The sequence below is a fragment of the Actinomadura violacea genome (assembly GCF_017573465.1).
In the GTDB taxonomy this organism is placed as follows: Bacteria; Actinomycetota; Actinomycetes; order Streptosporangiales; family Streptosporangiaceae; genus Spirillospora; species Spirillospora violacea.
Genome location: NZ_JAGEPF010000003.1, coordinates 230,686 through 288,356, shown reverse-complemented (window position 1 = coordinate 288,356; position 57,671 = coordinate 230,686). Strand labels below are relative to the sequence as shown.

The following is a 57,671-nucleotide window of genomic DNA, read 5'->3' as shown; positions in this document are numbered from 1 at the left end:
GCAGGCGGTATGGCTGCGCATCACCGTGTCCGCGCTGGCGCTGGTCCCGATCGCCCTCGCGGCGCGGGCCCGCCGCGGCGCCCGGCCGCTGCGCGCCCAGCTGCGCCCCCACCTCGGGCGGCTCACCGCCTACGGGCTGACCGGCGTCGCCGGATGCCAGGCCTGCTACTACCTCGCCGCGTCCCGGCTGCCCGTCGGCGTGGCGATCCTGCTGGAGTTCACCGGCCCCGTCATGGTGCTGGTATGGCTGCGGCTCGTTCGCCGCACCCCCGTGCACCGCACCGCGGCCGCCGGGGTCGTCGTCGCGATGGCGGGCCTCGCCCTGGTCGTCCAGGTGTGGACGGGCCTCGGCCTGGACCCGCTCGGCCTGGCCGCCGGGCTCGGCGCCGCCGCCTGCCAGGCGTCCTACTTCCTGCTGGTCGACCGCCTCGCCGGATGCGTCGACCCCCTCGTCATCACCACCGCCGGAAGTGTCGTCGCCGCGGCCGCGCTCGCCGCCCTCGCCACCCCGTGGGCGCTGCCCTGGCGGGTGCTCGGCTCCGCCGTCCCCGTCGGCGGCCACACCGCCCCCGGCTGGGCCCTGGTCGCCTGGATCGCGCTGGTCAGCACCGTGCTGGCCTACCTCACCGGCATCGCCGGGCTGCACCGGCTGTCCGCGCAGGTCGGCGGCGCCATCTGCTACACCGAGGCCGTCGCCGCCACCCTCATCGCCTGGGCCGCGCTCGGTGAACGCCTCGCCCCCGTGCAGATGGCCGGCGGCGCGATCGTCCTGGCCGGCGCCTACATCGCCCAGCGCGCCGCCGTCCCGCCCGCCCCGCTCGCCGCGGACCCCGCGGACGAGCGGACAGGCGCGGCGGGCGCCGGCGGCGCGGTGCCCGCCGACGCCCGGCACTGACGGCGGGGCGGGCCGCAGAAGCGATCAGGCGTTCTCGGCGCGGAACCGGCGGGCGCCCAGCCACACCGACACCACCAGCAGCACCGCCGCGACCAGCGCGCCCTCGGCGACCGCCGCCGTCGCGTAGTCGCCGAGGAACGCCGCCCGCGTCGCGTCCACCACGTACCGGAACGGCGTGCACCGCGACACCACATCCAGCCAGCCCGGCGCCAGGCTCATCGGCAGCAGGATCCCCGACAGCAGCATCAGCGGCAGCGTCACCGCCGACAGCAGCGGCGCGAACGCGTCCTCGCTGCGCGTCGCCATCGCCAGCACGTACGACAGCGAGGCGACCGCGACCGACAGCGACACCACGAACAGCAGCCCGACGGCGATGCCGCCCGCCGGCGCGCGCAGCCCGAGCGCCAGCCCGACCGCCACCAGCATCACGGCCTGGAACGCGACGACGGCCGTGTCGCGCAGCACCCGGCCCAGCAGCAGCGCGGTGCGGCTCACCGGCGTCACCCGCATCCGCTCCACCACCCCCGACCGCAGGTCGCCGATCAGCCCGAACCCGACGAACCCGGCGCCGAACAGCCCCAGCTGGATCAGCACGCCCGGCACGAACACCTGCCAGGCGTTGCCGGCGCCGAACCCGCGCACGTCCACCAGCCGCGACAGCAGCGGCCCGAACAGCACCAGGTACAGCAGCGGCTGCACCGCGCCGAACACCACCGCGACCTTGCTGCGCAGCGTCTGCCGTAGATACCGGCCGAACACCAGCCGGGTGTCGGCGGCGGTCCGTCCCAAGGACATCGCGGTCCTCCTTCTCTCGTCTTCCGTGAAATCGGACTTCTCGTGCCGGCCCGCAGGGCCGGGTCAGGCGGCGTCGCGCAGGGAGCGGCCGGTGACGGTGAGGAACACGTCGTCGAGGGTGGGCCGGGCCAGATTCAGCGACGCCAGCTCCACCCCCGCCGAGTCCAGGGCCCGCACCAGCCCCATCAGCTGCCGCTCGCCGTCCTCGACGGTCAGCCGGACGACGCCGGCGGCCACCACCGCCTCCCGCACCGACGGATGCCGCGACAGCGCCTCGCGGGCCGGCGCCGCGCCCGCCGGGTCGGCGAGCTCCAGGGTCACCACGTCCCCGGCGACGCGGCGCTTCAGCTCCGCGGGCGTGCCCGCCGCGACGATCCGGCCCTGGTCGATGATCAGCAGCCGGTCGCAGAGCGCGTCCGCCTCGTCCAGGTAGTGGGTGGTCAGGAAGACCGTCGTGCCGTCCTCGGCGCGCATCGAGCGGATGTGCTCCCACAGGTTCCCGCGGCTCTGCGGGTCCAGGCCGGTCGTCGGCTCGTCCAGGAACAGCAGCGGCGGACGGTGCACCAGCCCCAGCGCGATGTCCAGCCGCCGCCGCTGCCCGCCCGACAGCGCGGCGCACGGCCGCTCCTGCAGGCCCTCCAGCTCCAGCCGCGCGCACAGCTTCGCGATCCGCTCGGCGCGGCCGTCCACCCCGTACAGGCGGGCCTGCAGGTCCAGCTCCTCGCCGGCCGGGATCGACGGGTCGGTGCCGCCGCCCTGCGCGACGTACCCGATGCGGCGCCGCACCTCGCCCGGGTCGGCGCGCAGGTCGTGCCCCGCCACCGTCGCGGTGCCGGCGGTCGGCGCGAGCAGCGTCGTCAGCATCCGCAGCGTGGTGGTCTTCCCGGCGCCGTTGGGGCCGAGGAACCCGACGATCTCGCCGGGCGCGACCGACAGGTCCACGCCGCGCACGGCCTCGACCGTGCCGTGCTTGCCGGTGAAGGTGCGGGCGAGCCCGCGCGCCTCGATCACGTTGACCTCCGATGGGGGATGGGCGACGTCAATAGAGTAACCCCAAATTTGCAGTCACACCAAGTTTTCAGTGACGTCAGCGAAGGTAGGATTCGGGGCATGGGCAAGGAGATCGACCGGCGCCCCGAACCCGAGCCGGGGCTGCGCGAGCGCAAGAAGCGCGAGACCCGCCGCCGCATCGCCGACATCGCCACCGGGCTGTTCATCACCCGCGGCTTCGACAACGTCACCGTCGCCGACGTCGCCCGCACCGCCGATGTCTCGGTCAACACGGTCTTCAACTACTTCAGGACCAAAGAGGACCTGTTCTTCGACCGCCAGGACGAGATCCACGACACCGCCGCCGACGCCTTCCACGACCGGCGCCCCGGCGAGGGCGTCGTCGCGCTGTTCCGCCGGCGCTTCTTCGAGGGCCTGGACGAGCGCTCCTACCGCACCGCGTTCCACGAGGGCTCGGAGATCTGGATGCAGACCGTCCACGACAGCCCCGCCCTCACCGCCCGCATGCGCGAACTCGGCGAGGAACTGAAGGACGAGCTCGCCGCCCTGCTCGCGGAGGAGACCGGCGCCGGCCCCGACGACATCGCCCCCCGCGCCGCCGCCGCGATGATCTACGCCGCCCAGGGCGCCCTGATCCAGGAGATCGCCGCCCGCAAACGCGCCGGCGAGACGCTCGAAGAGATGCGTGAGGACGTGTACGCCTCCGCCGCCCGCGTCTTCGACATGCTGGAGCACGGCATCGGCGACTACGCCGTCGCACCCGCCTCCGGTACCCCGTCCGGCACCCGGTCTGGCACGGGCGCCGGCTCCGCCGAGGAGGCATAGCGCGGCGCTCACGGGAAAAATGAGTGTCGAGGCACTCCACGGCGTTCCTAAAATCCATGATTGCGGAGGCGAACAATCATGGACACCCCCACGCTCCTCACCCATCTGCAGACCCACGACACCGCCCTCACCCTGCCCCGGGGCGGCACCCTGCGCTGGGACGACGCGGACCTGCACCGCGCCGCCCACGCCGCCGGCCCCGAGCACTACGCGCTGCTGGCCCTCGCGCCCGGCGCGCTGCCCTGGCAGCGCGCCCGCGTCCTGCTGCAGACCCTCGCGGCCTCCCAGGCCGGCCTCGACGACCCCACCCGCGGCACCCTCGCGCGCCTCGCCCGCGTCCTGACCCTCGCGCTGCCGCCCGCGCACGTCATCACCGTCCTGCTCGCGCTGCGGCGGCTGCGCGCCAACCACAAGCACACCACCCGCACCGTGCTGCGGTTCGTGCTCGAGCACCCCGACGCCGACGCGCTCATCGCCGCCCGCCGCCCCGCCCTGCTCGACTGCTTCGAGCACGCGCTCGGCAAGACCGCCGCGCGCGGCTGCGCCCGCCGCATCGACGACGGCGACACCGGCTCGGACTACCTGCGGCGCCGGCTGCTGCGCTTCCTCGCCGCACCCGCCGCCGCGCCCGCCCGCGTCCAGGCCCTCTACGCCCCCGCGCCCGCCGCCGGCGCGGCGCCCGGCGCCGCCCCGGCGCTACCCGACCGGCCCGCCCTCGCCCTCGACACCGCCCGCGAACACCCCGCGACCGTCACCGCCACCAACCGCGGCGACATCGCCGCCACCCTCGTCCACCTGTACCGGGGCGGCCCCGCCGCGGACCTGCACGCCGCCCTCGGCCGCCAACTCGACGCCGCCGCCCGCGCCTTCCCCCGCTTCGCCGGCACCGTCGCGCTCGTCCTGGACGCCTCGGCGTCCATGCGCGGCTACGGCGAACGCGAATGGGCCGTGCTGTCGCAGGCCGCGGCGCTGCGGATGCTGCTGTCGCAGGTGTGCGACCGGCTCGAGGTCGTCGAGGTCGGCGGCGACGAACGCGCCCCGCGCGGCGCCACCGACCTGGCCGCCGGGGTCCTGGACGCCCTCGGCACCGGCCCCGACCTGGTCGCCGTCGTCTCCGACGGCTACGAGAACCGCTTCCCCGGCGACCTCGCCCGCGTCACCGCGACCCTGCCCCGCGCCGGCGTCACCACCCCCGTGGTGTTCTGCCACGCCCTGTTCAGCGCCGCCGACGACCTGGCGCTGCGCCGCCCCGACCCGTCCCTGCCGCAGCGCGGGTTCTGGCACCAGGACGACTTCACCGCCCTGCTGCCTTGGATGTTCGCGCACTGCGACGCGGGCAGCCCCTGGCTGGACACCGCCCTGCACGCCCGCCTGGACGTCCTGGACCGGCGGGCCGCCGACCTCACCACCGCCATCGCCGCCTGATCCGGCCCCACCACCACGAGGCCCACCACCACGCGGCACCGGCCGCGCGCGGCCGCATGCGTCCCGTGTCGCGCCCGAGGGCCGCCCGCCCGAACGAAAGGAGCACCGCATGACCGAGATGACGGCGCTCGACACACTCCTGCCCGGCCCGCTCAGCCTCGCCGGGCACCGCCTCGGGACCCCGCAGCAGGCCGGCGCGCTCACCATGGTGCCCGTCTCCGGCCCCGCCCGTCCCGGCTTCGTGCCGCCGCGCACCGGACTGAAGCTGTCGCGCGTCACCGGCTATGGACGCCTCGAACTGCGCAACGGCGCCCCCGCCGGCGTCGCGATCGTCCCCCTGCACATCGGTTACGTCCAGGACGCCGCCCAGAACCACGCGCTGTGCCGCTCGGCGCTCCTCGGCCCCGGCCAGAAACTGCTGTTCGAGGACGCCTGCTGCGTCCAGCAGACCCAGGGCGGTTACCTCACCGGCCGCGACCAGTGGTTCTTCGTGCTGCCCGGCGAACTGCGCGCCCGCGCCCTGCAACTGCGCGGCGTGCACGGCTACGCCAAGCTGTGGGACGACATCGCCGACCTCAACCACCGCTGCGGGCTGCCCCGCCGCGGCCACCTCGAGCAGATCCTGTCGCGCAAGCGGCCCGTCCTCACCCAGTTCCAGAGCCGCCTGGAACCGCAGCCCGGACAGGTCGGCGCGCTGTTCCTGGTCGCCGGCCGCTTCGCCGGCCTGGAACTGTGCCCCGACCCGCGCTACTTCGCCGAGATGTGGCCCGCGCTGGCGTGCTTCGCCTACGGCGTCGCCGCCTGGCGCACCGAACCCGGGCCCGTGCCCGCCGCCCCCTACGACGCCGGAACCCTCGCCGAACTGCGCGCCGCCCTGGACCGCGACCGCACCGACCGCCTCACCGGGATCGCCGCACGGATCGCCACCGCCGCACTCGACGAGCCCGCCGACGTGCAGGAGGAGGAACGCTACCTCGACCTGCGGCTGTCAACCGTCACGAGCCCGCACCTGGCCGGGCAGATCGTCACCGACGGCGGCCGCGCCGTCTACGCCTCCCTATTCGCCCGCTGACCCGGCACGGTGTGCGCCCGCTGACCCGGCACGGCGCCCGCCGGACGGCCCGGAGCCGCCCGGACCGCCCCGCAACGAGCGCCGCACCGCAAAAGGGGTTGCCCCGGGAGGCCCCCACCCAGTTGAATCGGACCCACGGGAACTGAGCCGGACCCGTCAGGCGAAAACCCGGATTCCACGTTCGGATCGCACGACGCTCATAACGTCGCGAAGCGATCACGAGCCTGACCCGGTGCCGGCCGCCTGTCCCGTCTCCTCCAGGTAGGGCGCGAGCGCCGCCCGCACGTCCCCCGGCATCTCCCGCTTGGCCTTGGAGCCGGGGTCGACGAACACGTGCCGCACCTCCCCGTCGGCCATCAGCCGCCCCTCCACCAGGAACCGCGGCCGCACGATCATGCTCGTCGTCCCCAGATGCGCGACCGGCATCTCGATGTCCACCAGGTCGTCGAACCGCGCGCCCTCCCGGTACCGGATCCGCGCCTCGGCCACCACCAGGTCGTAGCCCGCCTCCACCATCTCGTCCGGCCCGGACACCGCCGCCCGCCACAGCTCCGTCAACGCCACGTCGTAGAAGAACAGGTAGTGCCCGTTGAAGACCACGCCCTGCTGGTCGCACTCGCTGTAGCGCACCCGCAACCGATGATTGAAGATCTGCCCCATAGCGCCACATCCTGCCGCAACACCAACCGCGGCGGGCGACGGCACCCGGAGGCGAGGCTCGCCGGGAACCGCGCAAGTCCATAAGAAATGCTTCTGAGGCGGAGAAGAATCATCTGTTGGACTTCTGGCTCCCGAACGCCCAGCATGGGAGGTGAACCACCGGACCACCAGGGAGGACGTCATGTACGAGAAGGCCATGCGACCCGAGGACATCACCCGCCTGTTCGTCGAGCGGTCCAACGCCGGCGACGCCGCCGGGGTCGCCGAGCTCTACGAGCGGGACGCCGTGCTCGCCTACCCGCCCGGCTCGCAGACCGTCGGCCGCGACGCGATCCGTGCGCTGTGGGAGAAGGTGCTCGCCGGACGCCCGCACTTCGAGCCCGAGGAGCCGCTGCCCACCCTTGTCAGCGGCGACCTCGCCCTCACCTCCACCCCGCCCAAGGACGGCGCCGGAGCCCGCGCCCAGGTCGTCCGCCGCCAGCCCGACGGCAGCTGGCTCCGCGTCCTCGACCAGCCCGAGTTCACCGCCCCCGCGAGCTGACCGCGCCGAGTCGGCCATGCCGGGCCGCCCGCGCCGGACGCGCGCGGGCGCCGCGGCCGTCAGGCGGCAAGGAACTCCAGCAGGTCCCGGTTGAAGCGCTCCTTGTCGCCCGGCACCATCGCGATGCCGTGCGAGCCGCCCTCGTACACCTTCAGCGTCGCGTCCGGGATGATCCGCGCGGACTTGCGGGCGGTCGCGTCGATCGGGACGATCTGGTCGTCGTCGCCGTGCACGATCAGCGTCGGCACGTCGAACTTCTTCAGGTCGTCGGTGAAGTCGGTCTCGGCGAACGCCGTCGTGCAGTCGACGCCCGCCTTGATGCTCTCGTGCATCGCCATGAACCAGAACGCGTCCCGGTTGCCCTGCGTCACCTTGTTGCCCGGGCGGTTCGCGCCGAAGAACCCCTCGGAGCTGTCCTTCCAGAACTGCGAGCGCTCCCGCAGGATCCCGGCCTTGATGTCCTCGAACACCTGCGCGGGGACGCCCTCGGGATTGCCGTCGGTCTTCAGCATCAGCGGCGGGATCGCCGACAGCAGCACCGCCTTGGCGACCCGGCCGGTGCCGTGCCGGCCGATGTAGCGGGCCAGTTCCCCGCCGCCCATCGAATGCGCCACCAGCGTGACGTCCCGCAGGTCGAGCGTCCCGAGCAGGTCGGCGAGGTCGTCGGCGAAGGTGTCGAAGTCGTAGCCGTCCCACGGCTGCGACGAGCGGCCGTGCCCGCGCCGGTCGTGCGCGATGCCGCGGTAGCCGGCGTCGGCGACCGCCTTCATCTGGTCCTCCCACGCGTCGGCGTTCAGCGGCCAGCCGTGGATGAACACCACCGGGGCGCCCGACCCCCAGTCCTTGTAGAAGATCTCGTTGCCGTCGCGCGTCGTGACGAACCCCATCGCGTGAACCCCCAGACGTGTCGGTGCGTTCCGGCCGACGTTCCCGGGCACGCCCGCCGCTACCGGGATCGCCGGACAAGACGGGGTCGACCTTTCTTTGCCCGCCGGACCGGCCCCGGCGGTGCAGCCGGACGGCGCGGCGGCTGAAGTCTCGGCAAAGCCGGGCGCGTGCGGACGGGGACGCGACGCCGCCGCGGTTAGCGTGCCGCCATGCCGCAGACGCCCGGCGACAGGCCCGCGGACGCGCCCGCCGGCGTCCCGCCCGACGCGGCCCCCGCACCGTCCGGGCCTCCGGGCCCTCCCGGACCGCCCGCGCCCCCGCCGGACGCGCCGGGACCGTCCGGACCGCGGCGGATGCCGGCGTGGCTGCCTCGGGCGTTCGCGCTCGCCGGCGTGACCGTGCTGGCGTTCATGGCCCTGGTGTGGCTGCTGGCGCGGCTGCGCGGGCTGCTGCTGATCGTGCTTGTCTCGCTGTTCCTGGCGTTCGCGATCGAACCGGCGGTGAACCGGCTCGCTGCCCGCGGGTGGCGCCGCGGCGCCGCCACCGCGCTGATGTTCGTGGTGCTCGGCGTGCTGCTGGCGGGGTTCCTCGGCGGGATCGGGTCGCTGCTGGCCACCCAGACCGTCCACCTGATCAACGGGTTCCCCGGCTACGTCGCGCAGGTCATCGACTGGATCAACGCGACGTTCGGCACCCGCCTGTCGCGCGACACGCTGTTCCAGCGGCTGCCGACCGTGACCGGCGCGCTGTCGCGGCACCTGACGGACCTCGCGCAGAACGTGTGGGGGATCGGCGCCACCGCGTTCGGGGTGGTGTTCAAGGGGCTCGGGGTGCTGCTGTTCACCTTCTACCTGTCGGCGCAGGGCCCGCAGTTGCGCCGGACGGTGTGCTCGGTGCTGCCGCCGCCCCGGCAGCGGCAGGTGCTGCGGGCCTGGGAGATCGCGATCGACAAGACCGGCGGCTACATCTACTCCCGCGCGCTGCTGGCGCTGTTCTCCGCCGTCGCGCACTTCCTCGCGCTCGCCGGGCTGGGGGTGCCGTACGCGGCGACGCTGGCGGTGTGGGTGGGGGTGGTGTCGCAGTTCATCCCGGCGGTCGGCACCTACCTGGCGGGCGCCGTGCCGGTGCTGATCGCGCTGACCCGCTCGCCGGCGACCGCGCTGTGGGTGCTGCTGTTCATCGTCGGCTACCAGCAGATCGAGAACTACCTGCTGCAGCCGCGCATCACCGCCCGGACCCTCGACATGCACCCCGCGGTCGCGTTCGGGCTGGTGCTGGCCGGGGCGGCGGTGGCCGGGCCGGTCGGGGCGCTGGTGGCGCTGCCGTTCGGCGCGAGCGTGCAGGCGTTCGGCGGCGCCTACGTCCGCCGCTACGCCGTGGAGGAGCATGCGCTGACCCGGACGGCGCCGCGCAAGCGCGGCCGCCGGCGGTGGCCGTGGAGGCGGCGGCCCCGAACGTGACCCCCGGTTTTAGTGACACCTTGTCGCCAACATAAGGTTGGCGACATAGTGTCGCCAACTACTCCCGGAGCCCCTCCGTGTTCCTCGCCCTCCGCGACCTGCGGTTCGCCCGCGGCCGCTTCCTGCTGATGGGCACCGTGATCGCGCTGATCTCGGTGCTCGCCGCCGTCCTCACCGGCCTGTCGTCCGGGCTGGTCCGCGACGGCGTGTCCGCCCTGCGCGCCATGCCCGTCACCCACTTCGCCTTCCAGCGCGGCGTCGAGGGGGACCTGTACTCGCGCAGCACCGTCTCCGCCGACGACGCCGCCGCCTGGGCCGCGCGCCCCGAAGTCCGCCGCGCCGCCCCCTACGGCAACCAGCTCGCCCACGCCAAGAACGCCCGCACCGGCAAGGACCTCGACATCGCCGTGTTCGGCATGGACCCCGGCTCGTTCATCGCGCCCCGCCCCGCCACCGGCCGCCCCCTCGGCGCCGTCCCCGACGGCGTGCTGATCTCCAGCCGGCTCGCCGACGACGGCGTCCGGGTCGGCGACACCCTCCGCGTCGAGCGCAGCGGCGCCGCGCTGCCCGTCGTCGGCACCGTCGGCGACCAGTCCTTCACCCACGTCGCCGTCGTCTACGCGCCGCTGCGCACGTGGCAGCGCATCCACTACGGCCTGCCCGGCGCACCGCCCGAACAGGCCTACCACCAGGCCACCGCCATCGCCCTGGACGCCTCGTCCTCCGTCGCCGGCGCCAAGGACGCCCAGGTCATCACCAAGCAGAAGTCCTACTCCGCCTCGCCCGGGTTCGCCGCCGAGACCGCCACCATGACCCTCATCAAGGTGTTCCTGTACCTGATCTCCATGCTGGTCGTCGCCGCGTTCTTCGTCGTGTGGACGGTCCAGCGCAAGAGCGAGATCGCGCTGGTGCGGGCGCTCGGCGGATCCGCCTGGTACCTGGTGCGCGACGCCGTCGCGCAGGTGCTGGTGGTGCTGGTCGCGGCCACCGCCGCCGGGACCGCCGCTGGTCTCGGCCTCACCGCCGGGCTGCACGCCGCGTCCCGCACCGTCCCCATCGCCCTGGAGGCCGCGCCGCTGGCGACCGCCGCCGTGCTGCTGATCGTCCTCGGCGTGCTCGGCACCGTCGTCACCCTGCGCCGCGTCACCTCCGTCGACCCCCTCACCGCCCTCGGAGGCAGCCGATGACCGCCACCGCCACCCGCACCGGCCTCACCCTGTCCGGCGTCACCCTGCGCTACGGCGCCGGCGACACCCTCGTCACCGCCCTCGACGGCGTCGACCTCACCGTCGAACCCGGCGAGGTCGTCGCCGTCGCCGGTCCCTCCGGCTCCGGCAAGTCCAGCCTCCTCGCCGTCGCCGGCGCGCTGATCGCCCCGACCGAGGGCACCGTCGCCATCGGCGGCACCGACGTCACCGCCGCCGGCCCCGCGCGCCGCACCGAACTGCGCCGCACCGGCATCGGCTACGTCTTCCAGGCCTCCAACCTGCTGCCCTCCCTCACCGCCCGCGACCAGCTGCTGCTCGTCGCGCACCTGGCCGGGCGCGTCACCCGCGAGCACCGCGACCGCGCCGCCGAACTGCTGGACGCCGTCGGGATGACCGCCAAGGCCGCCCGGCGCCCGCACGAGCTGTCGGGCGGCGAGCGCCAGCGCGTCGGCATCGCCCGCGCCCTGATGAACCGGCCCGCGCTGCTGCTGGCCGACGAGCCCACCGCCGCCCTCGACCAGCACCGCGCCCGCGACGTCGTCGCGCTGCTGGCCGAGCAGGCCCACGCGCGCGGCACCGCGACCGTCCTGGTCACCCATGACGAGGGGCTGCTGGACCGCGCCGACCGCGTCGTGCGGATCCGGGACGGCAGAATGGGCTAGCCGCACCGCCCTCCCGCCGCGGAAGGAGACCGCATGCCGAGGATCACCGCCCCGACCGTCGCCGAGCACCGCGCCCGCAGGCACACCGCCCTGCAGGCCGCCGCCCGCGACATCCTGCTCGCCGACGGCGCGCAGGCGGTGACCCCGGCGGCGGTCGGCGCCCGCGCCGGCCTCGCCCGCTCCAGCGTCTACAAGTACTTCGGCTCCACCGGCGACATCCTCGCCCAGCTCGCCGCCGACGTCTTCGCCGCCTGGACCGGCCGGCTGCGCGCCGCCACCGACGCCGCGGACCCCGCCGACGGACAGGACGGGCCCGGCGCGCGCATCGCCGCCTACGTCCGCGGCCACCTGGAGTTCGCCCGCAGCGACGACCGCCGCGTCACCGACGCCATCGCCGCCGCCGGGCTGCCCGCCGAATGCCTGGACTGGGTCGCCGCGCAGCAGCGCGCCCTCGTCGCGCCGCTGCGCGAGGCCCTCGCCGACCGCGGCGACCCCGACCCCGAGGCGACCGCCGCCCTCATCCTCGGCACCCTGGACGGCGCCGCCCGCCTCATCGACGCCGGACGCGACCCCGCCGCCGTCACCGACGCCGCCCTGGCCTTCATCACCCGCCCCTGATCCCCGGGCCTCCTCAGGGCAGCGGGCGCGGACGGCTTTACCCGCAGCAGAACGGACCCGGACCGCATCGTCGACCATTGCCGTGGACGAGCCCGCCCCGCCGGGTTAGCGTGCCAGCAGAACCTTGATCAATTGGCAGCTCGGGGGCGGAGGGAGCCGTCATGCACCTGCCCCGCACGCACCGTCCTCCCGGGCCGTCGGCCCGCCTCCGGCCGCCCGGCACCGGACGCGCACGCCGCGCCGCCGCCGGCCTGGCCGCCGCGGCGCTCGCCGCCACCGCGCTGACCGCGCCCGCCGCCCGAGCGCAGACCACCGGGCACGACGCCGGCAAGGACCCGGCGCTGACGCGGCTGCTGCGCTCGATGAGCCTGCAGGACAAGGCCGCGCAGCTGTTCGTCCTGCAGGTCTACGGCAAGAGCGCCGACACCGCCGACCCCGCGGACGTCGCCGCCAACCGCAAGCTGTACGGGGTCGACAACGCCGCACAGGTCGTCGCCCGCTACCACCCCGGCGGATTCATCTACTACGCCAACAACGTCGACGACCCGGCGCAGCTCGCCGGATTCTCCAACGGCATCCAGCGTGCCGCGATGGCGCAGCCGCACCGCGTCCCCGAGACGATCGCCACCGACCAGGAGGGCGGCATCGTCGCGCGCGTCCAGCCGCCCGCGACCCAGTCGCCCGGCAGCATGGCCCTGGCCGCCGGACGCAGCACCGGCGACGCCCGCGCCCTCGCCCGCATCACCGGCCAGGAGCTGCGCGCCATCGGCGTCAACCAGGACTACGCGCCCGACGCCGACGTCAACGTCAACCCCGCCAACCCCGTCATCGGCGTCCGGTCCTTCGGCTCGGACCCGTCGCTGGTGTCGTCCATGGTCACCGCGCAGATCCGCGGGTACCGGGCCGGGGGAGTGACCGCCACCGCCAAGCACTTCCCCGGGCACGGCGACACCACCACCGACAGCCACACCGGCGTCCCGCGGATCGGCCACACCCGCGCCCAGTGGGAGAAGCTCGACCTGCCGCCCTTCCGCGCGGCGATCGCCGCCGGTGCCGAGGCGATCATGACTGCGCACATCATCGTCCCGGCTCTCGACCCCTCCGAGGACCCCGCCACCCTGTCCAAGCCGATCCTCACCGGCATCCTGCGCGACCAGCTGCACTACCGCGGCGTCATCGTCACCGACGCCCTCGACATGCAGGGCGTCCGCGACAAGTACGGCGACGAGCGCATCCCCGTCCTCGCCCTCAAGGCCGGCGCGGACGTCCTCCTCAAACCGCCCGCGGACGCCTCCGGCAACGGCGTGTTCTCCCGCCAGCTCGCCGCCGTCGTCAACGCGGTCAAGACCGGCGAGATCAGCGAGCAGCGCCTCGACGCGTCGGTGTACCGGGTGCTGGCCCTCAAGCAGAAGCGCGGCCTGTTCCGCAGCCCCTACACCGACACCTCCCGGGTCGGACGGACCGTCGGCACCCGCGCGCACCTGGCCGCCGCGCAGCGCGCCGCCGACCGCACCACCACCCTGGTCAAGAACGACGCCGGCCTGCTCCCGCTGAAGACCGGGCCCCGCAAGGTCCTGGTCGCCGGATGGGGTACCGCCTCCAGCACCGCCGGCCTCGCCACGGGGATCGCCGCGCACGGCGCGGCCACCACCGTCCGCAGCACCGGCCTCAGCCCCACCCAGGCGCAGATCGACGACGCCGTCGCCGCCGCCAAGGACCAGGACCTCGTCGTCGCCGTCACCAACCGCGCCTGGGACGTCAGCACCGAACCCGGCCACCAGGGCCCCGGGCAGATGAACCTGGTCAAGGCGCTCGTCGCCACCGGCAAGCCCGTCGTCGTCATCGCCGTCCGCGACCCCTACGACATCGCCTACTTCCCCGAGGCCGCCACCTACCTGGCCACCTACTCCTACACCGCCGAAGCGCAGCGCTCGGCCGTCAAGACGCTGTTCGGCGAGAACGCCCCGCACGGGAAGCTGCCCGTCGTCATCCCCACCCGCGACGACCCCGGCACCGCGCTCTACCCGTTCGGATACGGGCTGACCTACAAGCACTGAAACGCGGGACCGGACGCCGACGGCCCGGCCCCGGGGACGACAGCCGCTGTCGTCCTCGGGGCCGGGCCGGGTTCGGCTCTGCTCGGTGCGGCCGGTGCGGTCAGCGGTGCCGCGCGGTCACCGCGACCTGCTTGGCGCCGATCGCCTTCATGATCGACGGCCAGATCTTGGTGGACTCGCGGATCCACGCGGGCCAGTTGTGCCGGCCGTCGCCGTAGATGTCGGAGGTGTAGGGCACCTTCAGCTCGTCCAGGTGCTTCTTGAACTCCTTGTTGTCCGCGCCGACCGCGATCTCGCTCAGCAGGCCGATGTCCCACGGCGCCACGTCCGGGTCGCCGGGGCCCGGCCGGCCGGTCGTCCCGGCGGAGAAGAACAGCTGCGTGCCGCGCAGCTTGCCGGCCAGCGCGTACGGGTCGTGGGCGGCCCAGTTGGCGTCGTCGGCCCACGGGATGCCCCAGATCGCGAACGGGTCCTGCCCGTTGCCGGCGTTGGTGAACATCAGCATCGCCGGCATCCCCGCCGACCGCATCGACAGCACGCCGCTCAGCGACGCGACGTACTTGAACAGCCCCGGGTGCCGGGCGGCGTAGCTGAACGCGCCCTGCCCGCCCGAGGAGTTGCCGATCGCCGCGCGGACCGCTCCAGCGCCGTAGTTGCGCTCCATCAGCTGGCGCACCTCGGCGGTGTGGAAGGTCTCCCACTTGGGGGTCCCGCCCTTGCCGTAGTTGTACCAGTCGGTGTACGAGCCGTTCTCGCCCTCCGGCATCACGACCAGGACGTCGTACTTGGCGGCCCATGCCTCGATGTCGGTGTTCTTGGTCCAGGAGGTGTAATTGTCCTGCCCGCCGTGGTAGGCGTACAGCACCGGCCACGTCTGCGCCGACCCGCGCTTCCAGTCCTTGGGCAGCAGGATCCGGGTCTTCACCGACTTGCCGAGCGCGGGGGAGGAGATCGTCACGTCCACCTCGTGGTCGGCGACCTTCGTCTCCTGGGTGATCTGCGCGCCGTCGTCCGCCTTCGCCGGGGCCGTGTCCGCCTGCGCCGGCCCGGCGCCCGCGGCACTGGCCCCCGCCACCAGGACGGTCGCGACGGCGCTCGCCGTCACCGAGCGCCGCCAGCGGACGACGGCGAGTACCGGACGGCGGACAGAGGGTGTCATGTGCTCACCTTGCGGAAAAGGCCCGACCCCCGCGGCCGCGCGACTTCCGCCGAGTGTGCCGCCGCCTCGCAAAATGATCTACAAACCGGAGTAACAAAGAAAGATCCGGATCACTGTTGATATGTGAGTCATTCCGCCGCTCCTGTGAGCGTCCGGTGACACACGGGTCAGATGGGGCGGTGACTGAGGAATCTGGCGAGATCTCCGACCATGCCGACGTCGAACGTCCCCGCGACCGCACGCACCAGCCCGCCGAACGGTGCGTCCGGCGGCTCCACCCGCAGCAACCACGCCACCCGGTCCGCGCACAGCGGGTCGAACACCGCCGCGGCCGCCAGCATCGCGGTGAACTGCGCCGCCATCGTCGCCTCCAGCACCGGGCGGGCCGGCTCGCGGGTGCGCAGCCACTCGGTCCCCGACCACTCCACGCCCGCTATCCACGCCTGGACGGTCGAGCGCAGCGTCCCGCTCGGCTCCTCGACCCGCAGCGTCCGGTACGTCAGCGCGCAGATCTCGTCGCGGACCTTCTGCGCGGTCGACAGCGTCGCCTCCGGCGCCTGCCGGCTCCCGACCCCGAGCAGGCTGGCGTACCCGACCTCGTAGCGCTCCAGGAAGTCGACGTACAGCTCCAGCCGCCGCATCATCTGCACCGACGGCGGGCCGCCGGCGACCTCGTTCAGCCGGTCGGTCAGCTCCGCGCCGACCCGGTCCGCGGCCGCCTCGTACAGCTCCTGCTTGCCCTCGAAGTACCGGTACACCGACGAGCGGGACGTGCCCGCCTCCCGCGCCACGTCGTCGATCGACACCTCCGGCTCGGGCCGCCGCCCGAACGCCTCGATCGCGGCCTCGATGATCTCCTCGCGGCGGCGGTCCTGGGACAGCCGCCGGAACGGGGGCCGCCGGCGCGGCGCCGCCTCACCTGCCATGCGCGTCACCCTAGCGGGACCCCGTGCCCGCGCCGCCCGCGCGGAGCGGGCAGGTGAGCGGCGGCCGGGTGTGTGAGCCACGTCTCGGCATGACCGGCCCCGCGCATGGGGCAGGATCGAGGGATGCGGGCGCGACGGCAGGGGGGCGGCCGCGCCGGCCGCCGGCCGCCCCGGGCACTGGCGGCGGCCGCGGCCCTCGCCACGGCCGCGGCCGTCCTGGACGTGCTCGCCGGCGGCCCCCTGCGCCACCTGGACCACTGGGTGTTCTCCGGCGGCCTGCCGCCCCGCACCGGCGCCTGGCACTGGACGTGGCGCACGATCGTCAACGGCGGCCAGTACTGGATCGTCGGCAGCCTCGCCGGTATCACCGCCCTCACCGCCGCCTGGCGGCATCGCAGCGTCCCGCTGCTGCTCCGCGCCGGCGTGTGGCTGGCCTGCACCGAGCTGGTCGTGCGCGCCGCGCAGGTGCTGTTCGCGCGGACCGCGCCGCTGTACGGCCGCGACGAGCTGTTCGCCGCCGGGCACCTGTCGTTCCCGTCCGGGCACGCCGCCAACGCCGCCGCCTGCCTGCTGTTCATCGCCGCGATGGCCGGTGCGCGACGCGGCTGGACGATCGCCGCACACTCCCTGGCCGGGCTGGTCGCCGTCGCCGTCGTCGCGCTCGGCTACCACTGGCCGACCGACGCGCTGGCCGGGTGGGGGATCGGCACGCTGCTGGCCTGCGCCGCCCGCGTCCTGGTCGTGCCGGGCGAGACCGCCCGCGAAGCGCGCCGCACCGGGCCGATCGCCCCCGCCCCGAAAGACGCCTGACCGCGGCCGCGCCTCACTCAGGCGCGGTGGACCTCTGCGCGCCTCACTCCTGCGCGCCTCACTCCTGCGCGGCGGACTTCGCGAGCAGCGCGGCGAGCTCGCGCGGCTTGGAGAACATCGGCCAGTGCCCGGTCGGCAGCTCCCGGTGCGTCCAGCCGGGGCCGGTCATCATCGCGAACACCGGGTTGCCGCCGCTCGCCATCTGCCGCACCGCCGCGAGCGGAATGGTGCACGCGACGAGCGTGCGCGGCGTGTCCGGCAGCGGCTCGGGCCGCTCGAGCGGCTGCGTCACGGTCGCGAACGGCTGCGGGGTGCCGCGCCGCCGGATCTCCGCGAGCCGGTCCTCGTCGAGGCCCGCGAGGTTGACCGGGTCGGCGTCCGCGTCGAACGGCGGCACCGGGATCGTCCACCCGCCGCCCTCCCCGGCCACGGTCTTCTCCAGCTCGGCGCGGTCGTCGGGGGAGCGGAAGTCGATGCCCGCCTTCCCGGACGGCATGGGCCCGCTGTCGACGTAGACCACGCGCGACACCCGGTCCGGGACCCGGTCGGCGGCGCCGGTGACCGCCATGTTCGCGCCGCTGTGCGCGACCAGGACCACCGGCCCCGGCCCGGCGCCCTCGGCGGCGGCGACGACGTCGGCGATGTGGACGTCCAGCCCCAGTTCCGGCGTCAGCTCGCCCGCCCGCTCCGCCAGTCCCGTCAGCGTCAGCGGGAGCGCCTCGTGGCCCTCCTCGCGCAGCTCAGCGGCGACCTCCTCCCACGCCCACGCGCCCAGCCAGAACCCTGGAACCAGTACGAACGTCGCCATGTCAAAGCCCTTTCCCTTGCGGATGTGCTCCTCACGCTAGGCTCAATACCGGACAGAACCCGCCCGGATTTTGGGAGTGGTCCGTGTCACATCCCGCGGCCGAGCCCGGCCGGTCCCACCCGACGACCCGCGTCCTGGCGATGCTGGAGCTGCTGCAGGCCCACCACCACCTGACCGGGACGGACCTGGCGCGGCGGCTCGGCGTCGACGAGCGGACCGTCCGCCGCTACGCCGCACGCCTCGACGACCTCGGCGTGCCCGTCGTCGCCGAACGCGGCCGGCACGGCGGCTACCGGCTCATGCCCGGCTACAAGCTGCCGCCGCTGATGCTCACCGACGACGAGGCCGTCGCGGTCGTGCTCGGGCTGCTGGCCGGGCGCCGCCTCGGCCTGCCCGGGCAGGCGACCGAGAGCGCGCTCGCCAAGGTGCAGCGGGTGCTGCCCGCCGCGCTGAGCGGCCGCGTCCAGGCGCTCCGCGAGACCCTCGGGTTCACGCTCGCCGCCCGTGACGCCGCCGCGCCGTCCACCGGTGTCCTGCTCACCCTGGCCGCCGCCGTCCGCGAACGTCGCCGCGTCCGGCTGCGGTACCGGTCCTGGCAGGGCGCCGACTCCGAACGCGACCTGGACCCCTACGGCCTGGTGTTCCACTCCGGACGCTGGTACGCCACCGGCCACGACCACCGCAGCGGCGAGGTCCGCACCTTCCGCGTCGACCGCATCGCCTCCGCCGAGCCCGCCACCGCCGAGACCGGCACCGCGGTGACCGGCACCGCCGAAGCCGGCGACTATGAGATCCCCGCCGACGCCGACCCCGTCGGGCACGTGACCCGGTCGCTGGCCGGCGTCCCGTGGGCGCACGAGGTCGAGGTGCTGCTGGAGACCACCCTTGAGCAGGCGCGCCGCCGGATCCCCGCCACCGTCGCCACGCTCACCGAGACCGGCGGGGGAGTGCTCATGACGACCCGCGCCGAGCACCTGGACGGCATGGCGCGCATGCTCGCCGGCCTCGGCATGCCGTTCGTCGTCCGGCGCCCCGCCGAACTGCGCGGGCACGTCCGCGACCTCGCCCGACACCTGGACGAGCAGGCGGGCCGCTGACCCGTGCCGAACCCGTCAGTCCTGCGCGGGCTCGCCACCCGGCCCGTCGGAGTCGGCGGCGCGGGCCTCCCACTCCTCGCGCAGCATCGCGTAGACGACCTCGTCGGTCCACTCGCCCTTGACGATCTCGTTCTGCACCAGGTGCGCCTCGCGGCGCATCCCGAGCCGCTCCAGCACCCGCGCGGACGCGGTGTTGCGGCCGTCCAGCCGCCCGACGATCCGGTGCAGCCCGAGTCCCTCGAACCCCAGCCGCAGCACCACCCCGGCCGCCTCCGTCGCGAACCCCTTGCCGTGGAACGACGGGTTCAGGATGTAGCCGATCTCGCCCTGCTGGTGCTCGCGGCTGCGCCACTGCAGATTGACCTCGCCGACCAGGTCGCCGGTCTCGCGCCATTCGACCGCCAGCACGAGCCAGTCGCCTTCCTTCTCCAGGGACGAGGCAGCCATTTTCTCCCGCAGGAACGACCGCGACTCCTCCCGGTCACGCGGCTCCCAATACAGGAAACGCGCGACCTCGGGAAGGGATTGGTAGGCGTACAGGCTGTCCAGGTCGTCCTCTCGGAACGGACGCAGCGCCAAGCGCTCGGTCTCGATGGGAAAGGTGGGACGCAGCACGCGCCGATCCTATTCACCCGTCTCGGCGTTCGGCGACCCGTGGTTCCCCGGTAACCATCCGGCCGCCTACCCGCCCCATGGGCCTCACCCCCGGGTCAGGACCGCGTCGCGCCGTGCCGGCCCTCCCGGCCGCCGGTGTTCCGGCCGTCCCGCTCCCGGCCGTCCGCGACGCCGGTCTCGCGCTTCTCCTCGTCGCTGAATCCGCGGGTGTCACGGAATTCCACATAGGGCTCGCGGCCCCCAGGCCGTCCGGCGGCGATGGCGCGGCCGCGTTCGAGTTCGGCGTTCATCTCCGCGCCCAGCAGGATCGCCAGGTTCGTGATCCACAACCACACCAGGAAAATGATGATGCCGGCGAGGCTGCCGTAGGTCTTGTTGTAATTGGAGAAGTTCGTCACGTACGCCGCGAACAGCCCCGACGCCGCCAGCCACAGCAGGATCGCCAGCGCGCCGCCCGGGGTGACCCACCGGAATCCGCGCTTGGCGTTGGGCGCCGCCCAGTACAGCAGCGCGAACAGGAAGCTGACGACGACCAGCATCACGGGCCACTTGACGATGTCCCAGACCGTCACCGCCGTCGAGCCGAGCCCGAGCAGGTCGCCGACCTTGCGGGCCAGCGGCCCGGACACGATCACCGCGATGACCGACGCCGACAGCAGCACCAGCGTGACGATCGTGACGGCGACCCGCAGCGGCACCGTCTTCCAGATCGGCCGGCCCTCGGGGATGCCGTAGATGGCGTTGGACGCCCGCATGAACGCGCCCACGTACCCCGACGCCGACCAGATCGCGGCCAGGATGCCGACGATCGCGGCGACCCCCGCCCCGGCGCGGTTGTTCTGCAGTTGCGTGATGGCGCTGACCAGGACGTTCTTCACCGCGCCCGGCGCGATCCCGTTGATGTTGTCGATGAGGTCGCTGGTGACCGACTTGCCGCCGAGCCCGACCAGCGACACCACCACCAGCATCGCCGGGAAGATCGACAGGATGGCGTAGTAGGTGAGGGCCGCGGCGCGGTCCGAGAGGTTGTCGCGCTGGTACGCCCCGAAGGCGCGCTTGGCGGCGTTTCGCCACGAGGGGACGGGCAGATCGGTGGGCGCGGCGGGCCTGCGCATGCCGGGGGATCCTCTCTCAGAGTTTCAGCGGTCCGCGCCCGGTCCGGCGCACGCGGACCGGGGCGCGCTGCGCGCGGCGCACCCGGACCTGCACCGGGCCCCTGCGCAGCCGGTGGCTCAGCCGCGCCTGCGCGGCGCGGCGGTGCCGCATCCACACCGTCAGCGCGGCGACGGCGCCGGCCGCCGCGACGGCGGCGCCGCCCTGCGCGGCGCGGGTGCGGGCCTGCCGGGACGCGACGACCCGGCGGGCGCGCAGGGCGCGCTCGCGGGCCATCTCCCGGGCCTGGTCGGCCTTGTCGCGGGCCATCGCCTTGACGTCGGCCTTGGCCGCCAGCGCCTCGACGGTGTCCCCGAGCTCCTGGCGGGCCCGGTCGACGTCCTGGCGCAGCTCCTCGGTGCCGGCGTCGGCGCCGTGCCTGCTCTGGGTGGTCATCGGTGCGTCGCCCTCTCCTTCAGGTCCGCGACGGTCAGGCGCGCCTCGTCCATCGCCCGTTCGGGTTTGGCGGGCGTCGCCCGCTTGGTCTGCGCCATGCCGAGCAGGCCCAGCACGCCCGCCACCAGCACCAGGAAACCGCCGATGATGAGGGCGGCGGCCCACACGGGCAGCACCAGCGCGATCGCCGCGATCGCGGCGGCCAGCAGCGCTCCCGCCCCGTACAGGGCGACCAGCGCCGCGCCGCCGAACATGCCGGCGCCGGTGCCGGCATGCCGGCCCTTGTCCTTCAGTTCCGCCACGGCGAGCCGCAGTTCCGCGCGCATCAGTTCCGACACCTGCTGGGTCGCCTGCCGGACGAGCTCGCCCGTCCCGGCGTCGCGCCTGCTCCCGTTGAGGAACTCGGGGGCGCGTCCGGTGTCCTGCCCGGACGCCCCGGTGATCTCGGCGGCGCTCCGGCCGTCGTGTGTCCGCAGGGTGCTCATGGCCTCAGGCCCCCTCCGCGTGCTGTCGGTTGCGAAGCTTGGCAGACCCGTTCCCCCTGGTCGGGAGCTAAACGTGGGATGCGGCGAGCCAGGCCGCTAGCCGCGGCCGACGAAGGAGGGCATCGCGGTGGCCAGCACCGACATGAACTGGACGTTGGCGTCCAGCGGCAGGCCCGCCATGTAGAGGACGGCGTCGGCGACGTGCCGGACGTCCATCACCGGCTCGGCCTTCACCGACCCGTCGGCCTGCAGGGTGCCGGACCCGAACCGGCCGGTCATCTCCGTGGCGGCGTTGCCGACGTCGATCTGCCCGCATGCGATGCGGTAGGGGCGGCCCTCCAGCGACAGCGTCTTGGTGAGGCCGGTGATCGCGTGCTTGCTGGCGGTGTAGGCGGCCGACAGGGGACGCGGGGTGTGCGCCGACAGCGACCCGTTGTTGATGATTCGGCCGCCCGGCGGGTCCTGCTCCTTCATCATGCGGAACGCCTGCTGGGCGCACAGGAACGTGCCGGTGAGGTTGGTGTCCAGGACGGTCCGCCACTCGCGGTGCGAGAACTCCTCGACCGGCTGCGGCGCGCCGAACACCCCGGCGTTGTTGACCAGCAGGTCCAGCCGTCCCCAGTGCTCGGCGACGGCGCCGAACAGCGCCTCGACCGATGCGGGGTCGGTGACGTCGGCGGGGACGGGCAGCGCCCGGCCGGCGGCGGCGCTGGCGGCGGTCCCTTCCAGGCGGTCGGCGCGGCGTCCGGCGAGCGCGACCCGCCAGCCGGCGTCCAGCAGGGCGGCCGCGACGGCGGCGCCGATGCCCGAGCCGGCCCCGGTGACCAGGGCGACCCGGTCGGCGCGCGCGGCGCCGGTCTCATGATCGGGCACGGTCCGAGCCTCCCCGCCCGGCGTCTCATATGTCAAAACCGACATTCACAATACACAATACGGATGACCGCCGCTGAACACCGACATCACGGGATGTTCCAGGCGCATCGGGACGGCGGCGCCTTGACGATCCACCACGCCGATCAGTTCCCGCCTGGCCGGATCCGGACCGGGCGCGGGTGTCCAGGGTCGGTCATCGGGTCTTGTGGGCCTGCTGAGGCGGATCTACGTTCCGCCAGGGCGTTCCTCTCAGCGCTCCACTGACCCCCGAGGAGCTCCCTCCGATGACGACCCGTACAACGATCGCGGCAGCGCTGCTGCTCGGCTCCGCCCTCGCCACCGCGCCCGCGGCGCAGGCGGCCCCCGGCCCGGCCGCACAGCCCGTCCATCCGATCTCGCCCGGAGATCCCTACGCCGCCTGCACCGCCGGCGCCACCCCGGACGGCACCGTCTACCCGGGCTCCGAAGTGGAGCCCTGGATCGCCGCCGACCCGCACCACCCCGGACGGGTCATCTCCGTCTACCAGCAGGACCGCTGGTCGGACGGCGGCGCCAAGGGCGTCGCCGCCTCCTACAGCCGCGACGGCCGGCACTTCACCAAGACCCCGCTGCCGTTCAGCAAGTGCGCCCCCGGCGGCCTGAACTACGAACGGGCCTCCGACGCGTGGGTGGACTTCGGTCCCGACGGCGTCGCCTACGCCAGCGGCCTGGACTTCGACGTGTCCACGGCGCGCAACGGCGTCGGCGCCGCAACCTCCTTCGACGGCGGCCGCACCTGGAGCCGCACCACTCAGCTCATCGACGACACCGATCCCTCCATCGTCGACGACAAGAACTCCGTCACCGCCGACCCGCGCCACCCCGGCACCGCCTACCAGGTGTGGGACCGCATCGACCAGGTGACCACGGGGCCCGGCGCGCACTACACCGGGCCGTCCTACATCGCCATCACCCGCGACCACGGACGCACCTGGACGCCCGCGCGCCCGTTCGTGGACACCGGCGTCGTCCCGAACTCCCAGACGATCGGCAACGTCATCGTCGCCGACGCCCGGCGCGACGTCCTGTACGACTTCTTCGAATGGCAGACCTACAGCGACGTCAACGCCACCCAGCCGGTCGACCTGCACTTCGCCGTGGTCACCTCCAAGGACCAGGGACGGACGTGGAGCAAGCCCGTCACGATCGCCCCCGACACCTCCGTGCCGGAGGTCGACCCCAACGCCCCCGACGACCCGGCCAAGGCGCTGCGGGGCGGCGCCAACCTCATCAGTGCCGCCGTCGACCCGCGGACCGGCGAGCTGTACGCGACGTTCGAGGGCGCCGACCCGACCGGCTCCTACGACCAGATCCAGCTCGTCCACTCCACCGACGCGGGCCGTACCTGGTCGGCCCCGGCGCGCATCAACCAGGCGCCGAAGGCGCCGGCGTTCACCCCGTCCATCGCGGTGAACGCCCGCGGGACGGTCGCGATCACCTACGTCGACCTTCGCTACCTGCAGCCCGGCGACACCGGCACGCTGCCGACCGCCATGTGGTACCTCACCTTCCCGCGCGGCGGCGAGAACCGCCCGTCCGAGCGCCGGATCTCCCGCGTCTTCGACTGGCTGAAGGCGCCGTACGCCGGGTGGGGCCACTTCCTCGGTGACTACGAGAGCGTCGCGGTCGCCGGGCACGGGTTCCAGCCCGCGGTGATCGAGACCAACGAGACCGGCCCCGCGACCAACAGCACCGACCTGTTCACCGGGATCTTCGGTGCCAACCCGGCATCGGCCGTTCCGGCGCCGGCGAGCCCCGCGCCGCACCTGGCCACCGCTCGCCATCTGAACGCCCACCGCACCCAGCACTGAGCCAAGGGGGCCGCCGGTATCGCCCGGCGGCCCCCTGCCCGTCCAGTGTCAGTGCACCTGGGACTCCGCGCCGTCAACCACCAGGACCTGGCCGTCGCGCAGCGGCCGATGGGGGACGCCTTCGTCGCGGTAGCGGGCGGCGACGGCCGTCAGCACCTCCGACTCCGGATGCCCAGGGGAGTCGACATGGGGGACCAGTACGTGATCGAGGACCCCCAGCCCCTCCCACACCGGCGGCTCCCCGTGGACGCGGGCGACGTCGGACGGATCGTCGCACGCCTCCAGCCCGCGCAGGCTCGGCGCCAGCACGCAACCGCCCGCGCTGTAACCCGCGTAGACGAGCGCATCGCGTTCGAGCAGCTCGGTGAGCGCGGCGTCGGCGCCGCTGCGCGCCAGCGCGTAGCGCAGCATGAAGGCGTTGCCGCCCCGGGCCCACACCAGTGGGAAGCGGGCCAGCTCCGCGGCGACATCGGCGGCGGGCCGGCCGAAGTACCGTCGCAGGTCGATCTCGGTCGGGCGCAGCCCCAACGCGGTCAGGGCGGCGATCTCGCTCCCGACTCCGGCCCGCCGGTCGTCCTCGGAGTGCGCGTCCAGGGCGTTGGCGATCACGACGGCCTCGGCTCCCTTCGGCGCCGGCAGCAGGCCGAGCAGCCGGTCGGGGTGGCGGCCGACGCGGAAGGAGGACAGATACAAGCGCACCTGTGGACTCTAGAGGACGAGCCCGGTCTCAGGCCGTCGTGAGCCAGTCGACGCGGTGCCCCTCGGTCGGGTCGGGCGTCTCCCAGCGGCGGACGAGCCGGTCGACGACCGCGTCCGGCACGGGGGCCGTCCGCCCCCGGTTGCGGTCGCGCAGCACCTCCGGCGGCGCCTCCAGCGCCACCAGCTCCACCCGGCCGCGGTAGCCGGCGATGAGCCCGGTGCACTGCTCGCGCTGCGTCCGCGACACGTTCGTGGCGTTCCACACGAACGACCGGCCGGCGCGCAGATGCTCGCGGGCCAGCTCGTGCGCCGCGGCGGCGACCGCGCGCTGGTCGCCGGCGGGGGACACGCCCATCTCGGTGCGCAGCCGGTCCAGGCTGACCACCGGCACGTCCGGGCGGTTCGCGGCGATCCAGTGGTCCTTGCCGACGCCCGGCAGGCCCGACAGGACCGTCACCGTGCAGCGGGAGTCGTCGTAGGCGTCGTAGTCGGGGTCGCGGTCGTCCTTGCGGAAGTACCAGAACCGCGCGTGGTCGGACGGGAACGCGCGCGGCCCGTCCAGGCACCGCTGCTCGGCGCAGTACTCCCCGTACAGGGCGACGTTCTCCAGCAGTTCGTCGGTGTCGGGGCAGATCCGGCCGAGGATGTCGGCGGACGCCAGCAGCACGAGGTCGTCGTTGCGGGCCAGCAGGCTCACCCGGAACGCGATCTTCTGCAGGTCGGGGCGCTCCAGCGCCCAGAACGGCACCTGGTGGTGGCGGATCAGCGCGGCGACGTGCTCGCGCCACGCGACGGGCGCGCCCATCTCCCACAGGATGCGGCGGACCATCAGGTCGCCGCGGCGCGAATGGCCGCGCGCGGTGATGCGGCCGTCGTCCTCGGTGCGGGTGCAGTGCGGCTTGGCGATGTCGTGCATCAGCACCGTCGTGAAAAGCCGCACCCGCTCGTCCGCCGGACGGGCCCGCCACTGCGGCAGGGCGGCGAGCGCCTCGCACGCCATCCGCGTGTGGACCTCGACGTCGCCCTCGCCGTGGAACACCGCGTCCTGCGGGACGCCCGCCATCTCGCGCACCCAACCGAACGCCTCGCGGATCTCGTCCCACGGTACGTCCCAGTGCGGCGGCGCCGGGCACAGGTCAGCGAACACCCGCATACAGCACCTCCGGGTCGGCCAGGCCGTTGGCGACGATCGGACGCTCCTGCCAGTGCGTACCCGAGTCGAGGATGGCGGTCAGGAAGCTCGGCCGGACCCACTTGTAGCGGTCGACGGTCTCCCCGTCCTCCTCCACCTTGATGTAGAGGCCTTCCATCTCGTCGGACTTGTCGGTCTCGGCGGCGACCCGGTCGGGATCGGCGCCGCCCGCCTGCGCCGCCGCGCGCAGCGCGTCCCGCCAGTCGGGGGTGCGGCACGTGGACGGCCCGACGAACGCCGTCAGCGCGGCGAGATCCGGGAGCGTCCCCTCGTGCAGGACGGGCACCGACACCACCGGTGTCCCCGCCAGCAGTTCGCGGCGCCGCGCGGTGGACAGGAACGTCCCGTCGCGCTGGTCGAGGACGTCGAATTCGCAGAAATAGTGGGGGAGCGCATCGTAGAAAACGGTGTGCTTGGCGTACAGCCATTCCCCGTACATGACGTAACGGTCGCCGAGCCGTTCCCGCAGGACGTGCTGGACGGACGCCGCCCACGCCTTCAGCGGCCCGAACTGCCGTTCGCGGGGCCCGCCGGTCAGGTAGTGGCCGCGGCTCTGCAGCCGCAGTTCCCCTTCGGCGGAGAAGCTGATGCCGCAGTTGGCGCCGTCGAGCTTCTCCTCCACCACCAGGTACCGTCCGGCGATCGCCGAGAACGGCCGCGCGGCCAGGTCGTGGTCCCCCGGCTGCAGCCGGGAGCCCTCGATGTGCCGGGTGCGGGGGTATTTGCGGAGCATGCCGACTGTTCTAACGAACCCGTCCGGTCGTGCCAACCGAATTTCAGCGGTTCGGGACGATCCGGGTGAGCGCGAGCGCGGCGAGCCACAGCCCGGTGCTCACCCATGCCAGCGCGTGCAGGCCCGCGGTGAAATGCGGCCGGAGCGCCGGGCCGGCGACCGCCCCGTACACCGCGACGCCCAGGGCCGTCCCGACCTGGCGGGCGGTGTTGTTGAACCCGCCCGCCAGCCCGGCGTGGGCGGGCGGGACGGCGCGCATCGCCGCCGCGACCACCGCCGTCACGATGAGTCCGTCGCCGATCCCGATGGCCAGCAGCGTCGGCAGCAGCACCGGGTAGGCGCCGCCGGCGCCGACCCGCAGCAGGCTGAGGCATCCGGCGGCGGCGAGCGCGGTGCCCGCGGCGAGCGGGAGGCGGGTGCCGAACCGGGCGGTGAGCCGGCCGCTGACCGGCGCGAGCAGCGCCAGCGGCACCGCCATCGGCAGCAGCAGCATCCCGGCGGTGAACGCCGAGTGGTGCTCGGCCTGCTGCAGCCTGAGCGTCGCGACGAACAGCACGCCGTTGGTGACCAGGTTCATCGCCAGCGCGATGCCGTTGGCGCCGAGGAACGCCGGGGCGCGCAGCAGCCCGCCCGGCACCATCGGCGCCGCCGCGCGGCGCTCGGCCCACACGAACGCCGCCGCCGCGGCGATCGTGCCGGCCGCCGTCGCGGCCGCCTGGCCGTGGTGCCCGTGGCCTGCGGCGATGACCGTCCACACCAGCCCGCCGAGGGTCAGCGGCGCCAGCGCCGTCCCGGCCCGGTCCAGCGGCGGCCGCGCGCCTTGCGGACGTTCCCGGTGCGGCTCCCGGACGACGGCCAGGACCCCCGCGATCGCGGCGGCGACGATCGGCACGTTCAGCAGGAAGATCCACCGCCAGCCCGCGGAGTCGACCAGGGCACCGCCCAGCAGCGGTCCCGCGGGCAGCGCCGTGGAGGAGACGCCCGCCCACACGCCGAGCGCCCGGGCCTGCTCCGCCCGTCCCGGGTACACCGCGGTGATGACGGCGAGGCCCCCGGGCAGCAGCAGCGCGGCCCCCGCCCCCTGGACGACGCGCGCCGCGATCAGCGGCCCGGCGGCGGGCGCGCATCCGCACGCCAGCGACGCCACCCCGAACAGGCCGAGCCCGATCAGCAGCATCCGGCGGTGCCCGATCCGGTCGCCGAGCGCGCCGCCGCCGAGCAGCAGCCCGGCGATCGCGACCGCGTACCCGTCGACGACGCCCTGCAGCCCGGGCAGGCCGGTGCCGAGCGCGCGGCCGATGCCGGGGAGGGCGACGTTGACGATCGTCACGTCGAGCAGGACGAGGAACATCCCGGCGCACAGGACGGCGAGCATGGCGCCGCGGCGGGGGACCGGCGTCGTCGTCTCGGGCCGGGTCCGGGCGTTCGAGTCGGTCGGCGATCTCATGCGTCCACGGTGTCCCGCGGACGTTTCGCCCGCGCTGGAACCTTCCCCGGGCTCCCGCGCGGGCGCCCGGTCAGGCGGGCACGACTCAACCGGGCACGGCTCAGGCGAGCACGGCTCAGCCGGGTACGACTTGGGCGAGCGCGCCGGTCTCCAGCGCGACCCACAGGGCGCCGTCCGGGCCGAGCGCGATGCCGTGCGGCTCGCAGCCGGGCCGCGGCAGCGGATGCTCGTCGATGCGGCCCTCGGGGGTGATGCGGCCGATGTGCGCGGTGCCCCACTCGGTGAACCACAGCGCCTCGTCCGGCCCGGTGACGATCGCGTGCGGACGCGCCGCCGGGTTGGGCAGCGGGAACTCGGTGACCTTGCCGTCCGTGGTGATCCGGCCGATGTGCCCGGTGCCGATCGCGGCGAACCACAGCGCGCCGTCCGGGCCGGCGGTGATCCCGACGGGCGCGGCGCCCTCGGTCGGCAGGGCGTGCACGGCGATGTCGCCGCCGGGCGTGATGCGCCCGACGGCGTTGCCCTGGTTGAGGGTGAACCAGAGCGCGCCGTCCGGACCGGCCGTGATCATGGACGGCATCGCGCCGGAGGTCGGGAGCGGGAACTCGGTGATCTCGCCGGCGGTGGTGATGCGGCCGACGCGGTCGGTGCGCATGAGGGTGAACCAGAGCGCGCCGTCGGGTCCGGCGGCGATGCCGCACGGACCGCCGGCCGGGACCTCGAACTGGGTCACCCGGCCGGCGGTGTCGATCCGGCCGACGCGGTCGCCGCGGAACCCGGTGAACCACAGCGCGCCGTCCGGCCCCGCCGTGATGTTCATCGGCCCCGCCTCGACGGGTTCGGCCGGATGGAGGTCCGCCGGGCCGCCGGGGGGCATCCGCCCGACCCGGCCCTCATGCACCAGCGTGAACCACAGCGCTCCGTCCGGACCGGCGGTTATTCCGTAAGGGCCCGCTTCGGGGCCGGTGACGGTGAACTCCCTGATCGTGGCATGCGAACCCTGCGGCATGAATAGTCCCCCTCGTCCCACTTGTTTCCGCGCGACGGCGAGACTAACGCAACCGCGATCGCGTCATGCCCGGTCCGCGCGGGCTCAGCCGGCGGCCGGGACGAGCCGCCGGATCGTCATCGGCTCGGCGAGGATCTCCCCGAGCACCTGCTCGACGTGCCGGAAGTGCGGCGTGGTGAAGTGCTCGTCCAGCGCGGCGGGGCCCGTCCACTCCTCGACGACCACCATCCGCGCGGGGCGGTTCGGGTCGGCGTAGGGGCGGTAGGCCAGGCATCCCGGCTCGTCCAGGGACGGCTCGATCATCGCCTCCAGGGCGGTGCGGAGCCGGTCCTCCTGGCCGGGCGAGGCGAGGCATTCGGCGACGACGGTCAAGGACATGGCGATTCTCCTTAGCGGGTGTGGCGGTTCGAGCAACGGGTGGGGTTCTCAGGGACGGGCGGGGCCGTCGCCCGCGCCGGACTCGGTGATCGCCGCGGCGATCTCCTCGATGTCGGCGGGCGCCAGCTCGACCGATCCGGCGCCGATCCAGCCGTCCACCTGGCCGGGCTTGCGGGCGCCGACGATCGCGCCGGTGATGCCGGGCCAGGCCAGCGTCCAGGCGATCGCGACCTCCGGGACGGTCGCGCCGCGGCGTTCGGCGACGGGCCGCAGCGCGTCCGCCAGCCGCAGGTTCGCCGCCAGCCCGGTGGTGAAGTCGCGGTGCGCGGTGCGCCAGTCGTCGGCGGGCAGCGACGCGACCCGCTCGGCGGAGAACGCGCCGGTCAGCAGCCCCGACTGCAGCGGCGAGTAGACGATCACGCCGGTGCCGTGCGCGTGCGCCCAGGCGATCTCCGCGGCCGCGGACCGGTTGATCGCCGAGAACGGCGGCTGCACCGCGTCCACGTGCGCGACCTTCTCCGCGCGATCCAGCAGGTCGGGGGAGTGGTTGGACAGCCCGATCGCGCGGACCTTCCCCTCGGCCTTCAGGTCCGCCATGACCTGCCAGTACTCCTCCAGCGGCGTGGCGTTCGGCGACACCGGGCCGCTGCCGTCGCCGGCGTACTCCAGCGACTCGCCGGTGTCGGGGTAGTGCACCTGGTACAGGTCGATGCGCTCCACGCCGAGCCGCCGCAGCGAGTCCTCCACCTCCCGGCGCACGCTCGCCGGCTTCATGATCCGCCGCGGCGCGGCCTGCGGGTCGGCGGGGTCCCAGACCAGGCCGGCCTTGGTGAACACGAAGGGCCGCTCGGACTCCGGCAGCCCGGCGATCGCCTTGCCGACCAGCTCCTCGGAATGCCCCAGCCCGTACACCGCCGCGGTGTCGATCCAGTTGACGCCGGAGCCGATCGCGTGCCGGATCGCCTCGACGGACTCGGCATCGTCCGTTGCGCCCCAGCCGAACCGCCAGCCCGGCCCCGCCACCGCCCAGGAGCCGAACCCGACGGTGGTGACGTCCATTCCGGTGCCGCCGAGCGGACGCGTTGTGATCATTTCCCTTGCTCCTCCGGTCGGGGAAGTTCGTGATGATCACTGTTGTCGGCGCGCGCGGCGCTACCCAGTGGCGGCCGTTGCCTAGGCACGGCATGACCAGGTTCCGGCGCCCCGGCATGAGGGGACGGCACGGGATAATCGGTCCATGGCACTCGACAGGCGAGCGGAACTCGGCGAGTTCCTGCGCTCACGCAGGGCCCGGTTGAAGCCCGAGGAACTCGGACTGCCCGACTACGGCGGCCGGCGCCGCGTCCCCGGCCTGCGCCGCGAGGAGCTGGCCCGGCTCGCCGGCGTCAGCGTCGACCACTACGTCCGGCTGGAGCAGGGCCGCACCCTGCACTTCTCCGAGGCCGTCCTGGACGCGGTCGCCCGCGCCCTGCGGCTCGACGACGTCGAACGCGGCCACCTGTACCGCCTGGCCCGCCCGTACACCGAGCCCGCCGGCGCGCCCGCGCCGGAACCCCAAGGGGTCCGGCCCGGGCTGCGGCGGCTGCTGGACTCCACCGCCGACGTGCCCGTCTACGTCGTCGGCCGCTACACCAACGTGCTGGCGTGGAACGACCTGGCCGCCGCGCTGATCACCGACTTCGGGGCGCTGGCGCCCGCCGAGCGCAACTTCGCCCGCATGGTGTTCCTGGACGAGGGCATGCGCAGCCTGTACGCCGACTGGCGCGGGAAGGCCGCCGACATCGTCGGCTACCTGCGGCTGGACGTCGGCCGGCATCCCGGCGACCCGGCCGCCGCGGCGCTGGTCGAGGAGTTGTCGGCCGCCAGCCCCGAGTTCCGCGAGATCTGGGCCGAGCACGGGCTCAAGGAGAAGACGCACGGCCGCTACGTCTACCGGCACCCCGTCGTCGGCACCCTCGACCTCGGCTTCGAGACCCTCCGGCTGCCCGACGACCCCGACCAGGCGCTGATCGCGCACACCGTCGAGGAGGGCTCCCCGTCGCACGCCGCGCTGCGGCTGCTGGCCGCCACGCACCAGAGCGTGTCGGTGCGCTGAGCCGCGGCGCGGCCGCGCGTCAGGCGGTCGTGGGCGCCGCCCACTCCTGGTCCTTCCACGCAGGGTCCAGCGGGGTGTGCGCGATGTGGTTGGTGTAGTTCGACAGCGTCTTCATGCCGACCCCGAGAACGACGTCCAGGACGTGGCGGCGGGTGTATCCGGCGGTGAGGAACGCCTCGACCTGCGCGTCGTCCACCCAGCCCCGCTGCTCGACCATCGCGCGGGTGAACACGCGGGCCGCCTCGAGCGCCGGTTCGTCCAGCGCGCGCCCGCCGCGCAGCGCCTCGATGACCTCGCCCGGGACGCGGGACCGCAGCGCGAGCGTCGAATGGGCGGCCACGCAGTACTCGCAGCCGTTCAGCACGCTCACGGTGATCCACACGACGTGCTTGGCGTTCCTCGGCAGCGACGACCGGCCGAACAGCTCCGACAGCGCGTTGTACCCGGCCAGCAGCTCCGGCGACTCGGCCATCACTCCGTTCAGGGTGGTGACGAACCCCATCCGCTTCTTCGCCGCCTCCAGGTGCGGGCGCGCGGCCTCCGGGGCGTCGGTCTCGTCGTACACGGTGAACTCGGTCATCGGTTCTCCTCATGGGGGCCGGGAGGCGAGCGCGCTCCGCCTCCGTGTCATCTTGGAACGACTGGTTCAAGATGACATGGAGGCGTCCCTCCGCGCAACCCTGACGTCCCCCGGCTAGAAGCCGTGCCGGCTGTCGCCCGCCACCGCCTCGCAGGCGCGTGCCTCGGACTCGGCCGAGAAGGGGGCGTGGCGCGCGGCGTCCACGGCGTCCCGGGTCTCTTCCGCGACCAGGTCGGCGTTGATCTGGGCGCCGGCCATCGCGCCCGCCGCCGCGGCGGCGCCGACCTGGGCCGACAGGTCGGTCACATTGCCCGCGGACCACACCCCCGGCACGTCGGTGCGGCCTGCCGCGTCGGCCGGCAGGTACTCGCCGGCGCCCGACGGATGCTCCGCCGGCCGCAGCCCGAGCCCCGCGAGGAAACCTGCGCGGAGGGCCATCCGCGGCCCCACCACCAGCGCATCGCGGGCGACCACCGTCCCGTCGGCCAGCCGGACGCCGGTGAGCCGGTCGCCGGCGACCTCCAGTGCCGCCACCTCGCCCTCCACCACGCGGATGCCGCGGGCCGCCAGCTGCTCGGCCTGCTCACCGGACGGCCGCGGCGCGGTGTGGCAGAAGAACGTCACATCGTCGCTGAGCTGCCGGAAAAGCAGAGCCTGATGCACCGACATCGGCCCGCCCGCCAGGACGCCGACCGCCTGGTCGCGGACCTCCCAGCCGTGGCAGTACGGGCAGTGCAGCACGTCCCGGCCCCACCGCTCCCGCAGCCCGGGGACGTCCGGCAGCTCGTCGACCAGGCCGGTGGTCACCAGCAGCCGGCGCGCCCGGACGGTCCGCCCGTCGGCCAGGCCGACGGTGAAGCCGCCGGTGTCGCGCGCCGCCTCGGTGACGGTTCCGGCCACGACCTGCCCACCGTAGCGGCGGACCTCGGCCCGGCCGCGCTCCAGCAGCTCGGCCGGTGGCATCCCGTCCCGGGCCAGCAGCCCGTGCACGCCCTCGGCGGGCGCGTTGCGCGGGAATCCCGCGTCGAGCACCACGACCGACCGCCGCGACCGGGCGAGCATCAGGGCGCCGTTCAGCCCGGCGGCTCCGCCGCCGACGACCACCACGTCATAGCCTTCGTTCAGCCGTTCGGCCATCTTGACCACCTCCGCGGCCACTATGCGAACCCGCCGCCGGAAACCGCAAACCTCGTTGCCGGTATGGCAAACTGGGGCGCATGGACGACGACCTCGACCAGGCGCTCGACGCGGTCGGGCCACGCCTGCGCTCCCTGCGCCACGAGCGGGAGATCACGCTGACCGACCTGTCGGCGTCGACCGGCATCTCGGTCAGCACGCTGTCGCGGCTGGAGTCCGGCGCCCGCCGGCCCACGCTGGAACTGCTGTTCCCGCTGGCCAAGGCGTACGGCGTCACCCTCGACGAGCTCGTGGACGCCCCGCCCACCGGCGACCCGCGGATCCACCTGCGGCCCGTCGTCCGCAACGGCATGACCATGCTGCCGCTGACCCGCCGCGCCGGCGGCATCCAGGCCTACAAGCTCGTCATCCCCGCAGGCAGCGACCGCAGGGAGCCGACGCCGCAGACCCACGAGGGCTACGAATGGCTCTACGTCCTCAACGGGCGGCTGCGCGTCCTGCTCGGCGAGCACGACCTGACGCTGTCGCCCGGCGAGGCCGCCGAGTTCGACACGCGGCTGCCGCACTGGTTCGGCGCCGTCGACGCCGACCCGGTCGAGTTCCTCGTCCTCTTCGGCAGCCAGGGCGAGCGCGCACACCTGCGCGCCCGCCCCAAGGCGAGCCGGTCCGGGCAGGGGCCGTCCCCGGACGGGACGTCCGGTTCTACGGCGACGGGACGGCCGCCGCGCCGTCGTTGACGTGCAGCACCGCGTCCGCCGTGCCGAGCGTCTCGCGGTCGAGGGGGAAGTAATGGTGCGGGGCGGAGTCGGTGCGGGTGCGGGCCGGCGCGACCGAACCGGCCTCTACCAGGCCCCACGTGCTGACGCGCTCCTGCAGCGAGCCCTCGTAGGTGTCCGAGGCGGGCTCCTGGAGCCCGATGGTCTCGCTCCGGCCGAGGCTGCCGGCGATGAAGGCGTACCGGTCGCCGATCAGGGACCCGAGAATTGCGCCCACACCGAACCATCTGGTCTCCATATCCGCCATGGACATGATGCAGATTTCCCGCTGCAGGTGGCGGTTGTGAGAGAACACCAGCGTCGGGCCTCGCCGGGCCTCGGCATCGCGGATGTCGAGGAGGTTCTGCGCCATCAGCGCGTCCCGCGTCGCCCCCAGAAGGGAAATACGTTCCGCCTGCTCGAAGGGCTGGGACGACTGTTTGTGATACCGCAGCAAGCCGAGGCCGGCGGTGAGATGCACCCTGACCTTCTGCCATTCGGCGCGTGAACTCGCCGCGATCAATTCCGGTGCCCTCGCGTAGAGCAGGTTGAGCATGTCGTCGGCGACCGACCGCAGTTTCTCAGCCTCAGGCGTCGAGCCGATCGACATGGCCGGGTCCATGACCGCTTCCGTGCGGCTCCACCGTTCGTCGTCGCCGGCCGGCCCCGCGATGTCGAGGTCGAGCCCGAGGCGGTCGCGGGCGTACTCGAGGTACGGGCGCGGACTGGGCGCGCTCATCGTCTCCATCGGAGCGTCGAAGCCGTGGAAGGCAAGACGCTCCTCGAACGGCCGGTCCTGGTTGTACTCGCGCATCCAGGCGACCAGCCGCCGGTTGGCGTCCAGTTCCCCGAAGTCGTGGGAGAAGCCCTCGCTCATCGCGGCGTCGAGGGTCCCGGTGCCGTGCCGGACGAAGTCGTCCACGGCGAGGGCGGCCACGCGGTCGGTCTCCAGAGCGACCGACCGGAAACCGCGGTCGATCAGCTGGACGAGCAGCTCGTTGCGGACCAGCCCGAAGGCCGGCTCGAAGTGCGTCGGCTCGCCGAGCCCCAGCAGCTCGCATGACGCGGGCACGAACCCGCGAATGTCCTGAGTCATGTGTCGCAATCGTATCTCTGAAAATTCGGTGGAGACTTTGCAGGATCATCCGGCATGAACGTCCGGTAAAGTCTCAAACCGGTGATGACCCTTGCGACCAACCGACCTCGCGCGCGAGCACGGGATCTCGACCCAGGCGGTGCGCAACTACGAGCGGGACGGCTTCCTCCCGCCCGCCGAACGCACCCCGAGCGGGTACCGGATCTACACCGAGGCGCACGCGTCGGCGCTGCGCGCCTACCTCGCCCTCGTCCCGGCGTACGGGCACGCGCCCGCAGGACGGATCATGAACGCCGTCCACGGCGGCGCGCTCGGCGACGCCCTGACGACCATCGACCGCCACGCCCGGCTGCTCCGCGACCGCGACACCCTCGACGCGGTGCGCAAGGCGGTCGATCACCTGATCACCGAGTCCGCCCCGCGGCCGCCGGAGGGCCCCGAGGTCCGCACCGTCGGCGAACTCGCCCACCGGCTCCAGGTCACGCCCGCGACCTTGCGCAACTGGGAAGGCGCCGGCATCCTCACGCCCGCCCGCGATCCGGCCACCGGCTACCGCGTCTTCCACGCCGCCGATATCCGCGACGCCGAACTCGCCCATCTCCTGAGGCGCGGGGGCTATCCGCTGAGCCATATCAGCACCGTCGTCCAGCAGATCCGGCAGGCCGGCGGCACAGGCGCGTTGGCCGCCGCCCTGGACGGCTGGCAGCGAAAGCTCACCGAGCAGGGAATCGCCATGCTCAATGCGTCCGTCCAGCTGAGCCATTATCTGACAATGCTCGACGGCGTCCCTGAAGCTTGAGAACGGCTTCCCGGACACCGGGAAAAGCCGTGTCGCCGGGCCGCGGACCGCTGTTGCAATCCGTCCATGATTTCTCGAACGTTCCTCGCCGCCGGAATTGCGGCGGCCACCCTCGCGGCGGGCATAGCCCCGGCGGACGCCGCTCCCCGCGAGCGCGTGCGGCTACTCGGCGTCCGGACGCTCCCGACCGGCCTCACCTACCAGGGAACGACCGTCGGCGGACTGTCCGGCATCGACCGCGACCCCCGCACCGGGCGGTACGTCCTCATCTCCGACGACCGCTCGCAGATCGACCCGTCCCGCTTCTACACCGCGCGGATCGACGTCTCCCCGTCGGGCCTGGGCCCCGTGGAGGTCACCGGAACCAGTCCTTTCCGCAGGCCGGACGGGTCGTCCTACCCGTCCATGAAGGACTGGCAGGCGCACCCATGCACGAGCACGCGCGCTGAATGCGACGCGATGGCGCCCGTCGACCCGGAGGCCGTCCGGGTCGACCCGCAGGAGCGGCGGCTGTGGTGGAGCCAGGAAGGCGACCGGATCATCACCGGCGCCGGCGCGCCCGTCCTGATCGATCCCTCGATCCGCAGCGCCCGCATGGACGGCCGCTACGACGGGTCCCTCCCGCTGCCGGACAACGAGCACATCACCGCGGGCGACAAGGGGCCGCGGCAGAACCGCGGATTCGAGGGGTTCACCTTCGCGGCGTCCGGCGCCCTGGTGACCAGCATTCTCGAAGCGCCCATGCTCCAGGACGGCCCCGAGCCGTCACCGGGCAAGGGAGCACTGGCCCGGCTCACGGTGCAGACGCGCGGCGGGCGGGTGCTCGGCCAGTACGCCTACCCGGTCGACCCGCTGTCCGCCCCGGCGGGAGCCAACGGCGTCTCCGACATCCTCGCGGCCGACCCCTCCGGCTCCGGCCGCTACCTCGTCCTGGAACGCCAGGTCGGAGTGGGAGAGGGGCAGAAGCTCAGCACGGATGTCCGCATCTACGAGGCCGACCTCCGCGGAACCACCGATGTCGCGTCCGTGGACTCCCTCGCGGACGCGGCACGGGTGCGGCCCATCCGCAAGAAGCTCCTGGTCGACCTGGCCGACACCGGGCTCGGCAAGGCCGGCGTCGTGGAGGGCATGACCTGGGGACCCAGGCTTCGCACGGGGGAGCGGACGCTGATCCTGGTCGCCGACGACAACTTCGGCGCCTTCGGCCCGGACCTGCCGACCCAGGTCATCGCCCTCGCACTGCGCTGACCGCCCGGCCCGCGACGAGCGACTAGACGACCTGGCCGGACGGGGCGGACATGAGCGCGTCCCAGGCCGCCATCGCGCACGTGATGACCGCTTCCAGCTCGTCGCGGGTCGCGCCGTCGCGGGCCTGAACGGAAAGACCCTGCACCACGGTGGCGTAGTAGCGGGCGACGGCGTCGAGGCCCGCGGGCGGGACGGCGAGGTCGCCGTCGGTGACACCGCGGGCGAGCCGGTCCCCGATCTCGGCGCGCATGCCGTGGCGGAGGTCGGCCAGGAACTCCCGGACCGCATGGTTCTCCACGGCGCCGGTCGGCGCCGCGAGGACGAGCATGCAGTAGTGCGGGGCGTCCGAGCGGGTGATCTCGTCGGCGGTGGCGCGCAGCATGGCGTTGACCGCGGCGCGCGCGGTCGGCCGCTCGCGCAGCGCGCGCCTGGGCCGCTCGCCTGAGGTCGCGCCATAGAGCGCCATGACCTTGCGGAACAGCTCTTCCTTGCTGCCGAAGCAGGCGTAGATGCTGGCCGAGGCGATCCCCATGGCCCGCGCCAGGTCGTTGAGCGAGGTGCCCTCGTAGCCCCGTTCCCAGAACACCTCCAGCGCCTGGCGCAGGGCGGTGTCCGGGTCGAAGGTGCGCGGCCTGCCGCGAGTGCCCATCGGGATGCGTCTCCGTACTTGTTTGTCGTTCGATCAACTTTACCTTGACCCCTGCGGCGCGGCCATGACAGGGTTTGTTTGTCGTTCGATAAACAAACCCGGGAGAGTGATCGCCGTGACCGGTCCGTCCACCATGCGCGCCCTGCGGCAGACGTCCCTGCACGGCCCGCAGGACCTGCACCTGATCACCGACGCACCGGTGCCGGCGCCGGGTCCCGGCGAGGTCCTGATCCGGGTCACCGCCGCGGGCGTCAACTTCGTCGACGTCTCGCAGTCCCGCGGCACGTTCGCGGGCGGCCCGCAGCCGCCGTACCTGGCCGGCATCGAGGGCGCCGGCGAGATCATCGCCGTCGGCGAAGGGGTGACCGGCCTGGAGCCCGGTGCCCATGTCGTCGGCGTCGGCATTGGAGGCGGCGCCTTCGCCGAGTACATGGCGCTGCCCGCGGCCGCCGCGCTGCCGGTGCCCGCGGGCTGGGCCGACGAGCAGGCGCTGGGGCTGCTCGTGAACTGCCCGACCGCACTGGCGGCGCTCAAGCCGCTGGGCGCCCTCACCGCCGGGCAGACCGTCCTGATCCACGCCGCGGCCGGCGGGACCGGCCAGTACGCGGTGAAGATGGCCAAGCACTACGGCGCGACGGTCATCGCCGCCGCCTCGCCGGCCAAACACGAGGTGGTGAGCGCCTTGGGCGCCGACCACGTCATCGACTCCCGCCGCGCCGACCTGGCCGCCGAGGTGCTGCGGCTGACCGGCGGCGCGGGCGCGGACCTGGTCCTGGAGTCGGCGGGCGGCACCACCTTCGAAGCCAGCCTGACCGCGGTCAAACGCGTCACCGGCCGGGTCGTCGTCTACGGCCTGGCCGGCGGCGAAGCCCCGATCACCAACTGGGACCTCGTCTACAAGCACCAGATCCACCTCATCGGCCTGAACATCGGCATCCTGAGCCAGGCCGCGCCGCAGGTCTTCGGCGAGGTCATGGACGAGATGTTCAAACTCCTCGCCGCCGGAGTGCTCACCCCCGTGCAGCCGACGACCTATGCGCTGACCGACGGCCCGAAAGCACTCGCGGAACTGGAGGCACGGACCACCGTGGGCAAACTGGCACTCCTGCCCTGACCAGCCAACACCCTCGGCCGACCGGCTCAGACCCCGTGCCCGCCGTGTTGCGCCAGTACCGTGGCTTCGCATGACCGACTCCGAGATCGTGATCACTGCGGATCTGGTCCATGGCCTGCTGCAGGAGCAGCACCCGGACCTCGCCGGGCTGGCCATCCGCGAAGTCGCGGGCGGGTGGGACAACCAGCAGTGGCGCCTCGGAGACGAGCTGGCCATGCGCATGCCGCGTACGGAACGCGCCCCGGAGCTCCAGCGCAGGGAGCGCCGATGGCTGCCTGTCCTGGCTCCGCGCCTGCCGCTCCCGGTCCCGATGCCCGTACGGGTCGGTGAGCCGTCGGCGCGCTTCCCGAAGCCCTGGACGATCATGACGTGGGTCCCTGGTGAGCCGCTGGACCACACCTCGATCAGCCGCGGCGACCACGCGGCCGACGCCCTGGCGGGATTCCTCAGCGCACTCCACGTGGAAGCGCCCGCTGATGCACCGATCAGTTCGGACCGCGGCGCCCACCCGAAGAAATGCACGGACGGCTTCGACTATTTCTTCCAAGCCGTTGTCCCCGGCGGCATGGCCGACGATGTGCGGGCCGTTTGGGACGACGCCGTCGCGGCGCCCGAGTGGGAGGGCCCGCCGGTCTGGGTGCACGGTGACCTTCATCCCGCGAACGTCGTCATCTCGGACGGGACGCTGTCAGGCGTCATCGACTTCGGTGACATGTTCGCGGGCGATCCGGCGTGGGACCTCGCGGCCGCATGGGTGATCCTCCCTGCCGGCGCCGCCGCACGCTTCTTCGACGCATACACGCGTGCGGACGAGGCGACGATCAGGCGCGCCCGCGGGCTGGCCGCGGTGAAAAGCCTGTTCCTCATGCTGATGGGCCAGAACGGAGACCGGGGCCTTCCCGGCGGGAAGCCGACATGGGGCCCCGCAGGCCGCGCAGCGCTCGACCGCGTTCTCAGCGGCGGCTTGACGTAGGCGGTGAGCGGCCTCGATTATGCCGCGGCCCGGATAGTCACCGAAAGCCCTGAACACGCGAACGCCTGCACTGTCGCGGGCCGGCTCGGCCTGTCGACGGCGGCGGACGCCTCGCTCGGCGTGCGTCTATCGGGTGTTCATCTGCCGCACTTGCCGCGTGCAGCGATGTTCGTTATGTCTCGGAGTTTCCCGGCGGGCGTTCAACCGGTGCAATTCAGCGGTTGAACACGCGGCCTGTACGTTCTGCGGCCGATGACGGAACCCGCTGGTCCGGGCATGCTTGCGCCCTCCGAACGCGCTGGTTACCGTGCTACGCGATCAGTGTCCATTTGTTGCCGCTCCGCCATGGGTTCATGCGGTCGGTTTTCGGTGTGTTTCAGTATGCTGTGCCGGTTGTTTCGCCGAGAGATGGTCGAATTCAAGGTGCGCCTCAGGGGTAACCAGGGAGCGGCGGCGATAAATGTCCAACGAAGATAAGCTGCGCGATTACCTCAAACTGGTCACGGCCAATCTTCGGCAGGCTCGCCGGCGTCTGCACGAGGTGGAGGAACAGAGCCGGGAGCCCATCGCGATCGTCGGAATGGGCTGCCGGTTCCCGGGCGGCGCCGGCACCCCGGAACAACTCTGGGAACTGCTGGACTCCGGCGCGGACGTCATTTCGGGATTCCCCGTCGACCGCGGCTGGGACGTCGACGCCCTCTACGACCCGGACCCCGACCACGAGGGCACCACCTACGCCCGCCACGGCGGCTTCGTGTACGAGGCGGCCGACTTCGACCCCGGCTTCTTCGGCATCAGCCCGCGCGAGGCGCTGGCCATGGACCCGCAGCAACGCCTGCTGCTCGAGATCTCCTGGGAGGCGTTCGAGCGGGCGGGCATCGACCCTCGCTCGCTGCGCGGCACCCCGACCGGAGTCTTCGCCGGGGCCTACTCGTCCGGATACGGAACGGGGCTCCCCGCCGGCATCGAAGGCGTCGAGGGCCACATGCTGACCGGCACCGCGACCAGCGTCCTGTCCGGCCGCGTCGCCTTCACGCTCGGCCTGGAAGGCCCGGCGGTCACGGTGGACACGGCGTGTTCGTCGTCGCTGGTCGCGCTGCACATGGCCTGCCAGGCGCTGCGCTCCGGTGAATGCTCGCTGGCCCTCGCCGGCGGCGTCACGGTGATCGCCACCCCGGGCGTGTTCGTCGGCTTCTCCCGCCAGCGAGGCATGTCGGTGGACGGGCGCTGCAGATCGTTCGCCGCCTCGGCCGACGGGTCCGGATGGGCCGAGGGCGCGGGCGTCGTGGTGGTGGAGCGGCTTTCGGACGCCCGGCGCCTCGGGCACCCGGTCCTGGCCGTCGTCCGGGGGACCGCGGTCAATCAGGACGGCGCGTCGAACGGTCTGACGGCCCCGAACGGCCCGTCGCAGCAGCGGGTGATCCGCGCCGCGTTGACCAACGCGCAGCTGTCGGCGGCCGACATCGACGTGGTGGAGGCGCACGGCTCGGCGACCACCCTCGGCGACCCGATCGAGGCGGAGGCGCTGCTTGCGACGTATGGGCAGGAGCGTCCGGACGACCGTCCCCTGTGGCTGGGATCGGTGAAGTCCAACATCGGGCACGCCCAGGCCGCCGCCGGAGCGGCCGGCGTGATCAAGATGGTGCTGGCGCTGCGGCACGAGGTGCTGCCGCGAAGCCTCCACTCCGACGACCCGACCCCGCACGTGGACTGGGCGGCCGGGGACGTACGCCTGCTGAACTCGCCGCACCCCTGGCCATCCGGCGCGGACGGTGACCGTCCCCGGCGGGCCGGGGTGTCGGCTTTCGGGATGAGCGGCACGAACGTCCACGTGATCTTGGAAGAGGCTCCGCCGATCGAGGACAACGCGTCTGACGATGACACCGGGGCCGGTGGCGCGCCCCTGGTGGCGGCGGAGACATCGGCCTGGCTGGTGTCGGGACGTACGGCCGACGGGTTGGCGGCGCAGGCGGGTCGGCTGCGGGAGTTCGTGGTGGCGCGGTCTGGGTTGGCTCCGGGGGATGTGGGTTGGTCGTTGGCTACGACGCGGTCGGTGTTCGAGCACCGGGCTGTGGTGGTGGGCGGTGAGTGTGATGAGTTGGTTGCGGGGCTGGCTGCGGTGGCGACGGGGCAGCCTGCTGCGGGTGTGGTGACGGGCGCGGTTCCGGCTGGTGGTCCGGGTCGTGTGGTCTTTGTTTTTCCTGGTCAGGGTTCGCAGTGGCTCGGGATGGGCCGGGAGTTGGCGGCGTCGTCTCCGGTGTTCGCTGAGCGGTTGGCCGAGTGCGGGGCAGCGTTGGCGCCCTACGTCGATTGGTCGTTGCAGGACGTGTTGTCCGGTGCGGAGGTTGCGCCTGGTCTTGAGTCGGCTGATGTGGTGCAGCCGGTGTTGTGGGCGGTGATGGTGTCGCTCGCGGCGGTGTGGGAGGCGGCCGGTGTCCACCCGGATGCGGTGGTCGGGCATAGCCAGGGTGAGATCGCGGCGGCGTGTGTGGCGGGGATGTTGTCGCTGTCGGATGCGGCGAGGGTTGTGGTGGCGCGGTCGCGTGCGTTGTCGCGGCTGGATGCCGAGGGCGGGATGTTGTCGGTGGTGATGCCCGCCGCAGCGGTCACCGAACTGCTCTCGGAGTTCGGTGAGGGCCTGTCGATCGCGGCGGTGAACGGTCCTGCGGCGACGGTGGTGTCGGGAGACCGAACGGCACTGCAGGAGTTGGAGCGGGAGTTGTCGGCGCGGCATGTGTTGCGGTGGCCGATCCCCGAAACCGATTTCGTCGCACACTCACCCAAAGTCGACCCACTCCAGAACGCTCTCGCAGAGGAACTGGCCGGTATCGAGCCTGTCGCGGGTCGGGTGCCGTTGTGGTCCACGGTGACGGGCGAGTGGATGGACGGCCCGGAGCTGGACGGCGGGTACTGGTTCGCCAACGTCCGCCAAACCGTCCGATTCGAGCAGGCCGTCCGTGGCCTGGCAGAGGCCGGCTACCGCACCTACATCGAGGTCTCACCCCACCCCATCCTCACCGGCCCCATCACCGAAACCATCGACGAGACCGACACAGCCGCCGCCACCGTCGTTACCGGAACCCTGGACCGCGAAGACGCTGGTGCAGCACGCATCCTGACCGTCCTAGCCCGCGCACACGTCGCCGGAGTCCCCATCGACTGGCGGGCCGTACTCGGCTCCGGCCAGCGAGTCGACCTACCCACCTACGCCTTCCAACGGCGCAAGTACTGGCTGCAGTCCGGGCTGGCGATCCGACCTGGGCAGACCGCGGGGTCTGTAGGGACGGCGTCTGGTGGTGACGAGGACGCACGCTTCTGGGCCGCGGTCGAGGACGGCGACGTCGGGGAGTTGACCGCCGGATTGGAGGCGGAGGACCAACGCCGGTTGGGCGAAGCGCTGCCGGTGCTGGCCACGTGGCGGCGGCGTGAGCGGGACCGTTCGGCGATCGGCCACTGGTGGTACCGGACCATGTGGGCGCCCGTCGCCGACCCCGCCGCGTCGCTTCCTTCCGGCACCTGGCTGATCGTCACCTCCCCTGATACCGCCCGCGATCGCACCGACCAGTGCGCGCAGGCACTCCGAGCCCGCGGCGCCGACGTCGTCGTCATCGAGGCGCCGCGCACCCTCGATCGCGACTCGTTGACCGCTCACCTGGCCAGCTCGCTGGCTACCGACTCAGAAGCCGTCGCCTCCCAACCCCATGCCGGCGTCGTGTCACTGCTTGCGGACGGCGGAGATGACGGACTGGCCCGGACGTTGGCGTTGGTTCAGGCATTGGGTGGCGTCGGCATCGACGCACCGCTGTGGATGCTGACCCAGGGCGCGGTGGCGGTCGGGGCGGACGAGGTTCTGGCCAGCCCCGTACAGGCTCAGGTGTGGGGCTTGGGCCGGGTCGTTGGTTTGGAGCATCCGGATCGGTGGGGTGGCCTGGTCGATCTGCCGCCCGTCTGGGATGAGCGGGTCGCGGCGCGGCTGTGCGGGGTGCTGGCCGGCTGCGGCGAGGATCAGGTGGCGATCCGTCCGGCCGGTGTATTTGCCCGGCGGCTGACCCGGATGACGCAAGCCCCCGGTGACGCCGGACGGTGGACACCGCGCGGAAGTGTCCTGGTCACCGGCGGCACCGGAGCGATCGGCGGGCACGTGGCGCGCTGGCTGGCAGGCCGTGACGCGCCGAGGGTCGTCTTGGCGAGCAGGTCGGGGCCCGCAGCGGACGGAGTGGCCGGGCTCGCGGCGGGCTTGGCGGCGTCCGGTACCGCGGTGGACGTGGTGTCCTGCGACGTCGCGGAGCGCGACCAGGTGGCGGGGCTGCTGCCGTGGATCGACCGGAGCGGGCCGCGGCTCACCGCCGTCATGCACACCGCCGGTGTCGGTCAGGCGACGTCGTTGCAGGACACGACGGCGGAAGAACTGGCCCACGTCATGCGCGCCAAGGCCGATGGCGCGGCCTGGCTGGACGAGCTGACCGGGAACATGGACCTGGACGCGTTCGTGCTGTTCTCCTCGGCCGCCGCCACCTGGGGCAGCGGGCTCCAGTCGGCCTTCTCAGCGGCGAACGCCTTTCTGGACGCCCTCGCGGAGAACCGCCGGTCCCGAGGGCTTGCCGCGACCTCGGTGGCATGGGGCCCGTGGAACGACGGGCGAATGAACGCCGGAGCGGGCGCGGCGCAGATGGAGCGCCGCGGCCTTCAGTTGATGGATCCCGAATTGGCCATTCGGGCGTTGGGTCAGGTTCTGGATGGTGCGGACGCGCTGGTGACGGTCGCCGATGTGGAGTGGGCCCGGTTCGCGCCGCCGTTCACGCTGCGCAGGCCGAGTCCGCTGATCGAGGCGCTGCCCGAGGTCAGAGAAGCCCTCGTCGACGTCGACGAGGCGGGGGACGCCGACGGATCCGGCGCCGAAGGGCCCGGCACTGAGCTGGCCCAGCGGTTGACCGGGCTGGCCCGCGCCGAGCAGGACCGGACCCTGGTGGGGCTGATCCGCACCGAAGCAGCGGCGGTTCTGGACTATGCCTCGGCGGAGGACGTCGAGGTGGGCCGGGCGTTCAGCGAATTGGGCTTCGACTCGTTGACCGCCGTGCAACTGCGGAATCGGTTGAGTGCTGCGACCGGGCTGCGGTTGCCGGCGACGCTGCTCTTCGACTACCCCAACACCGGAGTGCTGGCCGAGTATCTGCGCGGAGAACTCCTCGGCGCGTCCACCGCGGCCCCGTTTACGGCGGTTTCGGTTGCGGTCGCTGATGATGAGCCGGTTGTGATTGTGGGGATGGGGTGTCGTTTTCCTGGTGGGGTGGGGAGTCCGGAGCAGTTGTGGGGGGTGTTGGCGGCTGGTGCTGATGTGATTTCGGGGTTTCCGCGGGATCGGGGTTGGGATGTGGAGGGTTTGTTCGATCCGGATCCTGATCATGCGGGGACGTCGTATGTGCGTGAGGGTGGTTTTGTTTATGAGGCGGCGGAGTTCGATCCGGCGTTTTTTGGGATCAGTCCGCGTGAGGCCGTGGCGATGGATCCGCAGCAGCGGTTGCTGTTGGAGGTGTCGTGGGAGGCGTTGGAGCGGGCCGGTATCGATCCCCGCTCGCTACGCGGCTCCCAGACCGGGGTCTTCGCCGGCGCGAGTTTCGCCGGATACGGGATGGCGCGTCCCGAAGGGGCCGGCAGCACGGAGGCGCACCTGCTCGCAGGCACCACGACCAGCGTCCTGTCCGGCCGGGTGTCCTACACGCTGGGCCTGGAAGGCCCGGCCGTCACGGTGGACACCGCCTGCTCGTCGTCGCTGGTCGCGCTGCACATGGCCTGCCAGGCGCTGCGTTCCGGTGAATGCTCGCTGGCCCTCGCCGGCGGCGCGTTCATAGCGGCCACCCCCGACCTCTGGGTCTGGACCAGCAGACAGCGCGGACTGGCCGTCGACGGGCGGTGCAAGGCGTTCTCCGCCGACGCCGATGGCATGGGCGTCGCAGAAGGCGCCGGGATGCTGCTGGTGGAGCGGCTGTCGGACGCCCGGCGTCTGGGGCATCCGGTCCTGGCCGTCGTGCGGGGAACTGCCGTTAATCAGGACGGTGCGTCGAATGGTTTGACGGCTCCGAATGGACCGTCGCAGCAGAGGGTTATCCGCGCGGCATTGGCGAATGCGCGGATGTCTGCCACCGATATCGATGTGGTGGAGGCGCACGGCACGGGGACGACGTTGGGTGATCCGATCGAGGCGCAGGCGTTGCTTGCAACGTATGGGCAAGAGCGTCCGGACGGTCGTCCGTTGTGGCTGGGTTCGGTGAAGTCGAACATTGGCCATACGCAGTCGGCCGCTGGTGTGGCCGGTGTGATGAAGATGGTGCTGGCGTTGCAGCACGAGATGCTGCCGCGCACGCTCCACGCCGACGAGTCGTCCCCGCACGTCGACTGGTCCGCAGGCGAAATTCAACTCCTGACCGAGGCGACGCCGTGGCCTGCGGGTGATGACGTTCGGCCGCGACGCGCCGGGGTGTCAGCCTTCGGGCTGAGTGGCACGAACGTACACGCGATTCTGGAAGAGGCCCCGCCGGCTGAGGAGGATGCAGCCACCGATGACTCTGGGCCTGGCGACGCGTCTTTGGCGGGGTCCGGGGCTGTGGCGTGGTTGGTATCGGGTCGTTCGGCTGACGGTCTGATGGGTCAGGCGGGCCGTTTGCGGGAGTTCGTGGTCAGCCGGCCTGAGTTGGATCCGGCGGATGTGGGTTGGTCGCTGGCTCATTCCCGGTCGATGTTCGAGCACCGGGCCGTCGTGACGGGGACAAACCGCGAGGAGTTGGTGGCGGGGCTTTCGGCATTGGCGACGGGACAGCAGACGCGGGGTGTTGTCTCGGGCGTAGCGGCTGAGACGGGAAAGACGGTGTTCGTTTTTCCTGGTCAGGGTTCGCAGTGGCTCGGGATGGGCCGGGAGTTGGCGGCGTCGTCTCCGGTATTTGCTGAGCGGTTGGCCGAGTGCGCGGCGGCGTTGGCTCCGTTTGTCGATTGGTCGTTGCAGGACGTGCTCGCCGGGGCAGAGGGTGCGCCTGGTCTTGAGTCGGCTGACGTGGTGCAGCCGGTGTTGTGGGCGGTGATGGTGTCGCTCGCGGCTGTCTGGGAGGCGGCCGGTGTCCATCCGGATGCTGTGGTCGGGCATAGCCAGGGTGAGATCGCCGCCGCCTGTGTCGCTGGGATGTTGAGCCTGTCGGATGCGGCGAAGGTCGTGGTGGCGCGGTCGCGTGCGTTGTCGCGGTTGGACGCTGAGGGCGGGATGTTGTCGGTGGTGATGCCCGCCGCGGCGGTCACCGAACTGCTGGCCGAGTTCGGTGAGGGCTTGTCGATCGCGGCGGTGAACGGTCCTGCGGCGACGGTGGTGTCAGGAGACCGAACGGCACTGCAGGAGTTGGAACGAGAACTGTCGGCGCGGCATGTGCTGCGGTGGCCGATCCCCGAAACCGACTTCGTCGCACACTCACCGAAAGTCGACCCCCTCCAAAACGCCCTGGCCGAGGAGCTGACCGGTATCGAGCCCGTCGCGGGCCGTGTGCCGTTGTGGTCCACGGTCACGGGCGAGTGGATGGACGGCCCGGAACTGGACGGCGGGTACTGGTTCGCCAACGTCCGCCAAACCGTCCGCTTCGAACAGGCCGTCCGCGGCCTGGCAGAGGCCGGCTACCGCACCTACATCGAGGTCTCACCCCACCCGATCCTCACCGGGCCCATCAGCGAAACCATCGACGAGACCGACACAGCCGCCGCCACCGTCGTTACCGGAACCCTGGACCGCGAAGACGCCGGAGCGACGCGCGTCCTGACCGTCCTAGCCCGCGCACACGTCGCCGGAGTCCCCATCGACTGGCGAGCGGTACTCGGGTCGGGGCGGCGAGTCGACCTGCCCACCTACGCCTTCCAACGGCAGAAGTACTGGCTGCAGGCTTCATCGGGCACCGTTAACGACGCTGCCCAGGCAAGTGGTGCAGGCGGAGAGGCTGAGGCGCGATTCTGGGAGGCGGTTGAGGACGGCGATGTTGAGCGGCTTGCCGAGACGTTGGCCGTTGAGCATCATCCGCATCTGGACGAGGTCGTCCCGATCCTGGCGTCGTGGCGGCAGCGCGAGCGCGACCGTTCGGCCACGAGCCGCTGGTGGTACCGAGTCGCCTGGTCCCCGATCCCCGACCCCGCTCAAACAGCCCTGTCAGGCACCTGGCTGATCGCAGTCCCAGCCGACGACAGCACTCACGAGCTCACGGAGCAGTGCGCCGACGCACTCCGAACGCGCGGCGCCAACGTCGTCCTGATCCGTACCAATCCCGCCGAAGCCGACCGTGAGTCCTTGACCACCCAGATCGTCCGAGCCACGGCGCTTCCCGACGCGGAGACCGAGCGGGTGGCCGTGACGGGCGTGGTGTCACTGCTGGGAATGGACGAGCAGGTCGTGGAGGGCTTCCCGGTGGTGTCCGGGGGACTGGCTGGAACGCTGACGCTGGTTCAGGCGCTAGGCGATGCCGAGGTGGAGGCGCCGCTGTGGATGCTGACCCGTGGTGCGGTTTCCGCTGGTCCGGGTGAGGTGTTGGCCAGTCCGGTGCAGGCGCAGGTGTGGGGCTTGGGTCGGGTGGTCGGGCTGGAGCATCCGGACCGCTGGGGCGGACTGATCGACCTTCCGCCCGAGATGGACGAGCGGGCCGCCGTCCGGCTCTGCGGGCTGCTGGCCGGCTGCGGCGAGGACCAGGCCGCGATCCGTCCCGCCGGAATCATGGCAAGACGGCTGACCCGGGCCGTCCAGCCGAGCGACGGCGAAACGTGGCGGACGCGCGGCACCGTGCTGATCACCGGCGGCACCGGAGCGATCGGCGGCCATGTCGCCCGCTGGCTGACCGGACGAGGCGCACAGAAGATCGTCCTGACCAGCCGTTCCGGACCGGCCGCACCTGGTGCGGCCGAGTTGGCCGTCCAGCTCGCCGAGACCGGCACCGCCGTCGACGTGGTCGCCGCGGACTCCGGCGACCGCGACCAGATCGCGGGAGTAGTAGCCGGGATCGCAGCCGGCGGTCCGCCGCTCACTGCGGTCATGCACAGCGCGGGCGTCCTCGACGACGGGGTGCTGGACCACCTGGACACAGCGCGGCTGGCGACGGCACTGGCGGCGAAGGCGGCGGGAGCGGCCTGGCTGGACGAGCTGACCGAGGGCCTGGACCTGGACGCGTTCGTGCTCTTCTCATCGGCCGCCGCGACCTTCGGCGGCGGCGGGCAGGCCAACTATGCGGCGGCCAACGCGTTCCTGGATGCCCTCGCGGAAAACAGGCGGGCGCGGGGACTGGCCGGGCTGTCGGTGGCGTGGGGGCCGTGGGACGGCGACGGCGTGTCGCAGGCCAGCGAGGCGACCCGGCTGCGGCTGCGCCGTAACCGGTGGGAGGTGCTGATGGCCCCGGACCTGGCGGTTCGGGCGCTGGCGCGGGCGCTGGACGGCCAGGACGGCGTGGTCACGATCATGGACATCGACTGGCCGCAGCTCGCCTTCGCGCCGGGCGCGGCGGACCTTGTGCAGGTGCCGTTCGTCCGCGACCTGCCGGACGTCCGGCAACTCGACCTCACCCCGGGCGCGGCGAGCGGCGGCCAGGCCGACGGCGAACTGATGGCGCGGCTCACCGGGCTCGCCAGGGCCGAGCAGGACCGGCTGCTAGAAGACCTGATCAAGGCCGAGGCCGCCGGTGTCCTTGGCTACCCCTCGCCCGACGCGGTGGAGGCCGGCCGGGCCTTCAGCGAACTCGGCTTCGACTCGCTGACCTCGGTAGAGTTGCGCAACCGGCTCAGCGTGGTGAGCGGTCTGCGGCTGCCCGCCACGCTGCTGTTCGACTATCCGACGCCCCTGGTGCTCGTGGATCATCTGCGGACCGAACTGCTGGGCTCTCTGGCCGGTGACGCGGCGGTCCCCGCGCTCCCGGCGGGCGCGGTGGACGACGAACCGATCGCCATCGTGGCGATGAGCTGCCGCTATCCGGGCGGGGTCCAGGACCAGGAGGGGCTGTGGGAACTGCTGGCCTCGGGCGGGGACGCGATCTCGGGCTTCCCGCAGAACCGCGGCTGGGACGTGGACGGCCTCTACGACCCTGACCCCGCGCACACCGGCACCACCTACGTCCGCGAGGGCGGGTTCCTCCACCAAGCCCCGGAGTTCGACCCCGGGTTCTTCGGGATCAGCCCGCGCGAGGCCCTCGCCATGGACCCGCAGCAGCGGATGCTGCTGGAACTGTCCTGGGAGGCGCTGGAGCGGGCGGGCATCGAACCGGCGTCGCTGCGCGGCTCCCGCACCGGGGTGTTCATCGGCGGATACAGCTCCGGTTACTCCACGATCAGCCTGCAACTCGCGCTGAACGGCACCGGTGAACTGGAAGGACACCTGGTGACCGGCAACGCGACCAGCATCATCTCCGGCCGGATCGCCTACGTCCTGGGCCTGGAGGGGCCCGCGGTGACCATGGACACCGCGTGCTCGTCGTCCCTGGTGTCGCTGCACATGGCCTGCCAGGCGCTGCGGTCCGGCGAGTGCTCGCTCGCGCTCGTCGGTGGCGTGTCGGTCATGGCGACCCCCTGGGAGATGGTCGGCTTCTCCCGCCAGCGCGGCCTCGCGGCCGACGGCCGATGCAAGGCGTTCTCGGCCGACGCGGACGGCATGGGCATGGGCGAAGGCGCCGGAATGCTGCTGGTCGAGCGGCTTTCTGACGCCCGCCGCGCAGGGCATCGGGTCCTGGCGCTGGTGGCCGGCAGCGCGATCAACCAGGACGGTGCGTCGAACGGTCTCACCGCTCCGAACGGGCCGTCGCAGCAGCGCGTGATTCGCGCGGCTCTGGCGAGCGCGGGGCTGTCGGCCTCTGAGGTGGACGCGGTGGAAGCGCACGGCACCGGCACGCCACTGGGCGACCCGATCGAAGCGCAGGCCTTGCTTGCCACCTATGGGCAGGACCGGCCCGAGGACCGTCCACTGTGGCTGGGCTCGGTGAAATCCAACCTCGGACACACGCAGGCGGCTGCCGGGGTGGCCGGCGTGATGAAGATGGTGCTGGCCTTGCAGCACGGTGAGTTGCCACGCACGTTGCACGTGGACGAGCCGTCGTCGCATGTGGATTGGTCGTCGGGTGCGGTGCGTTTGCTGGCGGAGCCGATGCGGTGGGTCGGTGGTGGTCGTTCGCGGCGGGCCGGGGTGTCGGCGTTCGGGATCAGCGGCACGAACGCGCACATCATCCTCGAGGAGCCCCCAGCCCTAGAGGAGCGCCCAGCGGACGTCCCGGGGGAGCGCCCGGTCTTGGCCGGGGCGCCGTTGGCTTGGACGGTGTCCGGCCGTACGGCCAGTGGGCTAGCGGCGCAGGCACGACGTCTCGGCGAGTTCGTGTCGGCTCGTCCGGGCGTGGATCCGGTCGATGTTGGTTGGTCGTTGGCGACGACGCGGACGGCTTTCGAGCATCGCGCGGTGGTCTTGGGGTCTGCCCGCGACGACCTGACGGACGGGCTGGCGGCGGTGGCGTCTGCGGAGTTCCGGCCAGGTGTGGTGTCGGGTGTGGTGCCTGCGGGTGGTGTTGGCCGGGTGGGGTTTGTGTTCGCTGGTCAGGGGGCGCAGCGTGCCGGCATGGCCGCTGGCCTGTATGAGGTCAGTCCGGTGTTCGCCGAGACCTTCGACCAGGTCTGCGGCCTGCTGGAAGCGGAGTTGGGGTTCTCGGTCGCCGACGTGGTTCTTGGCCGCGGCGAGGATGCGGAGGCGCGGGCGGATTGGACGGTGTTCGCTCAAGCCGGCTTGTTCGCGGTGCAGGCGGGTCTGCTGGCCGTGTTGGAGGCGTGTGGGGTTCGGCCGGATGCGGTGGCTGGGCATTCGGTGGGGGAGGTCGCGGCGGCGTATGCGGCCGGGGTGGTGTCGTTGCCGGATGCGTGCAGGCTGGTGGCCGCGCGTGGTCGTTTGATGCAGGCGCTGCCTGAGGGTGGTGCGATGGCGGCGGTCGCGGTCAGCGAAGCCGACATGCTCAACGCCCTGCAAGGTATGTCCGGGGTGGAGATCGCGGCGGTGAACGGCCCGCAGGCCGTGGTGATCTCCGGCGACCAGGACGCCGTCGACCACATCGCCGACACCTTCCGCGAGCAGGGTGTGCGGGTGCGGCGGCTGAGGGTCAGCCATGCGTTCCACTCACCGCGCATGGACCCGGTGCTGGACGAGCTGGCCCAGATCGCCGCTCAACTCACCTACAGTCCACCGGCTCTGCCGTGGGCGGGGGCGCTGACCGGGGAACTGGTCACCGAGCCCGGCCCCGAGTACTGGGTGGGGCAGGCGCGGCGGCCGGTGCGCTACGCCGACGCAGTAGCGACCTTGGCTGCTCAGGGTGTTCGGGTGTTCATCGAGATCGGGCCCGACGGCACCCTGTCGGCACTCGGCCCAGCAGCGCTCAACGACGACCAGCAGAGCGTCTTCATCCCCACCCAACGCCCCGGACACCCCGCCGACCACACCCTCATGACCGCGCTCGCCCGCGCCCACGTCCACGGCGTCCCGATCGACTGGGCACGCCTCCTCCCCACCGGCACACCCACAGAACTCCCCACCTACGCCTTCGAGCATCAGGAGTACTGGCCGGATGCCGTTCAGGGCAGGCGGACCTTCGCCCAGGACACTGCGACCAATGGAGACGGCGACGAGGCCGAGGCTCGGTTCTGGGCGGCCGTCGACGGTGGGGACGTCCAGGAACTTGCGCAGGCCTTGGCGATCGACGACCAGCGGCTCGGTGACGTGCTGCCGGCCCTGGCGTCGTGGCGGCGGCGTGAGAAGGACCGTTCGGCGACCGGGAACTGGTGGTACCGGGTGTCCTGGGCGCCGGTGCCCGACCCTGAATCAGCTGAGCTGAGCGGGAACTGGCTGGTCGTGTCCCCGGCCGACGAGCAGGAGCGGACCGATGAGTGTGCGCGGGCCATGACCGCGCGCGGCGCCGACGTCACCGTCATCGAGGCCGCCGACGCGGCGGACCGTCCGGCGCTGGCCGCGCTGATCGGCCGGGCGCTTCCGGCGGGCGACGCCGCACCGATCATGGGCGTGGTGTCGCTACTGGCGCTGGACGAGACGCCGCTGGACGACCACGCTGCCGTAGCGCGCGGGTTGGCCGGCACGCAGGCCCTGATCCAAGTGCTGATCGAAGCGAGCGTGCACGCGCCGCTCTGGATGCTGACGCGGGGCGCTGTCGCGGCGGAGCCCGGCGAGGCCCCGGCCAGTCCCGTACAGGCGCAGGTGTGGGGCCTCGGCCGGGTCGCGAGCCTGGAGCATCCGGACCACGGTGGCGGCCTGATCGACCTTCCCGCGGTCCTCGACGAGCGGGCCGCGTCCCGGCTCTGTGCAGTGCTAGCCGGGTGCGGAGAGGATCAGGCTGCGATCCGGCCCGCCGGGATCCTGGCACGGCGGCTCGCGCGGGCCTCCCAGCCGGACGGCGGCGAGACGTGGACGCCGAGCGGCAGCGCACTGGTCACCGGCGGGACCGGGGCGATCGCCGGGCATGTGGCGCGCTGGCTGGCCGGGCGGGGCGCGCCGCGCATCGTGCTGACCAGCCGGTCCGGTCCTGCCGCATACGGTGCCGCCGCCCTGGCCGCCGAGGTGGCCGCCGCTGGAACACGGGTGGACCTGGTCGCCTGCGACAGTGCCGACGACACTGCGGTGGCCGGGTTGCTGGATCGGATCGCCGCTGACGGGCCGCCGCTGACAGCCGTCATGCACACCGCCGGTGTCGGGCAGGCGACATCGCTGGACGAAACCACCACCGACGAACTGGCCTCCGTCCTGGCCGCCAAGGTGGCGGGCGCATCGAGCCTCGACCGGCTGACCGGTGACCTGGATGCGTTCGTGCTGTTCTCTTCCATCTCGGCGACCTGGGGCAGCGCGCTGCAGCCCGGCTACGCGGCGGCCAACGCCTACCTCGACGCCATGGCGGAGAACCGGCGGGCGCGCGGCGCGGTCGCCACCTCGATCGCCTGGGGCCCGTGGTCCGGCGGCGGAATGACCGACCAGGAAGACGCTGCGCAGATGGAACGCCGCGGGCTGCGGCTACTGGACCCAGACTTGGCCGTCAGGGCGCTGGCCCAAACGCTCGACTGCGGAGGGGACGTCCTGACCGTCGCCGACGTGGACTGGGGCAAGTTCGCGCCGCCCTTCACGCTGCGCCGTCCCAGCCCGCTGATCGAGGCGCTGCCCGAGGTGCGGGAGGCGCTGGCCGAGACCGGATCCGAGGTCGGAGACGGTGAGGGCGGCACGGCGCTGGCGCGGCGGCTCGTGGAGCTGCCCCGCGACGACCAGGACCGGCTGCTGACCGACCTGGTCAGGGCGGAGGCGGCGACGGTCCTGGGCCACTCGTCGGCCGAGGCGGTGCAGGCCGACCGGGCCTTCAACGACCTCGGCGCCGACTCGCTGACCGCGGTGGAGCTCCGCGACCGGCTGAACTCGGCCACCGGCCTTCGGCTCCCAGCCACCCTGCTGTTCGACTACCCGACGCCCGCCGACCTCGCCGGCCATCTCCGGTCCGCTTTGACCAGGGACGGGACGGAGGCTCCCGACCCCGTCCTCGCGGAACTGGACAGGCTGGAGTCGCTGCTGACCGGCCTGCCCGCCCAGAACGGCGAAGCCGCCCGGATCACCGCCCGGCTCGAGGCCGTCATCTCGAAGTGGAAAGAAGCGCAGGACCGTACCGGTGGTATCGCCGTCGCCGAGAAACTCGAGGCCTCCACCGACGATGAGGTCTTCGACTTCATCGGAAAAGAACTCGGGATCTACTGACCTGATGAGGACGCCGGCGGCTTTACTGATGAGGTGGACGAGTGAGTGACGACAATAAGCTCCGCTACTTTCTCAACCGTGTCACGGCGAATCTGCACGAGACCCGCCGGCGTCTGCAGGAGATCGAGTCGGCCGCGGGCGAGCCGATCGCCATTGTCGGAATGGGCTGCCGCTTTCCCGGCGGGGCGAGCGACCCCGACGCGCTGTGGGACGTGCTGGAGTCCGGCACCGATGTCGTAGCGGGCTTCCCGCGCGACCGGGGCTGGGACGTCGAGGAGCTGTACGACGCCGACCCCGATCAGGATCACGTGCGTGAGGGCGGCTTCGTCTATGAGGCGGCGGAGTTCGATCCGGCGTTTTTCGGGATCAGTCCGCGTGAGGCCGTGGCGATGGATCCGCAGCAGCGGTTGCTGTTGGAGGTGTCGTGGGAGGCGCTGGAGCGGGCCGGTATCGACCCCCGTGCCCTGCGCGGCTCCAAGACCGGTGTGTTCGCCGGCGCCTCGCCGTCCGGTTACGGCTGGCTTTCGGGGCGGCAGGGGGAGTTCAACGGGCACCTGATGACGGGCAACGCGACCAGCGTGCTGTCCGGCCGCGTCTCGTACACCCTTGGCCTGGAGGGTCCTGCGGTCACCGTCGACACCGCCTGTTCGTCGGCACTCGTCGCGCTGCACCTGGCCTGCCGGTCGCTCCGTGGCGGAGAGTGCTCGCTGGCCTTGGTCGGCGGGGCGTACGTGGCCGCCGCCCCCGTCCTGTTCACCGACTTCAGCCAGCAGCTCGGACTCGCGCCGGACGGTCGATGCAAGGCGTTCTCCGCGTCGGCCGACGGCATGGGCGTGGCCGAAGGCGCCGGCGTCGTCGTGGTGGAGCGGCTGTCGGACGCCCGGCGTCTTGGGCACCGCGTTCTGGCCGTCGTACGAGGAAGTGCCGTTAATCAGGACGGTGCGTCGAATGGTTTGACGGCTCCGAACGGCCCGTCGCAGCAGCGGGTCATCCGTGAGGCATTGGCCAATGCCCAGTTGTCGGCGGCCGACATCGACGTGGTGGAAGCCCACGGAACCGGCACGTCGCTCGGAGACCCGATCGAAGCGCAGGCGTTGCTCGCCACATATGGGCAGGAGCGTCCGGACGGTCGTCCACTGTGGCTGGGGTCGGTGAAGTCGAACATCGGGCACGCCCAGCAGGCAGCCGGGGTGGTCGGCGTCATCAAAATGGTGCTGGCATTGCAGCACGAATTGCTGCCACGAACGCTGCACGCCGACGAGCCGTCCCCGCATGTCGACTGGTCTGCGGGCGAGGTGCGGCTGCTGAATGAGGCGGTTCCGTGGTCGGGTGAGGGCCGTCCGCGACGGGCCGGGGTGTCGGCTTTCGGGATGAGCGGCACGAACGTCCACGCGATTCTGGAGGAGGCCCCACCTGCCGAGGACGACGCGCCGACCGACGACCCCGGTCCTGGCGATGCGCCCTTGGTGGGGCCAGGGGCTTTGGCGTGGGTGGTGTCGGGTCGTAGCGCTGACGGCTTGGCGGCGCAGGCGGGCCGGTTGCGGGAGTTCATGGTCGGGCGGCCTGAGCTGGACCCGGTGGATGTGGGTTGGTCGCTGGCTACGACGCGGTCGGTCTTCGAGCACCGAGCCGTGGTCACCGGCGGAAACCACGAGGAGCTGGTAGCGGGGCTTGCCGCGCTGGCAACGGGCCGGCAGGCACCGGGCGTGGTGTCGGGAACGGCCAGTGCTACAGGCAAGACGGCGTTCGTTTTCCCTGGTCAGGGTTCGCAGTGGCTTGGTATGGGCCGGGAGTTGGCGGTGTCGTCTCCGGTGTTCGCGGCGCGGTTGGCCGAGTGCGCGGAGGCGCTGGCGCCGTTTGTCGATTGGTCGCTCGCGGATGTGTTCGCTGGTGTGGAGGGTGCGCCGGGTCTTGAGTCGGCTGATGTCGTCCAGCCGGTGTTGTGGGCCGTCATGGTGTCGCTCGCGGCTGTCTGGGAGGCGGCAGGCGTCCACCCGGATGCCGTGGTCGGGCATTCGCAGGGTGAGATCGCGGCGGCGTGTGTTGCTGGAATCCTGAGCTTGGCGGATGCGGCGAGGGTCGTGGTGGCGCGGTCGCGGGCGCTGTCCCGACTGGATGCCGAGGGCGGCATGTTGTCGGTGGTCATGCCTGCCGCGGCGGTCGGCGAACTACTCTCCGACTTCGGTGAGGGCCTGTCGATCGCGGCGGTGAACGGTCCTGCGGCGACGGTGGTGTCGGGAGACCGCGGGGCTCTGCAGGAGCTGGAGCGGGAACTGTCGGCGCGGCATGTGCTGCGGTGGCCGATCCCCGAAACCGACTTCGTCGCCCACTCCGCGAAAGTCGACCCCCTCCAAGACGCCCTTGCCGAGGAGCTGGCCGGAATCACCCCGGTTGCGGGCCGGGTGCCGTTGTGGTCGACGGTGACGGGCGAGTGGATGGAAGGCCAAAAGCTAGGCGGCGGGTACTGGTTCGCCAACGTCCGCCAAACGGTTCGGTTCGAGGACGCCGTCCGTGGCCTGGCCGCAGCCGGCTACCGCACCTTCATCGAAGTCTCACCGCACCCCATTCTCACCGGGCCCATCACCGAAACCATCGACGACACCGACACAGCCGCCACCGTCGTCACCGGAACGCTGGACCGCGAAGACGCCGGGGCCACGCGCATCCTCACCGTCCTGGCCGAAGCACATGTCGCCGGAGTCACCATCG

44 protein-coding genes (2 of these 44 only partly in view) are annotated in these 57,671 nt (G+C 72.6%); 21 read left to right on the top strand and 23 right to left on the bottom strand.

Annotated features, from left to right (window positions below; all coding sequences use genetic code 11):
* Window positions 1-895: the 3' portion of an EamA family transporter gene (locus J4709_RS05315; RefSeq protein WP_208237538.1), read on the top strand. Its footprint begins 125 nt before the window's first position; only the last 895 of its 1,020 coding nucleotides appear in the window; its start codon lies beyond the left edge, outside the window; the stop codon is at window positions 893-895.
* Window positions 896-919: 24 nt separating this feature from the next.
* On the opposite strand, the gene J4709_RS05310 is transcribed toward J4709_RS05315, so the two are convergent.
* Together J4709_RS05310 and J4709_RS05305 are read right to left on the bottom strand one after the other, a co-directional pair.
* A complete protein-coding gene (locus J4709_RS05310) occupies window positions 920-1,690 on the bottom strand; it encodes an ABC transporter permease (RefSeq protein WP_208237536.1) in 771 nt (256 codons plus the stop codon).
* 63 nt (window positions 1,691-1,753) lie between these two features.
* On the bottom strand, window positions 1,754-2,701 hold the full coding sequence (locus J4709_RS05305) for an ATP-binding cassette domain-containing protein (RefSeq protein ID WP_208237534.1): 948 nt from the start codon (window positions 2,699-2,701) through the stop codon (window positions 1,754-1,756).
* 99 nt (window positions 2,702-2,800) lie between these two features.
* Here J4709_RS05305 and J4709_RS05300 point away from each other — a divergent pair, with 99 nt between their 5' ends.
* The 3 genes from J4709_RS05300 to J4709_RS05290 all read left to right on the top strand — a co-directional run bounded on the left by J4709_RS05300 (window position 2,801) and on the right by J4709_RS05290 (window position 6,023).
* Window positions 2,801-3,526, top strand: a complete 726-nt coding sequence (locus J4709_RS05300) for a TetR/AcrR family transcriptional regulator (protein WP_208237526.1) — start codon at window positions 2,801-2,803, stop codon at window positions 3,524-3,526.
* A gap of 78 nt (window positions 3,527-3,604) precedes the next feature.
* Window positions 3,605-4,951: a hypothetical protein gene (locus tag J4709_RS05295; protein ID WP_208237524.1), complete on the top strand. Its 1,347-nt coding sequence runs from the start codon at window positions 3,605-3,607 to the stop codon at window positions 4,949-4,951.
* A 109-nt stretch (window positions 4,952-5,060) separates the two neighbouring features.
* The gene (locus tag J4709_RS05290; RefSeq protein ID WP_208237522.1) at window positions 5,061-6,023 is read left to right on the top strand and encodes an ARPP-1 family domain-containing protein; all 963 of its coding nucleotides are present in this window, start codon (window positions 5,061-5,063) and stop codon (window positions 6,021-6,023) included.
* 216 nt (window positions 6,024-6,239) lie between these two features.
* Here J4709_RS05290 and J4709_RS05285 read toward each other — a convergent pair whose 3' ends face one another.
* Window positions 6,240-6,683, bottom strand: a complete 444-nt coding sequence (locus J4709_RS05285) for an acyl-CoA thioesterase (RefSeq protein ID WP_208237520.1) — start codon at window positions 6,681-6,683, stop codon at window positions 6,240-6,242.
* A 181-nt stretch (window positions 6,684-6,864) separates the two neighbouring features.
* On the opposite strand from J4709_RS05285, the gene J4709_RS05280 reads away from it, so the two are divergent.
* Window positions 6,865-7,224 (top strand): YybH family protein, encoded by a 360-nt coding sequence (locus tag J4709_RS05280; protein ID WP_208237518.1) that lies wholly within the window; start codon window positions 6,865-6,867, stop codon window positions 7,222-7,224.
* Window positions 7,225-7,283: 59 nt separating this feature from the next.
* Here the strand turns inward: J4709_RS05280 and J4709_RS05275 are convergent, their stop codons facing one another.
* Window positions 7,284-8,111 carry an alpha/beta fold hydrolase gene (locus tag J4709_RS05275; RefSeq protein WP_208237516.1) on the bottom strand — a complete coding sequence of 276 codons (828 nt, stop codon included), beginning with the start codon at window positions 8,109-8,111 and terminating at the stop codon, window positions 7,284-7,286.
* Between the two features lie 210 nt (window positions 8,112-8,321).
* Between J4709_RS05275 and J4709_RS05270 the strand changes: the two genes are divergently transcribed.
* From J4709_RS05270 to J4709_RS05250, 5 genes are all read left to right on the top strand, one after another.
* Window positions 8,322-9,572, top strand: a complete 1,251-nt coding sequence (locus J4709_RS05270) for an AI-2E family transporter (protein WP_208237515.1) — start codon at window positions 8,322-8,324, stop codon at window positions 9,570-9,572.
* Window positions 9,573-9,649: 77 nt separating this feature from the next.
* The gene (locus J4709_RS05265) at window positions 9,650-10,759 is read left to right on the top strand and encodes an ABC transporter permease (RefSeq protein ID WP_208237513.1); all 1,110 of its coding nucleotides are present in this window, start codon (window positions 9,650-9,652) and stop codon (window positions 10,757-10,759) included.
* On the top strand, window positions 10,756-11,442 hold the full coding sequence (locus tag J4709_RS05260) for an ABC transporter ATP-binding protein (protein ID WP_208237511.1): 687 nt from the start codon (window positions 10,756-10,758) through the stop codon (window positions 11,440-11,442). The genes J4709_RS05265 and J4709_RS05260 overlap by 4 nt, the downstream gene beginning before the upstream one ends.
* A gap of 33 nt (window positions 11,443-11,475) precedes the next feature.
* Window positions 11,476-12,060: a TetR/AcrR family transcriptional regulator gene (locus J4709_RS05255; RefSeq protein ID WP_208237509.1), complete on the top strand. Its 585-nt coding sequence runs from the start codon at window positions 11,476-11,478 to the stop codon at window positions 12,058-12,060.
* Between the two features lie 161 nt (window positions 12,061-12,221).
* Window positions 12,222-14,117: a glycoside hydrolase family 3 protein gene (locus J4709_RS05250; RefSeq protein WP_208237507.1), complete on the top strand. Its 1,896-nt coding sequence runs from the start codon at window positions 12,222-12,224 to the stop codon at window positions 14,115-14,117.
* Between the two features lie 100 nt (window positions 14,118-14,217).
* Here J4709_RS05250 and J4709_RS05245 read toward each other — a convergent pair whose 3' ends face one another.
* Window positions 14,218-15,276, bottom strand: coding sequence for an alpha/beta hydrolase (locus J4709_RS05245; RefSeq protein ID WP_208237505.1), 1,059 nt, complete (start codon window positions 15,274-15,276; stop codon window positions 14,218-14,220).
* 167 nt (window positions 15,277-15,443) lie between these two features.
* Window positions 15,444-16,202, bottom strand: a complete 759-nt coding sequence (locus J4709_RS05240) for a TetR/AcrR family transcriptional regulator (RefSeq protein WP_208237503.1) — start codon at window positions 16,200-16,202, stop codon at window positions 15,444-15,446.
* A gap of 123 nt (window positions 16,203-16,325) precedes the next feature.
* On the opposite strand from J4709_RS05240, the gene J4709_RS05235 reads away from it, so the two are divergent.
* Entirely contained in the window at window positions 16,326-17,012 is a 687-nt protein-coding gene (locus J4709_RS05235) for a phosphatase PAP2 family protein (RefSeq protein ID WP_208237495.1), read from the top strand.
* Window positions 17,013-17,070: 58 nt separating this feature from the next.
* On the opposite strand, the gene J4709_RS05230 is transcribed toward J4709_RS05235, so the two are convergent.
* Entirely contained in the window at window positions 17,071-17,820 is a 750-nt protein-coding gene (locus J4709_RS05230; RefSeq protein ID WP_208237493.1) for an alpha/beta fold hydrolase, read from the bottom strand.
* Window positions 17,821-17,903: 83 nt separating this feature from the next.
* Here J4709_RS05230 and J4709_RS05225 point away from each other — a divergent pair, with 83 nt between their 5' ends.
* The gene (locus J4709_RS05225) at window positions 17,904-18,917 is read left to right on the top strand and encodes a helix-turn-helix transcriptional regulator (protein ID WP_307800980.1); all 1,014 of its coding nucleotides are present in this window, start codon (window positions 17,904-17,906) and stop codon (window positions 18,915-18,917) included.
* A 15-nt stretch (window positions 18,918-18,932) separates the two neighbouring features.
* On the opposite strand, the gene J4709_RS05220 is transcribed toward J4709_RS05225, so the two are convergent.
* From J4709_RS05220 to J4709_RS05200, 5 genes are all read right to left on the bottom strand, one after another.
* Complete coding sequence (locus J4709_RS05220) at window positions 18,933-19,532, bottom strand: GNAT family N-acetyltransferase (RefSeq protein ID WP_208237491.1); 600 nt, start codon at window positions 19,530-19,532, stop codon at window positions 18,933-18,935.
* Window positions 19,533-19,627: 95 nt separating this feature from the next.
* On the bottom strand, window positions 19,628-20,647 hold the full coding sequence (locus J4709_RS05215) for a YihY/virulence factor BrkB family protein (protein WP_208237489.1): 1,020 nt from the start codon (window positions 20,645-20,647) through the stop codon (window positions 19,628-19,630).
* A gap of 16 nt (window positions 20,648-20,663) precedes the next feature.
* The gene (locus J4709_RS05210) at window positions 20,664-21,080 is read right to left on the bottom strand and encodes a DUF3618 domain-containing protein (RefSeq protein WP_208237488.1); all 417 of its coding nucleotides are present in this window, start codon (window positions 21,078-21,080) and stop codon (window positions 20,664-20,666) included.
* Window positions 21,077-21,565: a phage holin family protein gene (locus tag J4709_RS05205; RefSeq protein ID WP_173093032.1), complete on the bottom strand. Its 489-nt coding sequence runs from the start codon at window positions 21,563-21,565 to the stop codon at window positions 21,077-21,079. Before J4709_RS05205 ends, J4709_RS05210 begins: the two co-directional genes overlap by 4 nt.
* Window positions 21,566-21,661: 96 nt before the next feature.
* Complete coding sequence (locus J4709_RS05200; RefSeq protein WP_307800979.1) at window positions 21,662-22,438, bottom strand: SDR family oxidoreductase; 777 nt, start codon at window positions 22,436-22,438, stop codon at window positions 21,662-21,664.
* 284 nt (window positions 22,439-22,722) lie between these two features.
* Between J4709_RS05200 and J4709_RS05195 the strand changes: the two genes are divergently transcribed.
* Window positions 22,723-24,288, top strand: a complete 1,566-nt coding sequence (locus tag J4709_RS05195; RefSeq protein ID WP_208237484.1) for a sialidase family protein — start codon at window positions 22,723-22,725, stop codon at window positions 24,286-24,288.
* Window positions 24,289-24,336: 48 nt separating this feature from the next.
* Here the strand turns inward: J4709_RS05195 and J4709_RS05190 are convergent, their stop codons facing one another.
* From J4709_RS05190 to J4709_RS05160, 7 genes are all read right to left on the bottom strand, one after another.
* Window positions 24,337-24,987, bottom strand: coding sequence for a Type 1 glutamine amidotransferase-like domain-containing protein (locus J4709_RS05190; RefSeq protein ID WP_208237482.1), 651 nt, complete (start codon window positions 24,985-24,987; stop codon window positions 24,337-24,339).
* A gap of 28 nt (window positions 24,988-25,015) precedes the next feature.
* Complete coding sequence (locus tag J4709_RS05185) at window positions 25,016-26,140, bottom strand: AAA family ATPase (RefSeq protein ID WP_208237480.1); 1,125 nt, start codon at window positions 26,138-26,140, stop codon at window positions 25,016-25,018.
* Entirely contained in the window at window positions 26,124-26,912 is a 789-nt protein-coding gene (locus tag J4709_RS05180; protein ID WP_208237478.1) for an RNA ligase family protein, read from the bottom strand. Before J4709_RS05180 ends, J4709_RS05185 begins: the two co-directional genes overlap by 17 nt.
* Before the next feature lie 43 nt (window positions 26,913-26,955).
* Window positions 26,956-28,359 (bottom strand): MFS transporter, encoded by a 1,404-nt coding sequence (locus J4709_RS05175; RefSeq protein WP_208237476.1) that lies wholly within the window; start codon window positions 28,357-28,359, stop codon window positions 26,956-26,958.
* Window positions 28,360-28,474: 115 nt separating this feature from the next.
* Window positions 28,475-29,368 (bottom strand): Vgb family protein, encoded by an 894-nt coding sequence (locus tag J4709_RS05170; protein WP_208237474.1) that lies wholly within the window; start codon window positions 29,366-29,368, stop codon window positions 28,475-28,477.
* 84 nt (window positions 29,369-29,452) lie between these two features.
* Window positions 29,453-29,746: a putative quinol monooxygenase gene (locus J4709_RS05165; RefSeq protein ID WP_208237473.1), complete on the bottom strand. Its 294-nt coding sequence runs from the start codon at window positions 29,744-29,746 to the stop codon at window positions 29,453-29,455.
* 48 nt (window positions 29,747-29,794) lie between these two features.
* Entirely contained in the window at window positions 29,795-30,838 is a 1,044-nt protein-coding gene (locus J4709_RS05160) for an aldo/keto reductase (RefSeq protein WP_232383006.1), read from the bottom strand.
* A gap of 145 nt (window positions 30,839-30,983) precedes the next feature.
* Between J4709_RS05160 and J4709_RS05155 the strand changes: the two genes are divergently transcribed.
* Window positions 30,984-31,841, top strand: a complete 858-nt coding sequence (locus J4709_RS05155; RefSeq protein WP_208237471.1) for a helix-turn-helix transcriptional regulator — start codon at window positions 30,984-30,986, stop codon at window positions 31,839-31,841.
* Window positions 31,842-31,860: 19 nt separating this feature from the next.
* On the opposite strand, the gene J4709_RS05150 is transcribed toward J4709_RS05155, so the two are convergent.
* A complete protein-coding gene (locus J4709_RS05150) occupies window positions 31,861-32,421 on the bottom strand; it encodes a carboxymuconolactone decarboxylase family protein (RefSeq protein WP_208237469.1) in 561 nt (186 codons plus the stop codon).
* Between the two features lie 114 nt (window positions 32,422-32,535).
* Entirely contained in the window at window positions 32,536-33,558 is a 1,023-nt protein-coding gene (locus tag J4709_RS05145; protein ID WP_208237467.1) for an NAD(P)/FAD-dependent oxidoreductase, read from the bottom strand.
* An 80-nt stretch (window positions 33,559-33,638) separates the two neighbouring features.
* Between J4709_RS05145 and J4709_RS05140 the strand changes: the two genes are divergently transcribed.
* Window positions 33,639-34,295, top strand: a complete 657-nt coding sequence (locus J4709_RS05140) for a helix-turn-helix domain-containing protein (RefSeq protein WP_208237465.1) — start codon at window positions 33,639-33,641, stop codon at window positions 34,293-34,295.
* On the opposite strand, the gene J4709_RS05135 is transcribed toward J4709_RS05140, so the two are convergent.
* On the bottom strand, window positions 34,261-35,409 hold the full coding sequence (locus J4709_RS05135; protein WP_208237463.1) for an erythromycin esterase family protein: 1,149 nt from the start codon (window positions 35,407-35,409) through the stop codon (window positions 34,261-34,263). The two genes, J4709_RS05140 and J4709_RS05135, sit on opposite strands and share 35 nt — an antisense overlap.
* Window positions 35,410-35,500: 91 nt before the next feature.
* Between J4709_RS05135 and J4709_RS05130 the strand changes: the two genes are divergently transcribed.
* Both J4709_RS05130 and J4709_RS05125 read left to right on the top strand, forming a co-directional pair.
* Window positions 35,501-36,208 carry a MerR family DNA-binding transcriptional regulator gene (locus J4709_RS05130; RefSeq protein ID WP_208237461.1) on the top strand — a complete coding sequence of 236 codons (708 nt, stop codon included), beginning with the start codon at window positions 35,501-35,503 and terminating at the stop codon, window positions 36,206-36,208.
* Between the two features lie 66 nt (window positions 36,209-36,274).
* Complete coding sequence (locus tag J4709_RS05125; RefSeq protein WP_208237459.1) at window positions 36,275-37,456, top strand: esterase-like activity of phytase family protein; 1,182 nt, start codon at window positions 36,275-36,277, stop codon at window positions 37,454-37,456.
* 22 nt (window positions 37,457-37,478) lie between these two features.
* Here J4709_RS05125 and J4709_RS05120 read toward each other — a convergent pair whose 3' ends face one another.
* The gene (locus J4709_RS05120; protein WP_208237457.1) at window positions 37,479-38,105 is read right to left on the bottom strand and encodes a TetR/AcrR family transcriptional regulator; all 627 of its coding nucleotides are present in this window, start codon (window positions 38,103-38,105) and stop codon (window positions 37,479-37,481) included.
* A 115-nt stretch (window positions 38,106-38,220) separates the two neighbouring features.
* Here J4709_RS05120 and J4709_RS05115 point away from each other — a divergent pair, with 115 nt between their 5' ends.
* The 4 genes from J4709_RS05115 to J4709_RS05100 all read left to right on the top strand — a co-directional run.
* Window positions 38,221-39,219, top strand: coding sequence for an NADPH:quinone oxidoreductase family protein (locus tag J4709_RS05115; protein WP_307800977.1), 999 nt, complete (start codon window positions 38,221-38,223; stop codon window positions 39,217-39,219).
* Between the two features lie 70 nt (window positions 39,220-39,289).
* On the top strand, window positions 39,290-40,192 hold the full coding sequence (locus tag J4709_RS05110) for an aminoglycoside phosphotransferase family protein (RefSeq protein WP_208237453.1): 903 nt from the start codon (window positions 39,290-39,292) through the stop codon (window positions 40,190-40,192).
* A 460-nt stretch (window positions 40,193-40,652) separates the two neighbouring features.
* Complete coding sequence (locus tag J4709_RS05105) at window positions 40,653-54,962, top strand: type I polyketide synthase (RefSeq protein WP_208237451.1); 14,310 nt, start codon at window positions 40,653-40,655, stop codon at window positions 54,960-54,962.
* Between the two features lie 41 nt (window positions 54,963-55,003).
* Window positions 55,004-57,671, top strand: partial view of a type I polyketide synthase gene (locus tag J4709_RS05100; RefSeq protein WP_208237444.1) — the beginning only. Its footprint extends 6,965 nt past the window's final position; only the first 2,668 of its 9,633 coding nucleotides appear in the window; it begins with the start codon at window positions 55,004-55,006; the stop codon falls past the right edge of the window.

Excerpts from the sequence above, each read along its gene's own strand:
- J4709_RS05310 (WP_208237536.1), bottom strand. The coding sequence starts at position 1,690 with ATGTCCTTGGGACGGACCGCCGCCGACACCCGGCTGGTGTTCGGCCGG.
- J4709_RS05300 (WP_208237526.1), top strand. The coding sequence starts at position 2,801 with ATGGGCAAGGAGATCGACCGGCGCCCCGAACCCGAGCCGGGGCTGCGC.
- J4709_RS05295 (WP_208237524.1), top strand. The coding sequence starts at position 3,605 with ATGGACACCCCCACGCTCCTCACCCATCTGCAGACCCACGACACCGCC.
- J4709_RS05290 (WP_208237522.1), top strand. The coding sequence starts at position 5,061 with ATGACCGAGATGACGGCGCTCGACACACTCCTGCCCGGCCCGCTCAGC.
- J4709_RS05285 (WP_208237520.1), bottom strand. The coding sequence starts at position 6,683 with ATGGGGCAGATCTTCAATCATCGGTTGCGGGTGCGCTACAGCGAGTGC.
- J4709_RS05280 (WP_208237518.1), top strand. The coding sequence starts at position 6,865 with ATGTACGAGAAGGCCATGCGACCCGAGGACATCACCCGCCTGTTCGTC.
- J4709_RS05275 (WP_208237516.1), bottom strand. The coding sequence starts at position 8,111 with ATGGGGTTCGTCACGACGCGCGACGGCAACGAGATCTTCTACAAGGAC.
- J4709_RS05270 (WP_208237515.1), top strand. The coding sequence starts at position 8,322 with ATGCCGCAGACGCCCGGCGACAGGCCCGCGGACGCGCCCGCCGGCGTC.
- J4709_RS05260 (WP_208237511.1), top strand. The coding sequence starts at position 10,756 with ATGACCGCCACCGCCACCCGCACCGGCCTCACCCTGTCCGGCGTCACC.
- J4709_RS05255 (WP_208237509.1), top strand. The coding sequence starts at position 11,476 with ATGCCGAGGATCACCGCCCCGACCGTCGCCGAGCACCGCGCCCGCAGG.
- J4709_RS05250 (WP_208237507.1), top strand. The coding sequence starts at position 12,222 with ATGCACCTGCCCCGCACGCACCGTCCTCCCGGGCCGTCGGCCCGCCTC.
- J4709_RS05245 (WP_208237505.1), bottom strand. The coding sequence starts at position 15,276 with ATGACACCCTCTGTCCGCCGTCCGGTACTCGCCGTCGTCCGCTGGCGG.
- J4709_RS05240 (WP_208237503.1), bottom strand. The coding sequence starts at position 16,202 with ATGGCAGGTGAGGCGGCGCCGCGCCGGCGGCCCCCGTTCCGGCGGCTG.
- J4709_RS05235 (WP_208237495.1), top strand. The coding sequence starts at position 16,326 with ATGCGGGCGCGACGGCAGGGGGGCGGCCGCGCCGGCCGCCGGCCGCCC.
- J4709_RS05230 (WP_208237493.1), bottom strand. The coding sequence starts at position 17,820 with ATGGCGACGTTCGTACTGGTTCCAGGGTTCTGGCTGGGCGCGTGGGCG.
- J4709_RS05215 (WP_208237489.1), bottom strand. The coding sequence starts at position 20,647 with ATGCGCAGGCCCGCCGCGCCCACCGATCTGCCCGTCCCCTCGTGGCGA.
- J4709_RS05210 (WP_208237488.1), bottom strand. The coding sequence starts at position 21,080 with ATGACCACCCAGAGCAGGCACGGCGCCGACGCCGGCACCGAGGAGCTG.
- J4709_RS05205 (WP_173093032.1), bottom strand. The coding sequence starts at position 21,565 with ATGAGCACCCTGCGGACACACGACGGCCGGAGCGCCGCCGAGATCACC.
- J4709_RS05195 (WP_208237484.1), top strand. The coding sequence starts at position 22,723 with ATGACGACCCGTACAACGATCGCGGCAGCGCTGCTGCTCGGCTCCGCC.
- J4709_RS05185 (WP_208237480.1), bottom strand. The coding sequence starts at position 26,140 with ATGCGGGTGTTCGCTGACCTGTGCCCGGCGCCGCCGCACTGGGACGTA.
- J4709_RS05180 (WP_208237478.1), bottom strand. The coding sequence starts at position 26,912 with ATGCTCCGCAAATACCCCCGCACCCGGCACATCGAGGGCTCCCGGCTG.
- J4709_RS05175 (WP_208237476.1), bottom strand. The coding sequence starts at position 28,359 with ATGAGATCGCCGACCGACTCGAACGCCCGGACCCGGCCCGAGACGACG.
- J4709_RS05170 (WP_208237474.1), bottom strand. The coding sequence starts at position 29,368 with ATGCCGCAGGGTTCGCATGCCACGATCAGGGAGTTCACCGTCACCGGC.
- J4709_RS05165 (WP_208237473.1), bottom strand. The coding sequence starts at position 29,746 with ATGTCCTTGACCGTCGTCGCCGAATGCCTCGCCTCGCCCGGCCAGGAG.
- J4709_RS05160 (WP_232383006.1), bottom strand. The coding sequence starts at position 30,838 with ATGATCACAACGCGTCCGCTCGGCGGCACCGGAATGGACGTCACCACC.
- J4709_RS05155 (WP_208237471.1), top strand. The coding sequence starts at position 30,984 with ATGGCACTCGACAGGCGAGCGGAACTCGGCGAGTTCCTGCGCTCACGC.
- J4709_RS05150 (WP_208237469.1), bottom strand. The coding sequence starts at position 32,421 with ATGACCGAGTTCACCGTGTACGACGAGACCGACGCCCCGGAGGCCGCG.
- J4709_RS05145 (WP_208237467.1), bottom strand. The coding sequence starts at position 33,558 with ATGGCCGAACGGCTGAACGAAGGCTATGACGTGGTGGTCGTCGGCGGC.
- J4709_RS05140 (WP_208237465.1), top strand. The coding sequence starts at position 33,639 with ATGGACGACGACCTCGACCAGGCGCTCGACGCGGTCGGGCCACGCCTG.
- J4709_RS05135 (WP_208237463.1), bottom strand. The coding sequence starts at position 35,409 with ATGACTCAGGACATTCGCGGGTTCGTGCCCGCGTCATGCGAGCTGCTG.
- J4709_RS05125 (WP_208237459.1), top strand. The coding sequence starts at position 36,275 with ATGATTTCTCGAACGTTCCTCGCCGCCGGAATTGCGGCGGCCACCCTC.
- J4709_RS05120 (WP_208237457.1), bottom strand. The coding sequence starts at position 38,105 with ATGGGCACTCGCGGCAGGCCGCGCACCTTCGACCCGGACACCGCCCTG.
- J4709_RS05110 (WP_208237453.1), top strand. The coding sequence starts at position 39,290 with ATGACCGACTCCGAGATCGTGATCACTGCGGATCTGGTCCATGGCCTG.
- J4709_RS05105 (WP_208237451.1), top strand. The coding sequence starts at position 40,653 with ATGTCCAACGAAGATAAGCTGCGCGATTACCTCAAACTGGTCACGGCC.